This is a genomic window from Clostridium sp. UBA7503 (assembly GCF_002477055.1).
GTDB classification, from domain to species: Bacteria; Bacillota; Clostridia; order Clostridiales; family Clostridiaceae; genus Clostridium_J; species Clostridium_J sulfidigenes.
On record NZ_DLNT01000050.1, the window covers coordinates 1 to 57,671 of the forward strand.

Below are 57,671 nucleotides of genomic sequence, written 5' to 3' on the forward strand. Positions count from 1 at the left end.
TTGACTTAGGGTACATTTTAATTTAAAGGTTATCTTTTTATTTATTTATATCGCTGTATTTTTATCAGCATTTAAATTGCTATTTCCCTTTTTTAGTCTAACAGCTGGTTCACTTGGTAAACCGAACTTAGGAATAAATCTATCCCATCCAGTTAGAGTAAGTAATAGGATTGAAATTACAGCTACGAATGCCATAAAGTTAAATTTAATTATATCCAAAGCTGCAAATTTGTGTAACGGATATACTGAAGAAGCAATTCCTACATAGAATCCTATATATACGTGCCAAGGAATTAATTGAGATCCAAATACGCCAAGAGCATCACCGAAGGTTGCATTTCTAAGATATAGTTTATACATATCCTCTGGACTTCCTTCAACATTTTTATCAACTAATTCTTTAATAATAGGTCCAATAGTTACTATCTGAGCCATTTCATCAGCTAGAGCAGCATTACCACCTATACATAAAACACCATTCCAGAACATTAACTGTCTTACACTTCCAGATATTTTCATGACAAGAGCTGATATCGGAGCAAAAGCATCCATTTTAGCCATGATTCCACCAAAGGCACCAACCCACATCATCATTACTATAACCCAAGAACCAGCCTCACCAAATCCACTTTCAACTAAACCTAGGAAAGAAGATAAGCTTTCTACAGTTCCAGCAAAAGAACCGAAAATAAATGAAGAAGCGATTCCTAAGAATAAACATAGTAGAGTAGGTACTCCCATAATAGCTGCGGCTATAACGAGTATAAGAGGAATTACCATATAGAAAGGAACTCCATGTTTAACTTGATTTAAAAGTTCAACAGCTGCTGGTTTTTTAGCCTCGATAGCAGACCATGCTTCTGCTGGAATAGCATCAATGGCTAATTTTGCATTAGCTACATCTGTAGGTAGTTTCAGAGCTAAACTAACAACAAATATAATGATTGCAGTTATAACAAGACATGTTACTGACCAAACTCCTTGAGTTCTAATTCTATCAATAACCTCAACTTTTTGAATACCAGAACTTACAACTGTTGTATCAGAAATAAGACCAATGTTATCACCGAAACAAGCACCACCAGCTATTGAAGCTGTAGTAAGAAGAATATTTCCTCCAACTATATGGTTAAGCCATAAGAAAATAGGAGCACATGCAGCAAATGTTCCCCAAGAAGTTCCAGTTGCAACTGAAAGAATAGCAGTTACTAAGAAGCCACATACAGCAACGGTTCTTGCATTTAGTCCAAGAGATAGAGCCATATTAACTATAGAAGCACCAACTCCTGTTGACATGAAAGAATTTGCCATTGCATAGGCAAACATTAGTATAAAAAATACTAAAATAAGTTCCTTTACATTATCGATTGCTGCATCGATAAGATCGTTGAATTTAACTTTTTCTGTGATGTAGGCTACAATACATGCAAATATAGTTGCTATTGGAGCAGCTGTCAGCACGTCTACCTTCATCATCATAAGTCCTGCCAATACAAATATTGGTACAAACTTAAAGGTTGCTTTTAAAAATTTCATTTTTATATCCCCCTATAAAAAATTTACTAGAAAAATTAGTTATTTATTTAACTAGTTTTACTATAAAATTAGTTTAAAACGTTTTCTAAAAAATATCAAGTATTTTTCAGAAAAAACACATAAATTAAATAATTTAATGTAGAAGTTTAGGAGTATTTGCTAATATATGTATTATAAAAGAATAATTGTTATTATGTGTAAAGGGTTTTATGGTTATTATTAGTAAGTAAATATGAATTTTATGGAATTGCTTTTAATTTGTATAATTATCATATAAAAAAATCTCACAATAATTATTAACTATTGTGAGATTTTTTTTATTTATTATGCACAAATTTCTTTATCAGAATTGACATCAGAGGTTTGATTCTTAAGCTTAACTTTAGGTTCCCTTGGTAAACCAAAATTAGGAATGAATCTATCCAATCCAGTAATAGTAAGAAGAAGTAATGAAATTACGGTTACAAAAGCCATGACATTATATTTAATAATATCTGTAGCTATAAATGTATGTAATGGATATACTGAAGAAAGTATTCCTACATAGAATCCTATGTATACATGCCAAGGAATTAATTGAGATCCAAAAACACCTAATGAACTTGAGAAGGTAGCATTTCTAAGACGAAGTTTATAAAGATCTTCTTCACTTCCTTCAACATTTTTATCAACTAATTCTTTAATAATAGGTCCAATAGTTACTATTTGAGCCATTTCATCAGAAAGGGCAGCATTACCACCTATACTTAAAACACCATTCCAGAACATTAACTGTTTTACATTTTTAGATATTTTTAAAACAAGAGCTGATAGTGGAGCAAAGGCATCCATTTTAGCCATGATACCACCAAAGGCACCAACCCACATCATCATTACTATAACCCAAGAACCAGCCTCGCTAAATCCACTTTGAACTAATCCTAAGAAAACTGGTAGGCTTTCTACTGTTCCTGCAAAGGAACCAAGGATATAAGAAGAAATAATTCCTAGGAACAAACAAAGTAGAGTAGGTACACCCGTAACAGCGACACCTATAACAAGTAATAGCGGAATTACCATATAGACAGGTACTCCATTTTTAACTTGATTTAAAAGTTCAACAGCTGCAGGCTTTTGAGCTTCAATAGCAGACCATGCCTCTGCTGGAATAGACTCAATTGCTAGTGCAGTATTAGCAGCTTCTGTAGGCAGTTTCAGTACTACACTCATACCATAAATAATAATTGCAGACACAACAAGACAAAGGACAGACCAAACAACTTGAGCTTTTACTCTTTCAAGTATCTCAACCTTTTGAATACCAGAACTTACAACTGTAGTATCGGAAATAAGACCAATATTGTCTCCAAAGCAAGCACCACCAGCTATTGAAGCTGTAGTAAGAAGAATATTTCCTCCTAATATGTGGTTAAGCCATAAGAAGATAGGAGCACATGCAGCAAAGGTTCCCCAAGAGGTACCAGTAGCAACGGAAAGTATACCAGTTACTAAGAAGCCACATACAGCAACACTTCTTGCATTTACTCCAAGAGATAATGCTATGTTAACTATAGAAGCACCAACTCCAGTTGACATAAATGCATTTGCCATTGCGTAGGCAAACATTAGTATAAAGAATACTAAAATAAGCTCCTTTACATTATCGATGGAAGCATCGATAAGTTCATTCAGTTTAATTTTTTCTGTGATGTTGGCTACAAGGCAAGCAACTATTGTTGCTATAGGTGCTGCCGTAAGTACATTAACCTTAAGCATCATTAGACCTGCCAATACAAAGATTGGTACAAACTTTAAAAATCCTTTTAAAAATTTCATTTATGATCCCCCTATAAATAAATTAAAATGAAAATATAGTTATTTTTTTAACCATTATTTTCACATTACTAGTTTAAAACCTTTTCAGAAAAATATCAAGTGTTTTCCAGAAAAAATACATAAATTTTAGAATTTTTTATAAAAAAATTAAAAATATTGAGTTAATTAATGAAAACGATAAATTTAAAAGTAGAAATAGGTAGAAATTGCATTGAAGATAAAAATATTTGCATATATCCCATGTAAATGTTTACTAAAATTAATTTCGAAAAATTTAGTATATAAATAAAATTATAAATAAAATTTACATTTTGGTATTTATAACTTAAAATAGTATAGAATATTTCGAGTGATATGTTAAAAAAATAACATATATTATAAAAAACATGCTATTAACATTTTATAATATCAATAGCATGTTTTAAAAATTATTTACTTATTTTATAGAAATACATCCTTATTAATAATATATATATATATATTAATCTAACATCAGATTCTGTTGGTAGACCAAATTTAAGAATAAATCTGTCCAATCAGTAAGGTAAGTAGTAGTATTGATCCTACAGCTACTATTTGAGCCGTTTCATCGGAAGGAGAAGCATACCGCCTATACATAAAACGCCATCCCAGAACATTAATTATTTTACGTTTTCAGAAATTTTAAAAGCAAGAGCCGGTAATAGGGCAAAAGTATCTATTTTAGACATTACACCACCAAAGGAGCCAAAATAAGCCCACTAACTAAGAAAGATATCTCCTCCAACTATATGGTTAAGCTATAAGAAGATAGGTGCACATGCTGAGATAGTTCCCCGAGAAGTTTCGTTAGCAACTGTATGAATCCAGTTAGAAATAGTTCTTGCATTCAGCCCAAGAGATTGAGCTACATTAACGATAGAAGCATCAACTCCTGTTGACATAAAGGCACTTGCCATTGCATAAGTAAACATTAATATAAAGAATAATGTGACTAATTTTAATATATACGACAAAGCTTTAACAAATTTAATGTTGTTAACAAGAACTTAAGAAAAAAGTATAAAAATAAATAGATAAACNNGTTTATCTATTTATTTTTATAAAATTTATTTTAATTAATTTGTAAAATGAAAATAAATTCTAATAGTCAGAATCTGAATTACATAAATTATTTACAATTGCTATAGATGCACTGGCACCAAGCCTATTTGCACCAGCATTTATAACCTTCATAGCGTCTTCAGTAGTACGAACACCACCAGAAGCTTTTACTCCCATATTAGGTCCAACAACCTTTCTCATTAGAGTAATATCTTCAGGAGTTGCTCCACCTGTACTAAATCCAGTTGAAGTTTTTACAAAGTCTGCACCTGCTTCTTGTGATAATTCACAAGCCTTAACTTTTTCTTCTTCAGTTAATAGGCAAGTTTCTAAAATAACTTTAACTATAGCCTTTCCTTTAGCTGTATCAACAATTTCTTTTATATCATTTCTCACAAAGTTGTAATCCTTATCCTTTAAAGCTCCTACGTTGATAACCATGTCTATTTCATTTGCTCCAAGTTCGATAGCTCTAGCTGTTTCAAAAGCCTTAGATTTAGTATCCATAGCTCCTAGTGGAAAACCTACCACTGTGCACACAAGTACTCCAGAATCTTTTAGTTCCTTTGCTACCAACTCAGTATAACAAGAGTTTACACATACTGACTTGAATTTATAGTCCTTTGCTTCTTTGCAAATTTTTATAACCTGATCCTTGGTTGTTTCAGCTTTTAAAATAGTATGATCAATCATTGATGCTATATTCATTTTTATACCTCCTAATGGTTATAATTGACTTTGTATGATCTATATGTGAATATTATTAACTTTATATAGTAAAATATATCTTTATTAATATAACTTTCATCACATTTTAAAAAGTTTAATTTAACTTTTTAATCATCTTAAAAGAATACTTATCTTGTTTTTTATTTAGTTTAGAACTAAGTACATAAGAAATTACCATGGCTACTAAAGCCAGTAGCACTGAATATACTTCAGAATTAGCTAAATTAAGCTTATTAAATATGTATAGACATATTATAAGAGTAATTACTGTAATAATGGTAGGGAAGGCATAGGCCCAAAATGTCATGTTGCTAAAAACCTTATTATCCATTGATACTAAAACTCTTTCACCAACAGTAGCGTGTTCTGTATTTTTCAATTCTACCAATATAGTATCTTTAGGACATCCAGATTTACAAGAGGAACATCCACCACCACAACCACCTTTTTTTACAAAAGCAACAGTAGCTATATCTCCATTAATTTTCTTTATAATACCTTCTTCTTGCACGAAATCACCTCCAAATAAATATAGAAGGCTAAAAAGCCTTCTATATTATAACATAAAATTAAATTTATTTATACTGTAGCATTGTTAATTTTAGAAGAAGTAGCTTCACTACCTGCCTTAGCAGGAGATGGTACTGCTTCTTTTTTTAATGCAGGTTTTCTAAGGTTTAATATGGAGTTCTTTGGACATTTATTTGCACATATTCCACAGCTAACACATTTTGTGTAATCAAATACTGGAATATTATTTACTATCTCGATAGCATCTTTAGGGCAGTTTTTCATACAAATACCACAACCGATACAGCCTACATCACAAACATCCATAACTTCTTTACCTTTATTTTTGTTATTACAATCTATTCTAACCTTAGATTTTTTAGGGACAAGATGAATCAATGTTTTTGGACAAGCAGATATACAAGCACCACAAGCGACACATTTTTCTTCATCTATAGAAGCTACACCATTAACTATGGATAGTGCACCAAATTCACAAGCCTTCACACAAGAACCTAGACCTAAGCATCCAAATTCACAAGCTTTAGAACCACCACCAGGGGCTACGGAAGCTTGGTTACAGTCTAAAATTCCTACATAGTTATATTTTTCTCTTGCAACATCAGAAGTTCCTTTGCATCTTACAAAAGCTACCATTGGTTCAGCTGTTGATGCTTCAACTCCAAGAATTGAAGATATCTTTTCAACTGCCTCAGCACCTCCAGGGCTACATTTGTTAATTGCAGCCGTACCCATAACTACAGCTTCTGCATAAGCATCACATCCAGCAAATCCACATCCACCACAGTTTGCACCAGGTAAACATTCTCTTACTAGAGGGATTCTTTCATCAACTTCTACTTTAAATTTACTGTTTGCATATCCTAATAGGGCACCAAATACTAATCCAAGACCACCTAGGCTGACTACTGGATATACTAAATTTGATAAATCCATTTAAATTCCCTCCTTTAAACTAAACCACTGAATCCATAGAATGCAATAGCCATTAATCCAGCTGTTATTAGAGAAATTGGTAACCCTCTAAAAGCAGCTGGCATATCAGTATTATCTTCCATTCTCTCTCTTAAACCTGCAAGTATTACTATAGCTAGTACATATCCAAGAGCTGCTCCAATAGTATTAGATAATGATTGAGCTAATCCATACTGTTTATCTATGTTTGTAACAGCAACACCAAGTACTGCACAGTTAGTTGTGATAAGAGGTAAGAAGATACCTAGAGATCTATAAAGACCAGGTTGGATTTTCTTAATAACAATCTCAACAAATTGTACTAATGCTGCAATAACCAGGATAAAAGCTAAGGTTGATAGATATTCCATTTTAAATGGAACTAAAATTAACTTATTTACCACGAAGGTAATAAGAGTAGCTAGTAACATTACAAAGGTAACAGCTGCACCCATACCTTTAGCAGTTTCTGTCTTTTGAGAAACTCCAAGGAAGGAACATATACCTAGAAACTGCCCTAATATTACGTTGTTAACTAAAAGGGCTCCTATAAATATAGTAAATAATTCTTTCATTAAATTTCACCTTCCTTATTTTGTAGTTTCAGATTTTTTAGCTTTTGAAATCTTATATTGATTCAAGCATGCTAAAAGTATACCAAGAGTTATGAAAGCTCCAGGAGCAGATGTCATAACCATAGCTGGAACATAAGATTTTGGTAGGAATTGTAACCCGTAGAATGTTCCATTACCAAGTACTTCTCTAAAGGTTGCTAATACAACTATAGCAAGTCCAAATCCAAGTCCCATACCAATGGCATCAAAAATTGAAGGTAATACTTTATTTTTTGATGCATATGCTTCAGCTCTACCTAAGATAACACAGTTAACTACTATAAGAGGTAAGAATATTCCAAGAGACTTATATAAGTCAGGAATATAAGCTTGTAATAAGAACTGTATTAAAGTAACGAAGGTAGCGATAACTACTATATAAGCAGGTATTCTGATTTTATCAGGAACAAGTTTTCTAATTAAAGATATAACAGCATTTGATCCAATTAATACTAAGGTAGAAGCTAGAGCCATACCAGCAGCATTCTTTACACTACTTGTAACAGCAAGAGTAGGACACATAGCTAGTACTTGTATGAAAACTGGATTTTCGGTAATAATACCTGTTTTTAATCTATTAACTAATTCTTTCATTCTACTTTGCTCCTTTCAAGTTTGTATTGTAGTAATTTATAGCAGTGTTTACACCATTAGTTACTGCTTTAGAAGTAATTGTTGCACCAGTAATTGCTTGGATATCTGATCCAACAGTAAGTTCCTTTTCAGAAGAAAGACCTTTAAATTGTGCTGCAAAAGAAGGATCATCCTTTGCTTTAGAACCAAGACCTGGAGTTTCAGTATGACTTAAAATTGTAATACCGGAAACAGCTCCTTCAGCATCGATACCAACCATTAATTCAATTTTTCCACCATAGCCTGATGAGTTAACTTGAAATACATAACCTGCATCATTTCCACTAGTTTTAGCTTTAAATATACCTGTTACGTTTTCATCAGCAATACCATCTTTTAATTCTGAAAATTCTTCTGCCTCTAAGACAACTTTCATAGCAGCAGCTTGGTCCTCTTTAGCTTTGGCTTCAATTGGTGCTCTAGTAATATCATAAGCAAAGGCAAGGATTAGACCAGCAATTGCGGTAATTGCAAGTAGAATTCCTCCTAATTTTAAATTTTCTTTCATTATTTTGCACCTCCGAACACACGTGGATTCGTCCATTTATCAATCATTGGAACTAATAAGTTCATTATTAAGATTGAGTAAGAAACACCTTCTGCATAACCACCGTATAAACGAATTAATGATGTTAATAAACCACAACCAACACCGAATATGATTTGACCTTTTCTAGTCATAGGAGATGTAGTATAATCAGTAGCCATGAATATAGCACCAAGCATTAATCCACCTATGAATATTTCATATATTCCATTTCCTTGCATAAATCCATCTCTACCTAAAACTGTAGTTATTACAAAAACTGTACCAATATACGTAGCGGGTATGTGCCATGTTATAACTTTTCTATATAATAGATAAGCTCCACCAAGAAGAAGGGCGAAAGCAGAAACTTCTCCGATACATCCAGCTAGGTTAGTACCAAGGAATGCATCTAGAGTATCAGGAAGTAATCCACCACCATTACGAAGTATAGCAAGTGGAGTAGCTTTAGTTACACCATTTATAGTCCATTCAGTCATCTGACTTGGATATGCAGCAAGCAAGAATGCTCTTCCAGCTAGGGCAGGGTTCATAATATTTTGACCAAGACCGCCAAAAAAACATTTAACAACAATAATAGCAAATGCACTACCAACAGCAACCATCCAAAGAGGAAGTGTAGGTGGCAAGTTAAAAGCAAGTAGTAATCCAGTAATAACTGCACTTAAATCTTTTAAGGAATTTGGTCTTTTAGTTATTTTATTAAATAAGTATTCGCTAAGCATTGCAGAAGCAACAGCAGTTAGCATAACTAATGCTGCATCTATCCCAAAGAAATAAATACCTGCTATAGTAGCTGGTACTAAAGCAATTAGTACATCTCTCATTACAGTTGAGACTGTTTCCTTAGATTTGATATGTGGCGATACTGATACGTTATATAAATTTCCAGACATTATGTTCACCTCTACTTTTTCTTTTTATTAGCTATAACTCTTTTTTTACCCTCTTTGCAAGTTTGAGTTAAATTTCTCTTAGCAGGGCAAGAATAGCTACAAGCACCGCATTCAATGCAGTTAAGTCCACCAAACTTTTCAAAGTTTTCATAATCGCCTCTTACAACTTGAGCATTAAGTTTATTTGGAAGCAAGAACATTGGACATGCATTAACACATTTCCCACATCTGATACAGTTTGATTCAATAGTAGGCACAGCTTCTGATTTTGTTAAGCAAAGTATGCCAGAAGTACCTTTTATTGCAGGAATGTCTAAAGTAAATAGTGCAGTTCCCATCATTGGACCACCGCTAAGAACTTTAACAGGCTCTTCGTTAAATCCATCACAATAATCGACAAGTTCTCTCAAGCTTGTACCAAATTTAACTCTTAGGTTTTTTGGAGTTTTTATTGCACCTCCAGTAACAGTAACTATTCTTTCAGTAAGTGGTTTACCAAGAATAACTGCTTCTCTTATAGCAAAAATAGTAGCTACGTTTTGAACTATGCAACCAGCATCTGCAGGTAGTTTTCCAGTTGGAACTTCTCTTTTAGTAACAGAATAGATTAACTGTTTTTCTGCACCCTGTGGATATTTAGTTTTAAGTTCTGCTATTTCAACATTTTTAATAGGTTCTACAACCGCTTTCATTATTGTTATAGCATCACTTTTGTTGTTCTCAATACCTAAGAAGATTTTTACTTCAGGAAACATTTGAGAAAGGATTTCTAAACCTTCAGCTATCTCATTAGAATATTGTAGCATTAACTGATGGTCACAAGTTAAGTAAGGTTCGCATTCAGCTGCATTGATAACAATAGTATCAATATTACATTCTTTTGGTGGGTTTAGCTTTACATGAGTTGGAAAGCATGCACCGCCAAGACCTACAATACCAGCTTCTTGAATTATCTCTAATAGCTCATTTTTAGATAAATTCTTATAATTTTCGTGTGGTGTATAGGCTATTTCTTCATAGGTATTATCGTTTTCAATAATAACGCTCATAACCTTCGAACCATTTGAGGTAAGCATAGGTGTTACATTTTTAACTATTCCAGATATACTAGAATAGATATTAGATGAAACAAAAGATGTGCTTGCACCAATTTTTTGTCCAACTACAACTTTATCTCCCTTTTTTACAATAGGTTCACATGGAGCCCCTATATGTTGGCTCATAGGGAACACTAAATCACCCTTTGGAAGATAGGTTTCAATTTCTTTTTTTTCTGAAAAATGTTTTCCGTGAGGCGGATGAATGCCTCGTTTAAAAGTTAATAGTCCCATAATATTCCTCCATTCCTATAGTATAAATTATAAAGACATTGTATTAATGACTCCTATAGTACAAACTTTATTATAACTCGAAAATCTTTATGGCGCAATATATTGAATTGTTTATATGATTTAAGAATAATTAAAACTATAGTGGATAAATTAAAAATTAAATAGAAAATAATGCATACATTGTCTAATATTAAGGTATTATTTACATAAATTTAGATAATATAATTCCATACCCGTAATAAATTACAAATTTTAAGGAATATTATAGTGAGCAAAACTAAATATAAATTTATTGCATTAAAATTTATCAATAAAATATTATTGCATTAATTTTTATAGTATGCTAAAATTAAGTAAGCAAATCTTTATAAAATAAGCAAATATTAAGAGGAGAAAATGATGACAAATAGAGAAGAAGAAATATTAAATCTTATAAAGGATAACCCCTTAATATCTCAAAATGAAATAGCAGATATTCTTAAGATTACTAGGTCATCTGTAGGAGTACATATAGGAAACCTTATAAAAAAAGGATATATCTCAGGTAGAGGATATGTAATGAGTAAAGAAAATTTTGTATCTATAATAGGGGGAACTAATATAGATATAGTAGGATTTTCTAATGATGAGTTAAGACTTAATGATTCTAACCCTGGAAATATAAAATTTTCTTTAGGTGGGGTTGGTAGGAATATAGGTGAAAATTTGTGTAGATTAGAAGTTTCTACAAAACTAATTTCTGTTATTGGTAATGATATGTATGGTCGTAAGATTATAGATGAAGGCAGAGAAATTGGTTTAGATTTAGAATATAGCCTTAAATTAGATGGAGAATCTACATCTGTATATATGTCTGTTCTTGATTATTCTGGAGATATGAAAGTAGCAATTTCATCCATGGATATCTATGATAAGATGACCATAGAATTTATTAAAACTAAAAAATCAGTAATTGAAAGTTCTAGAATATGTATTATAGACACTAATATTCCTAAGGAAGTAATAGAGTATGTAGTTAATAACTTTAAAAATACAAAATTTTTCTTAGATACAGTATCATCATCTAAGGCAGTTAAGGTAAAGGACATCATTCATAAGTTTCATACAATAAAACCTAATAAAATTGAAGCTGAGATTTTATCTGGAATGAAAATTAGTACTATGGATGAGGTGGAAAAAGTTAGTGATTACTTTTTGAACTTAGGTGTAAAAAATGTATTTATAAGTCTAGGTGAAGAAGGAGTATATTATAATGATGGGATAAGCAAAGGATTATTTACTCCACCTAAAGTTAAAGTTGTCAATGCTAACGGTGCAGGGGATGCTTTTGTTGCTGGATTAGTATACTCAAGTATGAATAATTTTGATTTAATACATACTTTGAAGGTTGCTTCAGCCTGTTCTTCACTGGCAATTACTCATAAAGATACTATTAATCCAAATATGTCTTTGGAAAATATAAATAAAAAATTGGAGGAGATTAAATAATGTTAGAAAAATATTTAGATATAAACCCAGAGGTAAAAGCAGCATTAATGGAAGGAAAGCCAGTAGTTGCTTTAGAATCAACTATAATATCTCATGGAATGCCTTACCCTAAAAATGTAGAAACTGCATTAAAAGTGGAAAGCATAATTAGAGAAAATGGAGCAATCCCAGCAACTATAGCTATTCTTGAAGGAAAATTAAAGGTTGGATTAACAACTGAAGAAGTTGAGTTTTTAGGAAAAACTTCTGGAGTAATAAAAACTAGCAGAAGGGATATACCTTTTATAGTTGCTAATAAACTAAATGGAGCTACTACAGTTGCATCTACAATGATTATTGCAGCACTTGCTGGAATTAAGGTATTTGCTACAGGTGGAATTGGAGGAGTTCATAGAGGTGCTGCACAGACTATGGATATATCAGCTGACCTTGAAGAATTAGCTATGACTGACGTAGCTGTAGTATGTGCTGGGTGTAAATCTATTCTTGATATAGGGTTAACTCGTGAATACTTAGAAACTAAGGGAGTACCTGTGGTAGGATTCCAAACAGAAGAATTACCAGCATTCTACACAAGAAAATCTGGATTTAAAGTAGACTATAAAATGGATAGTGAAGAAATCCTTGCAAAAGCATTAAAGGCTAAATGGGATTTAGGTTTAGAGGGTGGTATGGTTGTTGCAAACCCAATACCAGAAGAATTTGAAATGGACTATGATACAATTAATAATGCTATAGAAACAGCTGTTAAGGAAGCGGAAGAAAAAGGGATAGTAGGAAAAGAAAGTACACCATTCTTACTTTCTAAGGTTAAAGAGATTACAGGAGGATCAAGTTTAGAATCTAACATTCAATTAGTATTTAATAATGCTAAGGTTGGAGCAAAACTAGCAGTAGAGCTATCTAAGCTACAATAGTATTTTAAACGATATATAACTAGATAAGCTTTAATTTCAGGTGAAACTTATCTAATATATAACATATAATATTACCTATATAAAATATAAAAGGTATGAAACCTAGAAATTCAAAATGGTTTCATGCCTTTTTATATATATAAGTACAGGTATGCTACACTAATAATTAGCATTAAAATAAAAACCTAAGGAAATACCCCTAGGTTTCAAAGACTATTGTGCATAGATTAGCTTGTTTTACCATATATTAGATTAAGAATGTCATCAGTATATAGAGTTTCTTTTAAAAGTAATTCTTCAGATAGCTTAACTAATAAATCTAAATTATTATTTAAGGTGTTTTTAACTTCGTTATACAATTCATCCAGTACAGATTTACACTCTTCCAATACTACTGTAGTATAATAATCAGTAGATATTCCTTGCATTTCTGAAAGTCTTAAAAGACCTACAGATTTTCCCATACCATATTCACATACCATATTATTAACTATATTGGTAGTTTTCTTTAAATCATTGAAGGCTCCTGTAGTTATTTTTTCTTCGCCAAAGATAATTTCTTCGGCAGCTCTTCCACCCAATAAAACCATGATTTTTCTTTTTAAATAATCTAGATTAGTGTAGGTGTTATCTTCACCTATAGTCAAAGTGTATCCACCTGCACCCTTAGAGGTAGGGATTATAGTTATTTTAGAGATTTTTTCTTCTGGAACCTTTAAGTAGGAAATCAATGCATGTCCAACTTCATGGTAAGCAGTAATTTTCATATCTTCTTCTTTAAGAGCTTCTTTATCTAATTTTTCATGACCAGCAACTACTATTGAAAAGGCTTTATCCATATGTTCACCAGTGATATATGGGGCATCTTCTTTGCATGCAATTATAGCAGCTTCATTTACTAAATTTTCTAATTTAGCACCAGAAAAATAGGCTGTATTATGTGCGATATCTCTTATGTTCATATCACTTACTGGTTTATTTTTAAAGTGAAGGTTTAATATTTTTTCTCTTGCATTAATATCTGGAAGAGACACCTCTATATGTCTATCGAATCTACCAGGTCTTAAAAGAGCTTCATCTAATATATCAAGTCTATTAGTAGCTGCTATAACTACAATACCTTCACTTTCTTTAAATCCTGACATCTCAGTTAGCAGAGCATTTAAGGTTTGATCCTTTTCATCAGAATTACCAGATTTATTAGAACTACGTTGCTTACCTATAGCATCGATTTCATCTATAAAAATAACAGCTTTACCATGAGTCTTAGCTTTCTTGAATAAATTTCTAATTCTACTTGCACCTACTCCAACATACATTTGAACAAAGTCTGAACCAGATACAGCATAGAAAGGAACATTAGCTTCACCAGCTATAGCTTTTGCTAATAGAGTTTTCCCAGTTCCGGGATCTCCATAAAGAATTACACCTTTAGGCATTCTTGCGCCGTAAGAAGCATATTTTTCTGGATTTTTAAGAAAATCTACTATATCCTTTAAACTTTCTTTAGCTTCATCATTACCAGCTACAGAATTAAATCTAAATTTATCCTTAGAAACACTTTGTCCATCAATTGCAGTAATAGAAGTCATTGATCCACCAGAACTATTCCTTTTTATAGCCATAAATATAGTAGTTACAGCAGAAAGGCTGAGGAATATAACTGCTATACGTTGATTTGTTGGTAAAGTTGATGAGCTTTCAACTGAAATACCTTCTTTTAAAAGAGTTTCTTTAAGCGTATTACTATTAGGATTATCTGTAGAATATTTACTTCCAAATTTATCCACAACGGTAATTTTAGGTGTTTGAGACATGGATACTTTAGATATATTATTAATTTCTAAATCCAGTAAAAAATCTGAATATGTTTTATAGGGTATTGTAGCTGCACCTATATTTAATAAAATTAAAGCCACAATTGATAGTACTAAAATACTTAAAGGAATAATAATTAAATTCTTTTTAATGTTATCTATCAATAATCTTACCTCCTTAAAATTTGCATATATTTTTTATAAAATAAAATTTAATATATACAATATAAAATGATTAAAGAATAAGGTTTTATCTATAAAAAGATTGTTTCATGCTGTAATTAGTATTATACAAAATTTAAAACTAAAGTCCACAAATTAACCTAAGATTTGTAAATGTAAGTTATGGTAGAATTGTAAAGATAAGAAGTGGAATATGTAATAATAAAATATACCTAGCTACATATCAATGTAACTAGGCATACTCTAAATAAGGAATCCCCTAATAATATTCTGTTATATTTTATTTATATACATAAATTAATCACTAATTAAATTAGAATTGATTTTTAACTACTGTACCATCAATCATTACCAGTTTAACAGTATTTCTAAGATCAAAAGGATGTCCATTATATATTATAATGTCTGCATCTTTTCCTATTTCAATGCTACCAACTCTATGATCAGCATTTATTGCACGTGCTGGATTTATGGTAATAGATCTTAAAGCCTCTTCTTCATCCATTCCTTCTCTAGCAGCAAGGGCAGCGCATAGAGATATATATTGAAGTGGAATTACAGGATGATCTGTCATAATGGAAACCTTTATTCCAGCTTTGTTTAAAATCATAGGAGTTTTAAATGTTAAATTTTTCAGTTCTACTTTACTTCTATCAGATAAGCTTGGACCTATAATTATAGATTTTATATGTTCATCTTTAAGGCTTTCGGTTATTAAATGTCCTTCAGTACAATGTTCCAAAGAAAGGTTTAAATCAAATTCTTTAGCTATTCTAATAGCAGTAAGAATATCATCAGCTCTGTGAGCATGAGATTTCAATGGAATTTCCTTTCTGATGACCTTTGCTAAGGCTTCTAACTTCATGTCAAAGTCTGGAGCTTTATCATTACCTTTTTTGAAGGCTTCTTGTTTTTCTACATAATTTTTAGCTTTTATTAAATTTTCACGAAGGATAGCTGCGGTAGCCATTCTAGTACTTGGAGTAACTTTTTTACCGCTATAAACTCGCTTAGGGTTTTCTCCAAAGGCAGATTTCATAGCAGTACACTCATTAATAACCATATCATCTATAGTTTTTCCATAAGTTTTCATAGTTGCGAAGGTTCCACCTATTACATTAGCACTTCCAGGACCAGTTGCTACAGTTGTAATACCAGCCTCTAATGCTTCTTGAAAACATTTGTCCACAGGATTTATTGCATCTATAGCTCTAAGATGAGGTGTAACTGGATCAGTAGTTTCATTTCCATCACTACCTTCAAATCCTAATCCATCTTCCCACATTCCAATATGACAATGAGCATCAATAATACCTGGCATTAAAAAGCCGTTTTTCCCATCGATAATTTCTATGTTTTCAGGAATTGCTATGTTTGAACCAAGGTTGCATATTTTGCCATTATCAATTAATATAATACCATTTTTAATAATTTCATCTTCCGTCATAGTGTGGATAGTAACATTTTTAATAGCTATCATTTAAATCACTCCTAAAATAAAAGTTTTAATTCACAGTATTACTTAAATTGTAACATATTAGTAAAAAATTTTGGAGGAATTAATCCAGATTTTATTCCTTGAATTACTAACATATAAGCACAAGTTGTGTCAAATCTTGCATCATGGTAGCCAGATGTCTCACCAAATAGAGAAGTGCATTTATTTTGAAGAGAATCTTCCTTAAGGTTTAAAAAGTTTATCACTTCTCCAAGAGAAGGATTTTTTAATAAGCCTCTAGAATTAGTAGCTTTACATATTTCTTTATAATATGACATAGTACAAAATGAACCTTTAGGATTAAAAGGAATATCTAAAAATTCTAGTTCACTTTTTAAAAATTTAATATCAAATTGAACATTGTGTCCAATAATTATATCACTATTGATAAAATCATCTATAAATTCCTCATAAGTATCTTCGAAATATTTTCCATTACTCAGTTCGTAGAGCTTTTCTAAAGAAAAGCCATGTACAGCTTCAGCACTTTCACTCATTTCTTCTACAGTGAAGAAATAATTTTTACCTACTGTTGTTTGAGGTTTTGTGCTAGTATCAACAGTAATATATGACAATTGACATATATTACCTGGTTTTATACTAGTAGTTTCAGTATCGAAAAATAATAATTTCATAAATCTATTCTCCTTAATTTCTTATATAAACTATATATTTATTAAATTTAGTCAACTTTAGCCAATAAATTAATAGTATAATTCTATTAAAGTTATGTCAATATATTGGGTAATTTTAGAGTTCTAAATTTTGTATGAATTTTATAATTAATAGAAAGAATAATTTGAATGAGAAAAAATATTATAAATATTAAAATATTTAGGCGAATTTTATATTGGGTTAATTAAATATTTTACGAAAGGTGAAAAGGTTTAACTTGCAATGTAAAGGATTATATATTAACAAAAAGTAAAAAATTAATATATTGTTAATAAAAAAGCGATAAATAACTATATATATTAACTTATTGTTAATAAAATTGATTATATTCATTATTTTTATATTATGCTATAATGCAAATATTGAACACAATTATAAAAGGGGGCTTATATTATATGAGTTTATTATTTGTAATACCTACTAATAAACAAAATAAAGAGGAGTTACTAAAAATACTTCAGCAGTATAAGGAAATAAAATTTGTTTCTCTAGTTGGTATTGACTTTTTAGGTAATGATACAGACGAAAAAATTCCTGTTAAAAATTTCATAGAAGATATTGAGACATTTTTACATGGTACAGCTGTCCAGACTGATGGATCATCTGTAATATTACCGGGAATAGCTACCCTTAATAATGCAAAGGTAGATATGAAGGTTGATTTAACTTGTAATTGGTATGTAGATTACAATTATGATTATATAGATGAAGAAACAAATAAACCAGTAGGAACTATTAGAATGCCATGTCACTTATATCATGAAGATATTGCCGTAGATTCTAGGTATATACTAAAAAATTCTGTAGATCACTTTAGAGTTTCCATGATGAAGTTATTTGAAGAAAATCCACAGTTTTTAGCTAACTTTGACATTAACTATGATGAGATAGAGGATGTAAGTATCACAGCAGCAACAGAATTAGAGTTTTGGGTAAATACTCCAAATGAATTAGCTGAAATAGAAGAATTATCCACATCGCAAGTATTAAAGGAGCAGTACTGGAAGAGAACCAAGGGTCCTGTAAGAACAGCATTAGAAAAATCTTTAGATTTATTAGCTAAATATGGTCTAGAACCAGAAATGGGGCATAAAGAAGTAGGGGGAGTTAAAGCTAAACTATCTGAATCAGGAGTTCTAACTCACATAATGGAACAATTAGAAGTGGATTGGAAGTTTTCTACAGCTCTTCAAACTTGTGATAATGAGCTTTTGGTAAGAGGTTTAATCAAAGAAACTTTTAGAAAGAATGGTCTCGAAGTTACATTCCAAGCTAAACCAATTGAAGAAGTAGCAGGAAATGGAGAACATTTACATGTAGGCGTTACTTTAAAGCTTAAAAATGGTAAGATGATGAATCTATTCCATAGTTATGCTGAAAAAGACTTTTTAAGTGAGGTAGGATATGGAGCAATAATGGGGGTATTAAAGAATTATGAAGTAATAAATCCCTTTGTTTCTTCAAACTATGATGCATTACAAAGATTAAAACCAGGTTTTGAAGCGCCAGTATGTATAGTAACTTCATTAGGATTTACTAAAGATGTGCCTTCAAGAAATAGAACTATCCTTGTTGGACTAGTGAGAGATGCAATTAATCCAATGGCTACTAGGTTTGAGTTGAGATCACCAAATCCTAATACAAATATTTATTTAGTATTATCTTCAGTTATAATATCTATGGTAGATGGAATAAGCTATGTAGTTACAAATAATAAAAGTAGAGAAGAACTTTTAGCAGAACTTTCTAAAAAACCAGGAGAAAAAACTTCTTACCTAGAGGAAAGCAGATGTTATAGAAGTGAAGAAGATGTATTTGAATTCTATACAGAGGCAGAAAGAGAAGAGTATTTTGGTAAGGCGCCAAGTACTGTATATGAAAATTTATTAGCTTTTGAAGATGAATTCAGAGTACATGTTTTAACTAAAGATGGAGTAATAACTAATAAAGTAATTAAAGGATATAAGGAAGCTGTACTTGAAAGATGGACTACTGAGTTAGAGCATAGAATTCTTCCGAACTATTCTAATGAAATTAGAAATATTAGAAGATCTAATGGGGATGATTTTATGGAGTATGATCTTGAAAAATGGAGTGAAATAAATAAGCTAAGAGAAAAACTTATGAAAGATAATTATGTAAGTAAAAGCTTATTTACTCAAATGAGAGAAGCAATTAATGATAAAAATTATAAAGAATTATCTGAGTTACAATTAATTGTAGATGAAGATATGATAAGACTAAGAAGGTTATATATGAATTATAGAAGAAATCTTATGGATATATAGATATACAAAAGGTAATCACTGAAAAATTTTCAGCGGTTACCTTTTTAAATTAATTATAACTAAAACATAAATTACATAAATATAAGTTTTAGTATAAATATGATGGATAGAATATACATTACTATTGAGATTGGTTTTTTATTTTCTTTCTTACCAAATATGTTATTTAATAAGTTTATTAATGTATATGAAAGAACTCCAAGGGTAAGACCATCACCGATACTATAACATAATGGCATTGCAGCTATAGTAATGAATGCAGGGAAGCCTTGAGTAAAATCTGTAAAGTCTATTTTCATAACACTTTCTAACATCATAAAACCAATCCAAATTAAGCAAGGAGCTGTAGCACAACCAGGTATAGATATAAATATTGGAGATAGGAACATTGCCAATAAGAATAGAATACCCGTAGTAACAGCTGTTAGTCCAGTTCTTCCACCTTCACTAACTCCAGCTGCGCTTTCTACATAAGTAGTAACGGTTGAAACTCCAACTAAAGAACCAAAGGTGGTTCCTATAGCATCTACTAGTAGAGCCTTTCTTGCCATTGGTACATTACCATCTTTATCTAACATATTTGCCTTAGAGCATACACCAACTAAAGTACCAACTGTATCAAAAAAATCTACAAACAAGAAAGTAAGACAAATTGTTATAAAATTAAGAAGAGCTGAACTATTAGTGAATACGGAGAAGTCAAGCTTGAATGCAATTGATTTGATAGATTCATATTTGAATAATCCATTTGGAAGATATATGCCAGCGGCAGTAGCTCCTTCAGGATTTATAACTGCATATATCCAACCAATTATAGAACAAATCAGAATGGACCAAAGCATAGCTCCCTTAATATTTTTAGAGTTCAAAACAGCTATAATAAGAATGCCAATAACTGCGATTATAGCGCTAGGAGCTACCATAGAACCTAGCGATACAAGGGTAGCTTCATTAGATACTACAATACTAGCACCTGTTAAACCTATAAAAGCAATAAAAAGTCCAATACCAGCAGTAACAGCATGCTTCATTGTAAGTGGAATACAATTAACCACAGCTTCACGCACTCTAGTTACAGATAGAATGATGAAAATTATACCTTCTACAAAAACAGCAGTAAGTGCTACTTGCCATGGAACACCCATGGCACCGCATACTGTAAATGCGAAGAAGGCGTTAAGTCCCATACCAGATGCCAGTGCAAAAGGTGCGTTAGCATATAGTCCCATGAGTATAGTAGTAAGTCCCGCAGCTAGACATGTAGCAGTTACAAGTGCTCCAGCAGTACCATCACCCATAGCAGTACTAAGGAAATTAGGATTTACAGCAATAATGTAAGCCATTGTTAGAAAAGTAGTAATTCCAGCAACAATTTCACGCTTTACGTTAGTTCCATTTTCACTAAGTTTAAAATACTTGTCCATATAAATCCCCCTAATATTAATAGATATAATTATTAATATTAGTATAATATTAAAATATTACCATAAAATATATTTATTACATATAAATTATAAAAGGTACAATTTCCAACACTCTCTTATCAGAAGGAAATTCGTTGTTATAGTTTAAATGAGAAACAAAGTCTTTATAGTTGCTATGAGATGTAATAAAACCCCATAATAATTTAGATACTAAAGGGTTGCTATCAATAATATTATGATTTGACTGAGGATAGTCATAACTTGCTATTTCACCGACAATTGTACAAGGTCTACCAATATAACACTCTATGTCCATAGATGCATGTTTACTACAAACAGAAGTAATAACTAAAGTATCTGAATCAAAAGGAAAGGAGGTAGGATATTTTAATACTTTATCTTCTGTTAAAGATTTTATATTTCTTTTTATCCAATTAATCATAGAGGTATTATCTATATCAGAAGTTATTTGTTGAAACTCAAGTAATTCTAATGTATTTCTTAAAAGTTCTAAAGTACTATCTGATTTTTCTATAGTACACTGGAACTCTACAATATCGCCAGGAGAAATTGTATTTAAGTCATTATTTGATTTTAAAGATTTGATTGCATTGTTTCGATTTAATAAAGTTTCTAGATTTATAAATAAATTAATAGATGAATTTTCTATTTCATCTATTGATTTTCTTTGAGTGCTTTTAGATAAAGTCACTGTAGCGGAACCTTGAATAATTTTTCCACAAGTTAGTTCAGACAATGGTAGAGTAGCTTGAATTGTAGTTTCTTCTCTTTTTCCACTTATTTCAATGTTTTCATATCTATTTATAGCTATTTTATACATATCTCTAATAGTATCACCGTTAATATAGTAAGGCATAAAGATGTTCTTCATATTATAACTCCTTATTTATCAATTTTTAATATATCCTATATATATTCAAGATTAAATATATTTATCATTATTATTACAAATAATTTCATGTATAAAGGTATAAAGTTAAATATAATAAAAATAATCTAAATATAATGTAACTGTTTCCAAATCTATGATATAATAACGTGGTAAAGGAGGGGGACATATGGAAATTTTAATTGCATTAATACTCGGTGCCATTATAGGTTACTTTCTAAAATTAGGTGAAAAGGGGAAAATAATAAATGGTAAATTACAACAACTTGGTGTAATATTCTTATTATTTTCTATGGGAGCTTCTATAGGAGCCGATAAAAGCATAATAAAAAATCTTCCGACCATAGGGTTAAAGTCTTTTTTATTTGCAGTAGCTACAATAGGTGTAAGTATAGTACTTGTGTATATTTTATCAGAAAAGTTTATGCCTAAGGAGAATCAATTAACCAAGGAAGAATCAATCTTAAATGTGGAAATCATAGAAAATGAAAAAGTGGTTACTGAAATTCATAGTGAAATTTTAAATGCAGAGATTGTAGAAGATGGAAATGTTGTAATTGAAGAGTGTAGTGAGCTTTTAAATGAGGCATGTGGGGAGGACAAGTAATATGACGTACATAATAATAGTATCTATATTAGTTGGAATGGGTTGTGGTTATTTTGTGTTTCCACCAGAAATAATGAGTAGTATTGATAATCTTGCATCCATTTCGTTATTTGTTTTAATCTTTTTAGTTGGCATAGATGTAGGTGGCAACAAGACCATATTTAAAGATCTAAAAAAGGCAGGATTTAAGGTTTTGTTAGTACCATTTGGAGGAATTGTAGGTAGTTTATTAGGAGGACTTTTAGTAGGATTCCTATTTAATATGGCTCTTAATGAAAGCTTAGCTATAGGTTCAGGATTTGGATGGTATAGCTTATCAGGAGTAATGCTTAAAGAAATGGGTGGAGATACTTTAGGAGCTATAGCATTTTTAACAAATGTATTCCGTGAGATGATAACAGTTATTTCAATTCCAATATTAGCTAAAAAACTGAATGGCTACACTGCCATAGCACCTGCAGGAGCAACTTCTATGGATACAACATTACCACTTATATCTAAAGCAACAAATCCAGAGATAGCTGTAATAGCATTTATAAATGGAGTTATATTAAGTTCTTTAGTTCCAGTATTTGTAACATTCTTTTATAACTTAGGATAATATTACTTTATATGTTTTTAATTTTTATAATTGTAAATAAGGAACTACATAAAAATGATGGTATAAANNTTTATACCATCATTTTTATGTTTATATTTATATTAGTTAGGGACTAATAACTAATAACTAAATTAAGGTGTTTATCTATTTATATAGTGAGTATGAAGTAAATGGTGAGATTTTTCTCCATTAGGTTTTCCAAGGAACTCATCATAAAGCTTTATTATCTCAGGGTTTTCATGAGATTTTCTTATAACCTTATTAGCATCCTCACTATAAAGAGCATTCATTCTTTTTTCTATTAATGAATATTGCTCATTAGAATATGGTTGACCACCACCGTTTATACATCCTCCTGGACATGCCATAACTTCAATGAAGTGATATTTTTTAGATGTATCTTCTATATTATCTAACAAATTCTTTGCATTTGCAAGTCCATTTACAATAGCTATATTAATAGTGTTACCATCAATAACTAATGAAGCTTCTTTGATTCCATCTAGACCTCTAACAGATTTAAAATCAAGTTCTTCTAAAGTACTATTTGTAATCCATTCATAAGCAGTACGTAAAGCAGCCTCCATAACTCCACCACTAGTTCCGAAAATAACCCCAGCACCAGTAGATTCACCCATAATAGTATCAAAATCAGAAGAAGGTAGAGTAGAAAATTCTAATCCAGAACGTTTAATCATCTTAGCTAATTCTCTTGTAGTTATAACTACATCGATGTCTGGATTATCATTTTCATTGACAAATTCTTCTCTGTTAGCTTCAAATTTTTTAGCAACACATGGCATTACAGATACAACAAAAAGTTTTTCCGATGGTATACCCAATTTTTCAGCAAGGTATGTTTTTGCAATAGCTCCCCACATTTGTTGAGGAGATTTGCATGTTGATGGAAGATTTAATAGGTTCCCATAGTGTTTTTCTATGAAATTAATCCATCCAGGACAACAACTAGTAATCATAGGAAGATTTTCACCACTCTTATATCTTCCTAGAAATTCTGTTGCTTCTTCCATAATAGTTAGATCTGCTGCAAAATCAGTATCATAAACCTTATCAAACCCAAGTTCTCTTAGTGATTCAACCATCTTACCAGTAACAGCACCTTCTTTAATACCAAATTCTTCTCCAAGTGCTGCACGAACAGCCGGAGCAGTTTGAACTACTACATATTTATCTTTATCACCTATAGCGTTTAATACATCTATAGTATTATCTCTTTCCATTAAGGCCCCAGTAGGACAGACATTTATACATTGACCACATAAAGTACAAGCGCTATTATTTAGATCTTCAAAGAATGCGGTGCTTATAGTGGTATTAAAACCTCTATTTATTGGTCCAATTGCACCAACCTTTTGAACTTGGCTACAAACAGCTTCGCATCTTCTACATAAAATACATTTGGAAGTATCTCTTACTATAGATGGATTTTCAAGTTCTTTTACAGCTACAGATTTTGAACCAGTATATTTTAAATTAGTTACTCCATAAGTACTAGCAAGCTCTTGGAGTTCACAATTTAAATTTTTTTGACAAGTTAAGCAATTCATAGAATGGTCTGATAATAAAAGTTCAATTATAGTTTTTCTTGCCGCTATTACTCTTGGAGTACTAGTATTAACAACCATACCTGGAGCAACAGCTGTACAACAAGATGGTGCTAAATTTTTTCTTCCTTCCACATCAACTACACAAACTCTACAAGAACCAGGTTTATTAGTTGTCTTTTTATCATGAAGATTTAGGTAGCAAAGGGTAGGAATTTTTATATTAAGCTTACGTGCAGCATCAAGAATTGTGGTTCCTTGCTCCACTGATATTTCTTTATTATTTATTTTAAGTGTAACTAAACTCAATACTTTCACCTCTTTTAAATTATTAAACTAGATCTATTGCATCAACTGGACAGCTAGATTTACATGCACCACATTTAATGCATTTACTATATTCAATTACATGCTTAGTCTTAACTTTACCTTGGATACATCCAACTGGACATTGTCTTGCACATTTAGTACAGCCAATACATCTATCAGTAATAACAAATTTCATAAGGTCCTTACAAACTCCTGCTGGACAAATTTTATCTACAACGTGACTTCTATATTCATCATAGAAATATTTCATTGTACTAAGAATAGGGTTAGGAGAAGTTTGTCCTAAAGCACAAAGTGAAGTATCTTTTATAGTGTTACTAAGCTCTTGAAGCTTATCTAGATCACTTAAATCACCTTCACCCTTTGATATTCTTTCAAGAATTTCAAGTAATCGAGTGTTACCAATCCTACAAGGTGTACATTTACCACAAGATTCTTCTTTTGTAAACTCTAAATAGAATTTAGCTATATCAACCATACAGTTGTCTTCATCCATTACTATCATTCCACCAGATCCCATCATAGAACCGATAGCACTTAAAGAATCAAAGTCAATAGGAGTATCTAAAAATTCTTTAGGAATACATCCACCAGAAGGGCCTCCTGTTTGAACAGCTTTGAATTCTTTATCAAATTTAATTCCTCCGCCTACTTCGAAAAGAATTTCTCTTAAGGTTGTTCCCATAGGCACTTCTACAAGACCAACGTTATTAATTTTACCAGCAAGAGCAAAAACCTTAGTACCAGCGGAAGATTTAGTGCCGATTGAACTAAACCAATCTGGACCATTATTAATAATAGCTGGAATATTCGCTAAAGTTTCAACGTTATTAACGCAAGTTGGCTTATTCCAAAGTCCAGATTCAGCAGGGAATGGTGGTTTATTTGTTGGTTCTCCACGGTTACCTTCTATTGAGTGAATAAGAGCAGTTTCTTCACCGCATACAAAGGCACCAGCTCCGTATTTAATTTCAATATCAAAATCAAAGCCTGAATTTAGTATATTTTCACCAAGGAGTCCATATTCTCTAGCTTGATTTATAGCGATTCTAAGTCTTTGAATTGCTAGTGGATACTCAGCTCTAATATAGATATTACCTTTAGTAGCACCTATAGCATAACCAGCAATAGCCATAGCTTCAAGAACACTATTTGGATCTCCTTCTAAAATTGAACGATCCATGAATGCACCTGGGTCACCCTCATCGGCATTACAAATAATATATTTTTGATCAGCATCATAGCCTTTTGCAAATTGCCACTTCTTTCCGGTAGGAAAGCCGCCGCCGCCTCTTCCTCTTAGTCCAGATTTTAACATAATATTTATTATGTCATCAGGAGTATATTTTGTTAGGCACTTTCCAAGAGCTAAATATCCTTTTTCAGCAATATATTCATCAATACTTTCTGGATTTATTAATCCACAATTTCTAAGAGCTATTCTTACTTGTTTCTTATAGAAGGTCATTTCATCTTGAGTCGTAACTCTTTCTTTTATAGTTGGCTCTTCGTAAAGCAATCTTTGTACAACATTTCCATTAACAATATGTTCACTTATAATTTCTTCAGCATCCTCAGGAGTTACGTGAACATAAAATACGTCATCTGGAGTAACTTTTACTATAGGACCTTTTTCACAGAAACCGAAACAACCAGTTATGGAAACGTATACTTCACCTTCCAAACCTAACTTATTAATTTCTTTTTCAAGGTTATCTTTAATTAAATCACTTTGTGCAGACTTACATCCGGTTCCTCCACAAATAAGTATTTCTTTCTTATAGTTATTTTTTTCACAAATAAAGCCATCGATACCAGCTGCTTTTCTAATATCAAGGGATGATTTGTATTCCTGATAAATTTTGTTTAGTTCTTCAAAGGAATTTATTTTATTCAACTTTGTTACCTCCTAATTCTACTCATATTCAGCTAATATACTTTTTACTTGGTCTGGAGTACAGTGACCGTAAACCTTATCATTTATGGTTAAAACGGGAGCTAGACCACAAGCACCAACGCATCTCAAAGAACCTAGTGTAAATTTCATGTCTTCTGTAGTTTGTCCAGATTTAATACCTAGTTCTTTTTCAAATTCTTTAAGAACATCTCCAGCACCACGAACAAAACATGCAGTACCCATGCACACGTTTATTACATTTTTACCACGAGGTTCTGTAGTGAAAAATGAGTAAAATGTTACAACACCATAAACTTTAGATATAGGTAAATTAAGTTTATTAGCGACGAAAGTTTGAACTTCCTTAGGTAGATATCCAAAGATATGCTGAGCTTTATGTAAAACCTCTATTAAAGCTCCATCTTTGCTAGGTAAGGAATTAATAAAATCTTCTAATTCCTTAAACATTTGATTTTTTTCTAAGTTACAACACACTTAAAAAATACCCCCTTACTAAATAAGTTTAACATTAAAAATATACAAAATATTTTCAATAATTCATCAAATCACTAACAGTATAATACTTTTTTAAAGTTTTGTATAGTGGGATTTTAAAAATAATGTAATCTATTACAATGAAAATTATCAACATCCGTATTAGAGAATTTAATTAAATATATGATATCAGTAATTTCTATTGGTGAAATAACATATTATAGTGATTAAAAGAATATAATTGTAAAATATTAGTATAAAGTAAATGTATGGGGTTGATATTTTGAATTGTTATGATTTGGCTATAGTCAATGGAAATATATATGTGGAAGGGGAATTTATTAAAGGAAATTTGTACATTGATAATGGGATTATTAAAAACCTGTCAAAGGATATTTTCTTATCAAAAGATATTTATGATGCAAAAGGAAATTATGTATTACCAGGATTTATAGATCCTCATGTACATTTTCAGCTTAGTGTGGGTAATGAGGTTTCTGCTGATGATTTTTACAATGGTTCTATAGTAGCTGCATATGGTGGAATTACAACATTTATAGATTTTTTAGATCCTGTAAAAAATATTGAAGAGTTAAAAAAAGCTTTTGTAGACAGAAAAAGAAAGGCAAAGGTTTCTGTTATAGATTATGGATTTCATAGTACTATTGCAAATTTTCAGGATAATGAAGAACTATTTATTGAGGAGATTAAAAAGAAGGGAATTTGTAGCATAAAATTCTTTACTACTTATAGTTCCAGTAATAGAAAAACTGGCTTAAGAACTATCGGTAATTTACTAAAAATTTCAAAAAAAATGAAAGTTATACTTATATCTCATAGTGAAAATGAAGAGTTAATCAGAGAAGGAAAGTTTCCAGTAAGATTTCATGAAGAAAATAGACCCACATTATGTGAGACTACAGAAGTTTTAACTTTAGCTGAAATGACTAAGAATATGGATGGATATATGTATATTGTACACCTTAGTTCAGGAGAATCTTTAAGACGAATTATGGATTTATATAAAAGCTTAATAAATAAAAATTTATTTATAGAAAGCTGCCCTCAATACTTTTATTTATCTAAAGATAATTATTTATTAAACGATGGCTTTCTATATACCTTAACGCCACCTCTTAGATCTTTAGAAGAAATTGATGAATTAAGAAAAAATATAGAGCATGTTAGTGTGATAGGTACTGATCATTGTCCATTTAAATCTAATGAAAAAGCAAGAGAAACTTTAGATTTAATTCCTATGGGAATAGGAGGAATAGAATATTCTTTTAATTTATTGTATGCAATGTTTGGTGATAAAATAATTGATAAATTTACAAAGAATCCAGCAAAGATTCATGGTTTATATCCTAAAAAAGGAACGTTACTCCCAGGATCAGATGCTGATGTTGTAATATTTGACCCTTTAGATAGGCATAAAATAAAATACTCTCATTCTAATTGTGACTACAATTTGTATGAAGGACTAGATGTAAAAGGTAAAGTAATTACGACTATTTCAAGGGGAAGATTTATTGTAAAGGATGGAAAATTGGTAAGTAATGAAAAAGGAAATTACGTAGGTAGAGAATTAAAGTTATAGAAAACACTAAAAAGTTTGTATAGTTATATATTTTTGTGACTAATTAATCAGTAAGAATAAAGGGAGGTGCTTTAGTAGGATTATAATCTTGCTAAAGAGAATTATGAGTTATAAGGTAATAGGTAGTAGTGTATCTAGATTAGATGGTGTGGCAAAGGTTACAGGGAAGGCTAAGTATGCGGATGACTATTTTGAAAGGGAAATGCTAATAGGAAAGGTGCTTAGAAGTCCTTATGCCCATGCAAAAATAAGAAGTATTGATGTTTCTAAAGCAAAAAGTTTAGAAGGTGTCGAAGCAGTAATTACTTATCAAGATTTACCAAAAATAAAATTTGCAACGGCTGGACACCCTTGGACCTTTGATGAAGCACATAGAGATGTAGAAGATAGATTAATCATTACTGATAAAGTTCGCTTTTATGGAGAACCAGTGGCGGCAGTTGTAGCCATAGATGAAATAATAGCTCTAAAAGCTATAAAACTTATAGATGTAGAATATGAAGTGTTACCATTTGTAATGGACCAGGAAGAAGCTATAAAAGAAGGTGCTCCAATAATACATGAAGAAAGACAAAATAATATTATTAGCTCTTTTGGCAATGAAGTAGGAGACGTAGAAATAGAGTTAAAGGAAGCTGACAAAGTATTTACAGGTAAATTTAATACTAGTACTGTACAACATTGTCATCTGGAAAATCATAGTGCATATGCTTTTATGGAGTCAGATGGAAGAATTGTAATAGTAACTTCTACTCAAATACCACATATTGTAAGAAGGATAGTAGGACAGGCATTAGGGTTGTCATTGGGAAGAATAAGGGTTATAAAGCCATATATTGGTGGTGGATTTGGAAATAAACAAGATGTTGTTATAGAGCCATTGACTGCAGCAATGACACTTGCGGTTAATGGAAGACCAGTTAGATATGCATTAACTAGAGAAGAATGTTTTATAGACACAAGAGTTCGTCATGCTATGCGATTTACATTTAAAACTGGAGTTACTAAGGAGGGTAAGTTACTAGCAATAGATATAAAAAATCTGGTAAATAATGGAGCATATGCATCCCATGGACATTCGGTGACCATGAGCTGTGGAAGTAAATTCAGACCATTATATGATTTTAATGCTATAAAATATGAGCCTAAAACTGTATATACTAATATGCCGGTAGCAGGAGCTATGAGAGGATATGGGGTTCCACAAATTTCATTTGCTCTAGAAAGTCATATAGATGATATTGCTAGAGAACTAAACATAGATCCTGTGGAATTTAGATTGAAAAATTTGGTAAAGCAAAATCATGTAGATCCATCCTCCAAAAATGTGGTGCGTTCCATGGGACTATCACAGTGTCTTGAAAAGGGAATGGAATTAATAAATTGGAATGAAAAGAAAAAGCTATATAAAAATCAAACAGGTAGTTTAAGACGTGGAGTAGGAATAGCTTGTTTTAGTTATTTTGCAGGTACCTATCCTGTAGCTCTAGAAGCAGCAGGGGCAAGAATTGTGATGAATCAAGATGGTTCAGTACAGTTGCAAATTGGGGCTACAGAAATTGGGCAAGGTAGTGATACTATATTTGCACAAATGACTTCAGAAGTTTTAGGAATTCCAATTAATATGGTTCATGTAATTTCAAATCAAGATACTGATGTTACTCCATTTGATACAGGTTCTTATGCATCAAGACAGACTTTTGTTACAGGTGCTGCAGTTAAAAAAGGTGCTATGGAGGTAAAAAGTAAAGTTCTTCAGTTTGCTAGCAGAAAAAATGGCCTCAATCCAGAGGTAATGGATATAGTTAATTGTAATATAGTTGAAAAAACAACGGGTATAGTTGTTTGTACTCTTGAACAAATAGCATTAGAATCATTTTATGATAGGATTTACAGTTCTCCTATAACTAGTGATACTTCTGTTAATATAAGGACTAATGTAGTTGCTTATGGAGCAACCTTTGCAGAGGTTGAAGTAGACATAAAAACTGGTAAAATAACCGTAGTAGAAATATATAATATTCATGATTCTGGAACTATAATTAATCCAATGCTAGCAGAAGGGCAAGTTCACGGTGGTGTAAGTATGGCACTCGGATATGCTTTATCGGAGCAAATGATATTTGATGAGAAGACTGGAAGAGCTCTTAATAACAATCTCTTAGACTATAAGTTACAAACTATTTTAGACACGCCTAATATTGATTCAGCATTTGTAGAAATTCCAGATGATGCAGGAAGTTTTGGACAAAAATCTTTAGGAGAAAATACAACACTTTCTCCAGCTCCAGCTATAAGAAATGCAGTCTTAGATGCAACTGGTGTTGCCTTTAATAAAATACCAATGAATCCGCAAAGAGTATTCGAAAAGTTTAAAGAAGAAGGCTTAATATAGGGTTTCCATTAAATTTAATAGTACAGATTTTATAGATATTGAATTGAAGTTATCAATATAGAAGGAGGTGGACTTTAGTAGAGGATTAAAGCTCTATTAAAGACAAAAATGTTTGATATTAAGAATATACTAGAACCTAGCAGTTTAGAAGAGGCAGTAAAAATTCTTTATGAAAATAATAATTTAAAAATAATATCTGGTGGAACTGATGTTTTAATTAAATTACATCGTGGTGATATGGAAGAAATAGAACTTTTAAGTCTAAAAAATTTAAACGAATTAGATTTTATAAAGGTTCTAGAAAATGACACCATAGAAATTGGCTCCACTACCTGCTTTACCAATATATATAGAAATAAAATTATAAAAGATTTTATTCCTGCTTTAGGTCAAGGGGCTGTATCTATGGGAGGACCACAGATAAGAAATATGGCCACTATTGGAGGAAATGTATGTAATGGAGCTGTTTCAGCAGATAGTGCACCAAGTTTATTTGCTTTTAATGCTAAATTAAGACTTAGAAGTTTTCAGGGAGAGAGGATAGTTCCAATAGAGGAATTCTACCAAGGTCCTGGAAAGGTTAATATAAGAAAAGATGAAATTCTAATAAGTATTTTAATTGAGAAAAAAGACTATGAGGGAGTAAGAGGAACATATATTAAGTATAGTAATCGAAAGGCAATGGATATTTCTATGCTAAGTGTATGCGTTGTAGCTAGTATGAAGGAAAATAAATTTAAAGATTTAAGAATAGCGTTAGGGGTAGCTGCGCCTACTCCTATAAGATGTAAGGATGCAGAGAAGTATGCCCTTGGTTTAGAAAATTCGGAAGAAAATATTAATAATATTGCACAATATGCAGTAAAATCAGCAAGTGCTAGAGACTCATGGAGAGCATCAAAAGCTTATAGGGAGCATTTAATAAAGGAATTAACGGTACGAGGTATTTATGAAGTAACTAAATAAGGTGGGATTTTAATATGATTGATAAGAATTATAGAAAGATATCAGTAAAAGTAAATGGAAAAGATTATAATTTAGAAGTAGATGTACGAGAATCTTTGTTAGATGTATTGCGAAATAGACTTCAATTTACAGGAGTAAAGCAAGGATGTTCAGTTGGAGAATGTGGAGCTTGTACAGTACTAGTGGATGGAATACCTATAGATTCATGTATTTATATGGCTGTTTGGGCTCATAAAAAAGAAATTTTAACCATAGAGGGTGTATCAGAAAATGGAAACTTATCAAAGGTGCAAAAGGCATTTATAGAAGAGGGTGCAATTCAATGCGGATTCTGTACTCCAGGATTAGTACTTACGACTACATCATTGGTAAATAATCGTAAAGATTATACTGATGAAGAAATAAAAAGAGAAATATCTGGACATTTATGTAGATGTACAGGATATCAAAAAATATTTAATGCTACAAAAAAATCCCTTAAGAAATAAATTTAATAGAAAATAATACCAGTTAATATTTGGCATAGGATTTTTTGCAAAAAAATAAGAGATATAAAGAGTATTGATTAACTTTCTATATCTCTTATATAGATTTGAGGAATACAAAGTAGTTATTTGTTTAAAGGCATACCAGATTTAGTTTTAATAACAGGTTTTTGAGACTTATCACTAGGTAAGATTAAATTTAATATTACAGCAAATATAGTTGCAGTTGTTACACCGGAACCAAAGATTATTTGTAAGGATTCTGGGAACATACTAAGAGCTTCAGGTCTAACAATGACACCTACACCTAAAGCAAAAGATATCCCAATTACAAAAATATTCCTTCTAGTCATATCAACTTTGCCTAGAATTTTAATACCAGAACAAGCAATAGAACCGAACATGACTATACCAGCAGCTCCAAGAACTGGACTCGGCATAATTGATATTATAGAGGAAAATTTTGGTATGAAACCCATTATAGATAATATTACTCCAGCTATAATTATAACAAACCTACTAGCAACGCCTGTAACATTTATAAGGCCAGTACATTGGCTAAAGGATGTATTTGCAGTAGAGTTAAAAAATCCAGCTAGAATTGATCCAAGTCCATCACAAAGTACACCTCCAGAAAGTTGATTGTTAGAAACCTCAATTTCACATGCTTCTCCAATAGCTAGAGTATCACCTACAGTTTCTACAGTAGTTGCTAGATAAACAGCTAAAAAACTAATAATAGCTGGTACAGAAAATTTAATTCCAAATTTAAGAGGTCTAGGAATAGAAATCCAGGATGCAGCAGATATTGGAGTAGTGTCTAATAAGTTGAAAGGAATAGCTAATAAATATCCACATAATATACCTATAAATATTGAGCAAGAGCTTATAAAAGTATTTTTAGATTGATTGGTAATTATAATAATAATTAGGACAATAGCACCAAGCAATAGAAATTTAGGATCTCCATAGTTTGGATTTCCAGAGCCGCCAGCTAACCAATCAATTCCAACAGGAATGATAGTAATACCTATCATAGTAACAACAGTACCAGTAACGAGTGGTGGAAAAATTTTTTTAATATAGTTAATAAAAAAGCTTAGAATTACTTCTAGTAAGGCACCTACCATTGTAGCTGTACATATGGTAGCAATACCTAAAGTCATGTTGCCGTTATAGGTACTACCGATGGCAATAGCCGGACTTACAAAAGCAAAGGAGGTACCCATGATAAATGGAAGCTTGCTTCCAATAGGTCCAATACCTTTAGCTTGAATAAGTGTTGTAAGACCAGAAGCAAATAGGGAACATGAGACTAGAAATGATGTGTCAGATATTTTTAATCCTAGTGCACCAGCTACTACTAGTGGAACTGCTACTATACCACTGAAACATGCAAAAATTGCTTGAAATGCAAGAATTAAAGTTTGTTTCATAGGTGGTTTGTCATCTAATTTAATTCTAAGAAGCGATTTCTTTGGAGCGTTAGTTGTTTGCAATTTAATTCCCCCTCTAAATTTATAATTATATCTTATGCATAATTCATGAAGTGATGTAAATATTTTACTAACTAGTTAATATAAAAAATATATACTTAACTATAGTTTATGAATAAGTATAATAAATTTATGAATAAATTTAAATTATTTAGATTTTATATTTACAAAAAATGGTATAAGAGTTATAATTTAATTAACTAGTCAGTAAGTGGATTTGCGGTGAACTACAAAAGAATTAAGCATAGAAATTTATTTTGGAATAGAAGATTAAAAAATCAAGGGGTGGATTTTGTGGAAAATATTAAAAATCTTATGGAGAGACTTAAAAAACTAGATTTTAGGGAGATGTACAATAATGATTTTTTCTTAACATGGGAAAAAAGTAATGAAGAATTAGAATCAGTATTTGTTGTTGCTGATATTCTTCGTTCAATGAGAGAAAATAATATATCGACGAGAATATTTGATAGTGGATTAGGTATTTCGGTATTTAGAGATAATTCTACTAGAACTAGATTTAGTTTTGCTAGTGCATGTAACTTATTAGGATTAGAGGTACAAGATCTCGATGAAGGAAAATCTCAAATAGCGCATGGAGAAACTGTCCGTGAAACTGCAAATATGATTTCTTTTATGGCAGACATAATTGGAATTAGAGATGATATGTTTATAGGAAAGGGTAATGCTTATATGAAAGAAGTTTCTAATGCTGTTCAGGAAGGTTACGCTGATGGAGTATTAGAACAACGTCCGACTCTGATTAATTTACAATGTGATATAGACCATCCAACTCAATGTATGGCGGATTTATTACACTTGATTCACTATTTTGGTGGAGTGGAAAATTTAAAAGGTAAAAAATTAGCTATGACTTGGGCTTATTCACCTTCTTATGGGAAACCACTTTCGGTTCCGCAAGGAGTTATTGGACTTATGACAAGAATGGGAATGGAAGTTGTATTAGCACATCCAGAAGGATATGATGTACTTCCTGAAGTAGAGGAAGTTGCTAAGGGAAATGTAGAGAAGAACGGTGGAAGCTTTACAAAGACTAATTCTATGAAAGAAGCCTTTAAAAATGCAGATATAGTTTATCCAAAGAGCTGGGCACCATTTGAAGCTATGGAAAAACGTACAGAACTATATTCAAAGGGTGATATAGCAGGTATTGATGAACTTGAAAAAGAATTGTTGAAAGAAAATGCTAAATATAAGGATTGGGAATGTAATGAAAAAATTATGGAGTTTACTAAGGATGGTAAAGCATTATATCTTCATTGTTTACCAGCGGATATAACAGGTGTAAATTGTGAAATTGGGGAAGTGGAAAAATGTGTATTTAATCGTTACCGTGAATTACTATACCGTGAAGCTGGATTTAAGCCATATATAATTGCTGCCATGATGTTCTTAAGTAAAGTTAAGGATCCTATATCTGTTTTTAAGAAATTGCTAGAAGAAGATAAGCCGAGATTTATAGAAAAATAAAGAGTAAATAGATTAATTAAATTATGTATTTACTTAAGGGTATATAATGCTTTTAAGTAATTTATGAATTATAGGGGGAGTAAATATGAGTGACAAAATACGCCCAATAAGTTTTGAAAAACTCATTAACTGGATTTTTACTGAACTAAAAACTAAAGAAAGTATTTTTGGAATTCATAAAGATAAGTTTTACTATGGAATCCCTAATAACACTATTCCTTTTTTAGGAGAGAAGTTAGGCCTACCAATTGGACCAGCAGCAGGTCCTAGTTCACAATTAGCTCAAAATATTATAGCAGCATATCTTACTGGTAGTAGATTTATTGAGTTAAAGACGGTCCAGATTATTGATGGAGAAGATCTCCCAGTGTTAAAGCCATGTATTAATGCTGAGGATGAATGCTATAACGTAGAGTGGTCTACAGAACTAACTGTAGAAGAAGCTTATGAGGAATATGTGAAAGCTTGGATTATATTACATGTTTTAATGAAGGAACTTAACTTGAGCGTAGAAAGAGACTTTGTTTTTAACATGAGTGTAGGATATGATTTTGATGGAATAAAATCAGATAAGATAGATTGCTATATAGAAAATTTGAAAAATTCAAAAAATACAAAAATATGGAAGGAATCTATTCAAATGTTGGAGAATAATATTGAAAAATTTTATAGATTTTCAATTGAAGATTTATATAAAATTTCTTCAAGGGTGTGTAATTCAATTACGCTATCAACTCTACATGGATGTCCTCCACAAGAAATAGAAAGAATTGCTACTTATTTGTTAAAAGAAAAACATCTTCATACCTTTGTAAAGATGAATCCTACATTGCTTGGTGAAGCGTTTGTAAGAAAAACTCTTAATAAAATGGGTTATGAATATATAAAACTAAATTCACATCATTTTAAAAATGATTTGCAATGCGATGATGGAATAAAAATGATAAAAAAATTAAAAGATGTAGCTGAAATGGAAAATATAGAAATAGGAGTAAAACTTACCAATACTCTTCCGGTAAGGATATTAAATGAAGAACTACCAGGAGAAGAGATGTACATGTCAGGTAGGTCCTTATATCCTTTATCTATTAATTTAGCAAGTAACCTTTCAGAGGAATTTGAAGGAAAATTATATATTTCATATTCTGGTGGAGCTGAATTCTTTAATGTAGATAAGATATTTGAAACAGGAATACGTCCAATAACTTTTGCAACTACAATATTAAAACCAGGTGGTTATGAAAGAATTAACCAGATAGCTAAAAAGTTAGAACCACTTATTTCTAATAGAAAGTCAATAATTGATATGCGATTACTAAAAATACTAGCAAAAGATTCAATTGATGATAAGCATCACCTTAAGAAAGCAAGGGTAGTAAAAAGCAGAAAACTATATAAGGATTTACCAATATATGATTGTACAATTGCACCTTGCAGTAAAGGCTGTCCCATTGAACAACAGATTCCAGAGTATATAGAGCTTGTGGGAGAAGGAAAATATGATGAAGCTTTTCAAGTAATAGTTAGAGATAATGCAGCCCCAGCTATAACAGGGACTTTATGTAATCATAACTGTCAAAATAAATGTACTAGACTAGATTATGATAGTTCCTTAGAAATTAGAAGAATAAAAAAAATAGCCGTGGATAATGCTGAAGATATATATACAAAGAATATAAAGCCAAGCCCAATGAAAAGTCATAAAAAGGTAGCTATCATAGGAGCTGGAGTAGCAGGTTTATCTACAGCGATGTATCTTAGAAGAAATGGTATTAGTGTAGAAGTATTTGAAAAAAGAAATAAACCATATGGGATTATAAATTATGTAATTCCAAGCTTCAGAATAGATAATTTAGCTTTAGAACAGGATTTTAAAATGGTAAAAAGCCATGGAGTTAAGATAAATTTTGATGTAGCTGAACAGGTTGATTTGAATGTTTTGAAGAAAAACTTTGATTATGTTGTCCTAGCAACAGGAGCTTGGAAGCCAGCATGTATTTCACTTAAAAAAGGTAATGATAGAGTCTTAAATGCTATTGAATTCTTAGAAGATTTTAAAGAAAACAGTGAGGATATAAAACTAGGAACCCATGTATGTGTTATTGGTGGAGGGGACGTAGCCATGGATGTATCTCGTGCTGCAAAAAGAGTTAATGGAGTTGAAAAGGTAACCATTATATATAGGAGAACTAAAGATTTAATGCCTGCTAGTAGAGAAGAAATTAAATTAGCTATTGAAGAAGGCATTGAATTTAAAGAGTTATTATCCCCTGTGGATTTAGAAGATAATATTCTTGTTTGTGAAAGGATGATTTTAGGAGAACAAGATAAATCAGGTAGAAAAAATTTGATTTCCTTAGGAAAATATGAAAGTATAAGTGCAACTACAGTTATAGCAGCTGTTGGAGAAAAAATAGATTCAGAATTATTTAAAAGTCTTGGTATAGATATAAATTCTAAAGGACTTCCTGAAGTAAACAGTAAATGTGAAACTAATATATCTAACGTATATGTAGCTGGAGATGCTAAAAGTGGTCTAGGTACTATAGTAGAAGCATTGTCCCATGGGAAAATTATAACTAGGGACATTTTAAAAAAAGAAAATATGTCTTGTGATTTCCTTAGAGCTGAAAAAAATAGTTTTGAATATGAACTTGAGAAATCTTATGAAAGAAAAGGTGTACTACTTGAAACAATACCTTCTAAGGAAGAGGCTATAAGATGTCTTAAATGCAATAATATTTGTGAAATATGTATAGACGTTTGTCCTAATAGAGCAAATATGCTTATAGATATTAAAGAAGGTCCTATAGTAGGTCATCAAATTATACATTTAGATGGTATGTGTAATGAATGCGGAAATTGTGGAGTATTTTGTCCATATAAAGGTAATCCTTACAAAGATAAAATTACTATATTTTGGAGTGAGGAAGATTTTGAAAACAGTAGCAATTCAGGTTTCTGTGCAATAGATTCTATTAAAGGTATTTTTAAAGTTAGGGATGAAAAAGGTGAAATTTATAATTGGTGTATTGAAGAAAATAACTCAGAATCAATCTCCAAGGAAATGAAATCTATTATTGAAACTTGTGTAAACAGGTATGAATATATAATCTAGAGGTATTTAAATAAGATTAAATTATTTAATCTATAGGGGGAGTGTGAATGCTACTAGTAGGTAATGGAATAGTTGTAACCAGAGATGATTTAAACACAATTATACATGACGGATGTATAGTTATAGAAAAAGATAAAATTGTAGAAGTAGGAAATACAAAAAAATTAAAAGAAAAATATCTAGACTATAAATTCATTGATGCAAGAGGAAAATTAATAATGCCGGGTTTTATAAATACACATATGCATTATTACAGTACCTTTGCTAGAGGAATTGCTAATGATAGTCCTGCAGCAAAATGTTTTTTAGATATATTGAAGGGATTATGGTGGAGATTAGATAAAAAGTTAACTCTAGAGGATGTATACTATAGTGCAATAGTTCCAATGATAGATCAAATTAAAAATGGTGTAACAACTTCCTTTGATCATCATTCCAGTCCATATGGTTTAAGGGGGAGTTTATTTACTATTGCGGATGCAGCTAAGGAAGTAGGTATTAGAAGTAACCTGAGTTATGAAACTTCTGATAGAGATGGTGAGAACGTAGTAAAGCAAAGTATTGAAGAAAATATTGAATTTATAAAGTATTGTAATAGAGAAAAGGATGATATGATAAAGGGATTATTTGGGCTTCATGCATCCATGACTATTAGTGAAAATACTGTAGAGAGATGCCTAACAGCCATAGAGGGTTTAAATACAGGGTTCCATGTACACTGTGCTGAGGGAGTTGAAGATGTACAAGATTCTATGGAAAAGTATGGTGTAGGAGTAATTGAAAGATGGTATAAAAGAGGCATTCTTTCTGATAAAACTATGGCTATTCATTGTGTACACATAACTGATGATGAAATGGATATGCTGAAAGAAAAGAATTCCATAGTAGTTAATAATCCTCAGTCTAATATGGGTAATGCAGTAGGAACATCACAAATTTTAAAAATAGCAAAAAAACAAATATTGTTGGGGTTAGGGACAGATGGATACACCTCTGATATTTTAGAGTCTTATAAAACTGGAGGTGCCATTCAAAGGCATGAAGCTAAGGACTCAACAGTAGCTTGGGTAGAGTTACCACAAATGCTTTTTAAAGGTAATAGGGTTATAACTGAAAGATTTATAGATAATTCCATAGGAATTATAAAAGAAAGTGCGTTAGCTGACGTTATAATTGTTGACTATAATCCTCCAACACCTATATATAAAGATAATATAGATAGTCACATTCTATTTGGAATAAGTGGGAGAAATGTTGAAACTACTATTGTAAATGGAGAGATTATAATGATGAATAGAAAACTGGTTAATTTAGATGAGGAAAGAATTAGGGCTAGAAGTAGAGAACTAGCAACTGAGGTTTGGAAGAGGTTTTAAAAAGGAGTGAAAAAGGGTGGACATTTTAAATGCTCTTACTGTTAATAAAGGAGAAAGAATATCTATAGTAGGAGCTGGAGGAAAGACCACTCTTATGTTTATCCTAGCAGAAGAGTTGAAAAAAAGAGGAAGAGTTCTTATAACAACAACAACTAAAATATATCTACCTAAAAGAAATCAATATAATTGTTTAATTCTCAAGGATAGCTTTGGAGATTATATTAATGAAGAAAGTAAGTATATTCTAAATGGAAGTAAAGTATATGTATATTTCGGAAATATAAGTAAAACAAATGAGCTAGATGGTGAAATTCATGTTTATGGTTCTGGTGTCAGTGGAGAAAATAAAGTCATTGGAATTGATGATAAAAGTATTTCTAATATACTTAACAATTATGATTATATTTTAATAGAATCTGATGGAGCAAAAGAAAAAACTTTAAAAGCTTGGAAGGAAGATGAGCCGGTAGTAAGTAATTTTACTAGTACAACAATAGGAGTTTTAAGCGGAGAAGCCTTGAATTTAAAAGTCCATAATGGAAATATTCATAGGATTGATGAGTTTTTAAAACTTACAAATAAAAGCCTAGGAGATAGTATAAATGAAGAAGATTTGCTAGCTTTAATATTTGAAAAAGAAGGATTATTTAAAAACTCAAAAGGTAAAAGAATTTTATTTATAAATAAAGTAGAAGATGATTTTAAGAAGTTAGAAAATCTAATAGAATATATAACAATAAAAAATGAAGAATTAAGATTATTAGACGGAATACTTATTGGGAGTTTATTAAACAAAACATATAAGGTTATATATGAAGAATCTAGAGAAAAGCTTTAAGGGGGATTCAATGTGGTAACAGGGATTGTTATGGCATCAGGCCGTAGTACTAGGATGGGAAGATATAAATTACTATTAAAGTATAAGGGTAAATATCTAATAGAATATGTTTTAGATGCAGTAAATAAAAGTAATTTAGAAGATAAAATCGTAGTAACTGGCAATGAAACAATAGTAGAGTTAGCTCAGACTAGAGAATTAAAAGTAGTTAAAAACTCCCAGGCATATATGGGTCAAAGTCAATCTATAAAACTTGGGTTGAAAGCTGCATCTAAAATTTCTGGATATGCTTTTATTACAGGGGATCAACCTTTTTTAAATGATAGTCTTATAAATAAACTTATAGAAGAATTTGAAAAAAATCAAGATAAGTTTATTGTACCAATTTATAAAGGTAAAAGAGGAAATCCTGTAATATTTCCATGGAAGTATCGAAATGAACTTTTAGCACTTAATGGAGATTTAGGCGGAAAAACCATTTTAAAAAATCATGAGGATAATATATTTTTTGTGGAAGTAGATGAAGAGTATTTTCTTTGGGATATTGATACAGAAAAGGATTATATAGAATTGTTGCAATCAAATTATCATTAAGCAAGGGGACGATTTGGTGATAAATAATAGAATAATTGTAAGAGGTGGAGGCGATATTGCCTCAGGTACTATACAAAAACTTCATAGAAGTGGATTTAAAGTCCTAGTACTTGAGATAGAGATACCCTCTAGTATTAGAAGAAATGTATCTTTTAGTGAGGCAGTATTTGATGGTGAAACAACAATTGAAGGTATGGAGGGTGTTCTTGTTAGAACCTATGATGAAATACTAGAAGCTTGGGATATGGGATATATTCCGGTAGCTGTTGATAGATATGGAAAGCTCATTGAAACAGTTAGGCCTATTGCTGTAGTTGATGCAATTTTAGCGAAAAAAAATTTAGGTACCGCTATAGATATGGCACCTATAACCATTGCATTAGGTCCTGGATTTAAAGCAGGTATAGATGTAAAAGTAGTAGTAGAGACCATGAGAGGACATAGTTTGGGAAGATTAATATTTGATGGATATGCTATAGAGGATACAGGAGTACCAGGATCTATATGTGGTTATGCAAAGGAAAGAGTAATTTATAGTTCTTATGAAGGAAAAATTAAGAATATAAGACAAATAGGAGATATAGTTAAAGCTAATGAAACTATAGCACTAATAGATGATTTAGAAGTAAAATCTAAAATTGATGGAGTGCTAAGGGGCATTATTAGAGATAACACTTATGTTACAAAGGGGTTGAAAATTGCAGATGTAGATCCAAGGCAAGATGAGATTAGCAATTGCAATACTATTTCTGATAAGTCAAGAACTATAGGTGGATCAGTTTTAGAAGGAATATTATACTTTCAATCTATTAACCCATTGTTATCTCTAGGGAACTAAATAAAATTTTCTAGTTTATTGATGTTGCTAAATCTATTTAGTAATATAGATAAATTAGATTAAAATATAGGTTAATTGTATTGAATTATATAGGTTTTAATTTGAATCAACTAATTAATTAGTAAGTATTTAAAGTATTGAAATAATGGTTGAAAAATAAATATGTTTATATTTAAAGGGGGATTTAGATATGTCAAAAATTACATGCCAAGAAGAAATACTAAAGTTAGCCAAAAGTTATAAAGCTGATATGACAAGGTTCTTAAGAGACATGATAGCTATTCCTAGTGAAAGTTGTGATGAAAAGAGAGTAGTTTTAAGAATCAAAGAGGAAATGGAAAAAGTAGGTTTTGATAAAGTAGAAATAGATGAAATGGGAAATATACTAGGTTATATAGGACATGGCAAACATGTAATTGCTATGGACGCTCATATTGATACTGTTGGAATTGGAGATATAAATAACTGGACTAATGATCCATATGAAGGATATGAAGATGATGAAGTTATTTATGGTAGAGGTGGTTCTGATCAAGAAGGTGGAATGGCTTCAATGATTTATGCAGGTAAGATAATCAAAGATTTAAATTTAGAAGATGATTACACTCTAATAGTTACAGGTACTGTACAGGAAGAAGATTGTGATGGCTTATGCTGGCAATATATTATAAATGAAGACAAGATAAAACCAGAATTTGTAGTAATAACTGAACCAACTTCAACTAATATTTATAGAGGGCACAGAGGTAGAATGGAAATAAAAGTGACAACTCATGGAATTAGTTGTCATGGTTCAGCACCAGAAAGAGGAGATAATGCGATATTCAAAATGGGTCCTATTCTTAATGAATTAAAAGAGTTAAATAAAAGATTAATAGATGATCCATTCTTAGGAAAAGGAACTTTAACAGTTTCAGAAATATTCTTTTCTTCACCTTCAAGATGTGCAGTAGCTGATGGTTGTACTGTTTCCATAGACAGAAGACTTACTAATGGGGAAACTTGGGAATACGCTTTAGATGAAATAAGAGAATTACCTTCAGTTAAAGAGGCTAAGGCTAAAGTAGAAATGTATACCTATGAAAGACCTGCCTATACAGGACTTGTCTATCCAACAGAGTGCTATTTTCCAACTTGGGTTCTTGAAGAATCACATCCAGCTTGTAAAACTTTAATAGATTCTTATAAAGAGTTGTTCAAGGAAGACCCATTAGTAGATAAGTGGACATTTTCGACTAATGCAGTATCTATAATGGGAAGGTATGGTATACCTTGTGTTGGTTTTGGTCCAGGCCATGAAGATCAAGCTCATGCACCAAATGAATTAACATGGAAAGATGAACTTGTAAAATGTGCAGCTATGTATGCTTTAATTCCGATTACCTATGTAAAAGAATACTGTAAGTAAGACTCCAAATCTATGATTTGGTTAGTCGCACTTACTCATTCGACGAAGAAGAAGGAGTTTTAGAGGTTATTTCAATAAAAATGAGGTGAGATTATGGAAAAAATTAAGGGACTAGTATGTTCTAAATGTGGTAAGAAAGTTGGAGAAGAAGTAATGTATCACTGTCCAGACTGTGGCATAGAAGGAACACTAGATGTAATTTATAATATAGACTTAGTTAAAAAAGAATTAACTAAGGAACATCTAAAGGAAAATGAAGATAAAAATATTTGGAGATATATTCCTATTCTTCCTCTGGAATCTAAAGAAAGTATAACACCTTTACAAATAGGAGGAACACCTCTTTATAAAGCTAATAGATTAGAAAAGTTATTAAATATAAAGAATGTATATATAAAGGATGAAGGTAGGAATCCTACAGCATCTTTTAAGGATAGAGCTACAGCTATTGGTGTGGCCAAAGCAATAGAGTTAAAAAAAGATATTATGTGTGCAGCATCTACAGGCAATGCAGCTTCTTCTCTTTCAGGATTTGCAGCTTGTATGGGAATAAAAAACTATATATTTGTTCCTAAAAACATTCCAGAGGCAAAATTAACACAACTTCTAGTATTTGGAAGTGATGTAATTTTAGTAGATGGTGATTATGATGTAGCATTTGGATTTTGTTTAGAAGCTGTGAATCATTTTGATTGGTATAACAGAAGTTGTGCCATAAATCCTTACTTAGCAGAAGGGAAAAAAACTGCTGCTTTTGAAATATGCGAGCAATTAAACTTTAAGGTGCCAGACAAAGTAATTATGTCTGTGGGTGATGGATGTTCCATATCTAGTGTATGGAAAGGATTTAAGGAATTTTATAAACTAGGTTTAATAGATAGGCTTCCAAATATGGTATCGGTACAAGCAGAAGGAGCTAATCCAGTTAATAGAACTTATAGAAATGGAACAAGAGCATTTAATTATATACCACCAGTAACTATTGCAGATAGTATATCAGTAGGAATTCCGAGAAATGGATATAAAGCTTTAAATGCTCTTGAAGAAAGCAATGGGATTGCTATTGATGTCAGTGATGAAGAAATTTTAAGTGCAATAACAACCTTAGCAAGGCAGACTGGAATATTTGGGGAACCAGCAGGAGTAACTAGTTTTGCCGGACTTAAAAAATTAGTTGAACTAGACCAAATAAGAGAAGATGAAACGGTAATTATTGTAGTTTCTGGTAGTGGTCTTAAGGATATAAAATCAGCTCAACATGCAGTTAATAAACCGGAATTAATAAAGCCTGATATGAATAAATTAATTGAATATTTAAAATGTTTGTCCTGAATGATAAGGAATTCCTTTATAAAGATTTTGAGGAGGATATAAAATGCATAAATTAATAGATTTAGAAGTTAATGAGGAACAAATTCTAAAAACAGCAGAGAGTGCAAAAGAGAGAAATATAATTATTCCTACTATTGCTCAAATGAAGGATCCAAATAAAATACCAGAAGAGATTAAAAGTAAACTTGCTGAAACTGGCCTTTGGGATATTGATCCAATCAACTTATTTAGAATATCTTGGTATAATCAGCCAATTAAAGAAGGTGGTTTATATAACACATTACCCAATTATATAGAAATACCACAAGAAATATCAGGAGTTAAAGCTAGGATTTTTGCTATGTCAGGAAAGTTTTTTCCTATAGGAGCTCATAAAGTTGGAGCAAGCTATGCTTGTCTTGTACCAAGACTTGTAACAGGACAATTTGATCCAAAGTTTCATGAAGCTGTTTGGCCATCAACTGGAAATTACTGCCGAGGAGGAGCTTATAACTCAACATTACTAGGGTGTAAATCGATTGCAATTCTTCCTGAAAATATGAGCAAAGAGCGTTTTAATTGGCTTAAGAGTATAGCTGGAGAAGTAATTGCAACTCCGGGATGTGAAAGTAATGTTAAAGAGATTTATGATAAGACTTGGGAACTCAGAAGAACTAGAGATAATGTTGTTATATTTAATCAATTTGGAGAACTTGGAAATCATCTTTGGCATTATGAAGTAACTGGCAATGCCATGGTTTCTATTATAGAACATGAAAAAGGCTATAATGGAAAAGTGGCTGGTATTTGCTTAACTTCAGGTTCAGCAGGTACTTTAGCAAGCGGAGATTTCATTAAAGATAAATATCCAGGTGCTAAACTTGCCGTTGGTGAAGCCCTTCAATGTCCTACACTTTTAAATAATGGTTTTGGTGATCATAGAATTGAAGGTATAGGAGATAAGCATGTACCTTGGATTCACAATGTAAAAAATACAGATATGGTTATCGCTATAGATGACAATGATAGCTTAGCTTTGTTTAGAATATTCAATGAACCAGTTGGTCAACAATATTTAAGATCCATTGGAGTGTCAGAAGAAGTTATAGAAAAGCTTACATGGATAGGTATTTCTGGAGCAGCCAATATAATATCTGCAATAAAATTTGCAAAGTACTATGAGCTTGACGAAAGTGATATGGTATTAACTGTTCTTACAGATTCAGCAGAAATGTATCAGTCAAGACTTGAAGAAATGAAAAAAGATAGAGGACATGAATATGAAGAAAAGGATGCTATGGTTGATTATAACAGAAGTATTATAGGTATAAGAACAGATTCTATGGAAGAACTAACTTATGCGGCTAAGAAGAGAATTCATAATTTGAAATATTATACATGGATAGAACAACAGCAATATGAGTTAAATGAATTAAATGCTCAATGGTATGACTATGATAATTATTGGGAAAGACTTCATAAAATGGCACCAGAATTAGATAAATTAATAGAAAAATTTAATGAAAAAGTTAAAAACTTATAAGAAATAAAAGTAAATTTTATAGCCTTGTAATCAAGCATACATTATAATTAAAATATGCTAGGACCCTGAGTTTATATTATATTTGAGGGGTCCTATTCAGCTATATAGTATGTTGAAAAATTTATACATTAGTAAAATATTAGGAGGAAATTTATGTATGAGTTTGTGCTAAACGGAAAAAATATTTCATTTGAAGAAAATATGAACTTGCTTGAATACTTAAGGGAAGAAGCAAATTTAACATCAGTTAAAAACGGGTGTGGAGAAGGTGCTTGTGGAGCTTGTATGGTTTTAATAAATGGAGTTCAAGGAAGGGCTTGCATAAATACTCTTGAAAAAATTAATGGTAAAGAAGTACAAACTGTTGAGGGTTTATCAGAATTTGAAAAACAAGTATTTTCATGGTCTTTTTCAAAGGTTGGTGCAGTTCAGTGTGGATTTTGTATTCCAGGCATGGTGATTAGTGCTAAGGGATTATTTAATAGAAATTTAAATCCTTCTAAAGATGATATAAAAGCTGCTATTAATGGAAATGTATGCAGATGCACAGGTTATGTAAAGATAATAGAAGCAATAGAATTAGCATCACAAATTTTTCGGCAGGGAAAACTAAATTTTCATTTAGAACGAAATGGTTCTATAGGAAAATCATTGACAAGAATTGATGCTATGGATAAAATTTTGGGAACTGCTATATATGTTGATGATATGAAGGTTGATGGGCTTGTATATGGTTCAGCATTGAGAACAAGATATCCAAGAGCACTGATTAAAAAAATTAATATAGATAAAGCTCTAAATCATCCTAATGTTATAACCATATTAACAGCAAAGGATATACCTGGGAATAGATATATTGGACACATTTCAAAGGATTGGCCAGCTTTAATAGCAGTGGGAGAAGAAACTAGATACGTGGGAGATGCTATAGCGCTAGTGGCTGCAAAATCCAAAAAGGCTTTAAAGGAAATTTTAAATCTTATAGAAGTAGAATATGAGGAACTTGTACCACTAACGAAACCAGAAGTGGCTATGAGATATGATGCTCCAAGAATTCATCCTGAAGGAAATATATATAGATGTGAAAGAGTTAGAAGAGGTAATATAGAGGATGCATTAAAAAACTCTAAATATATAGTTACTAATTCTTATTCAACTCCATTCACGGAGCATGCTTTTTTGGAACCGGAAAGTGCGTTGGCAATGCCGGATGGAGATGGAGTGCTAGTTTATACTGGCTCCCAAGGAATTTACGATGAGCAAAGAGAAATATCAGAACTATTAGGGCTTCCTAAGAAAAAAATAAGGTGTATTAGTAAATATGTTGGAGGTGGCTTTGGTGGAAAAGAAGATATGAGTGTACAACATCATGCAGCTTTACTAGCATATATTATAAAAATGCCGGTGAAGATTACTTTGAGTAGAAAAGAAAGTATAATGATTCACCCTAAAAGACATGCTATGGAGATTGAAGTAACTACAGCATGTGATGAAGAAGGAAAATTAACAGCTTTTATAGCTAATATAGTTGCCGATACTGGAGCATATGCATCTTTAGGAGGACCAGTATTACAAAGGGCATGTACCCATGCAGCAGGACCATATAGATGTGATAATGTTGATATTACTGGCACCGCAGTTTATACTAATAATCCACCAGCAGGAGCTTTTAGAGGATTTGGAGTAACTCAATCTGTATTTGCAGGGGAATGTAATTTAAATCTTTTAGCCGAAAAGGTTGACATATCAAGCTGGGAAATTAGATATAGAAATGCTGTAGAACCAGGAGATATACTTCCCAATGGTCAGGTAGCTGATTCAGGTACAGCAATTAAAGAAACATTACTAGCTGTAAAAGATAAATATTATGGTAATGAAATTGTAGGAATTGCTTGCTGTATGAAAAATAGTGGAATAGGAGTTGGACTTCCTGATATAGGTAGGTGTAACCTTATCATAAAAGATGGAGTTATTAATGTAAGAAGTAGTGCAGCTTGTATAGGTCAAGGCATAGGCACTATAATGACACAGATAATTTGTGAAATTACTGGTTTATCACCAAATAGAATTGCAATAGGTTTTCCTGATACTTTTGACTCACCTAATTCAGGAACAACTACAGCTTCAAGACAGACTTTGTTTACAGGAGAGGCTATTAGGATTGCTACAATGAAGTTTATGGAAGAAGTGATGAAGCTATATAGTGAAGAAAAATTAATATACCATGTAAAAGAAAGTTGTATAGAACGAAGTATAATTAGAAAATGGCTCTTAAACAACACAGAAAAGGTTATAAATTCATTAAATGATAGAGAATTTTATGGAGAATTTATGGGAATAACAGACCCTATAAATTCTCCAAAGGAAAATCCTATTAGTCATGTAGCATATGGGTATGCAACACAACTTGCAATGCTAGATAAAAATGGTAAACTTAAAGAGATAGTTGCTGCTCATGATGTGGGAAGAGCAATTAATCCTATAAATGTGGAAGGACAAATTGAGGGTGGAGTTGTTATGAGTTTAGGATATGCTTTAACAGAGGATTATCCACTTAATAATTGCATACCTATAGCTAAATTTGGAACTTTAGGTTTATTTAGAGCTCCAGCAGTTCCTAAGATATTACCTATAATAATAGAAAAGAATACTAGTGATTTAGCCTATGGGGCAAAAGGGATAGGAGAAATAACATCTATCCCAACAGCGCCGGCAATTCAAGGAGCTTACTATATGCTAGATCATAAATTCCGAACTACTTTGCCTCTAGAAGATACATTTTATAAGAAATAAGAAGAAAAAGAGTTCATTAGGTAGAAAGATTAAATTATAGTTTAAATATTATAATTTAATTAAGGAGGAATGTGATGAGTCAGATTAAAGCAATAAAAGGAAATATTATTTTTACCAAAAACTTTGGGGAATATGAAATAATAGAAAATGGGTATGTGGTACTAGTGAATAAGGTAATAAAGGGAGTATATGAAGTATTACCAGAAGAACTTAAAAACACATCAGTAATAGATTATGGAGATAAATTAATTATTCCTGGTTTTGTTGATTTACACCTTCATGGACCTCAATTTCCTAATTTAGGGTTAGGATTAGACAAGGAATTAATGCCATGGTTAGAGACCTATACTTTTCCAGAGGAAGAAAAGTACTGGGATACAACCTATGCAAAAGATGTATACACTAGTTTAGTAAGAGAACTTTGGAAAAATGGAACTACTAGAAGTTGTATCTTTGCCACAGTACATCTAGATTCAACAAAGCTCTTAATGGATATCTTAAACCATTCAGGACTAGGTGCTTATGTAGGAAAGGTAAATATGGATAGGAATTGTCCAGAATTTTTAAGAGAAGACTTAGTAAAATCTATTGAAGATACGGAAAACTTTATAAATGAATATGGGGATAAGTATGAACGTATAAAACCAATTATAACTCCTAGATTTGTGCCTACTTGTACGACTAAATTATTAAGAGGATTAGGTGACTTAGCTGAAAAATATAAAATACCAGTACAGTCACACTTAAGTGAAAATGAAGCTGAAATAGAATTTGTAAAATCCTTGCATCCAGAGTATGAAAATTATGCCAGTATTTATAAAGATGCAGGGCTTCTTGGTAATCAACCAACAATTATGGCTCACTGCGTATTGCTTGAAGATGAAGAAATAGAGATGCTTAAGCAAAACAAAGTGTTTGTAGCTCATAGTCCAAATTCAAACTCTAATTTAGCAAGTGGTATAGCTCCCATTAGAAAATTTATAAATGAAGGAATACCAATTGGACTTGCTTCTGACATATCAGGAGGACATAGCTTGTCTATGTGCAACGTAATGGTAGACAGTGCGCAAGCATCAAACATTAAATGGCTTGAAAGTGGTAAAAAAGAAACACCACTAAATACAGCTGAATTGTTTTATTTAGCAACTAAGGGAAGTGGAAGTTTCTTTGGGAAGGTTGGTAGTTTTGAAAAAGATTACGAATTTGATGCATTAATTATAGATGATAGTTCACTAAAAAGTTTCAAAAAACTATCAATACAAGAAAGATTACAAAAATTTATTTACACAGGAAATCCTAAAAATATCATTAAAAGGTATGTGGCTGGAAAAGTTATAGATGAGCCATATATGTAAATTAAAAACTATATACTTTTAGATGAAATTAGGGTTAAGTGAGAAAGAAGGTTAATCATGGAAAAAGATGTGGATAAGAGGATACTTAAAGCGGCACTTGAAGTAGTATCTAAGGAAAAAATTAGTGGAACTCGTATGCATATAATTGCTAAGGAGGCGAATATGAGCCAAGCTAACCTACACTATCACTTCTCTACTAAGAATGATATTATGGTAGCATTACTTAATAGCATACAAGAGGAGTTTTCTAAGGGTCGCAAGAACTATATAGATACTGAAGCTAAAACTGTTACCGAAAATATTCAAGGGTTCTTTGAACAGAAAAAAGATGATATTTTAATAAATAAAAAGATGGAATATGCCCAAATCGATTATTGGGTTCAAGGAACTGTAAATGAAGAGATAAGGACTATATTTCAAAATACCTTTAATATCTGGAGAAAGAGTATAGAAGAGACTTTTTCTAAAGAAGAACAAGAAGGAATTGATGATAAAACTATGAGAAATATTCCTTTTCTAATGGTATCCTTAATGCTAGGGGCTTCATTACAGTACTTAATTGACGAAGGGAAATTTGATTTAGATGATTATTTTCAAGTTGCAGAGGAGATGATATTAACGGCATGCAACAAAACAAAATAAAATAAGATCATTACAGTAAAATAAATCTTCTATATATTTAATATAGAAGATTTTTTTAAAAAATATATGTAATAAATTTGAATAAAATGAATAAATTGAATAAATATATATGAATGGGGGTATAGCGTAAAAGTGTTGAAAATTTACAGTCCTAAAACTATAGAAGAAGTTAAAGAATATATGAAAGATCATTCTAATTTTAAACTGTTAGCTGGGGGAACAGACTTAGTTCTAGACTTTAAAAGAAATAAAGTAAAGTGCGAATCCATAGTTTCTTTAGAAAAAATTTCAGAATTAAAAAGAATAGTAGATGATGAGGATGAAATATATATTGGAGCTATGGTGACTTTTAGTGATTTAATTGAAAATAATATTATAAATAATTACTGTAATTTACTTTTAAATTGTAGTATGTCTATGGGATCACCACAAATTAGAAATGTAGCCACTGTTGGAGGTAACATTTCTAATGGAGGATCAGCAGCTGATATAATACCTTGTATAATTAGTTTGGGAGGAATATTACTTATAGAATCTGAAGAAGCACTAAGAAGAGTAAGTTGCGAAGAATATTTTGAAAATCATAAAGAAGAGAGATTAAAAGAAAATGAAATATTAACTTATATTATTATACCTAAAACACAAAATATAAGTGGCTATTACAAGTTAGGTAAAAGAAATTCTTTAGCCATTTCAAGAGTAAGTGCTGCTGTAAATTTAGAAATAAAAAAAGATAGGATTTGTGCTATAAATATATGTCTTGGAGCAGTTGGAAGATATCCCTTTAGGGCTAAAGAGTTAGAAGAAAGGTCTTTGGGAAAAGATATTAAATGGCTATATTCTGAAGAAGCTTTAGAATATTTAGAATGTATAGTAGAGAAAAGCATTGAGGGTAGGAAAACTATGCCTTTTAAAAGGGAGGCAATTAAAGGTGTATTTAAAAGCGCCTTAGATAACGCTTTACAGAAGTAGATATAATTTTAAATTATAGAAAAGAGGTATGTTGTGGTAGAAGTAAATATAAAAATAAATGGAATTAAATATAAAAGAAATATAAATAGTATGATGAGACTAATAGATTTTATAAGGGACGAAATTAGGCTAAAAGGAACAAAGGAAGGGTGTGGAGAAGGAGAGTGTGGTGCTTGCACTGTTATTCTAGATGGTAAAACTGTGAATTCTTGCCTTTTACTAGTGGCAACTTTAGATGGTTGCGAAATAATTACTATAGAAGGTATTAGTAATAACGGAATACATCCCATTCAAGAAGCTTTTATGGAGGTAGGAGCAGTTCAATGCGGATATTGTACTCCAGGAATGATACTAAGTGCTAAAGCTATACTAGATAAAAACATAGATGCAACTGAAGAGGAAATAAGGGAAAGTATTTCAGGGAATCTTTGCAGGTGTACAGGTTATGACAAAATAGTTCAAGGTATAATTTTAGCTCAAAGGAAGTTGAAAAATAATTAGAGGAGAGGTTGCAATGGAGTCTGTTGGAAGAGGACTTATAAGGCCAGATGTATACAATAAAGTACTAGGTAAATCAATTTATCCTGACGATTTAGAATTTGAAGGTATGTTATATGCTGGAGTAAAAAGAAGTACAATCCCCTATGGAAAAGTTAAATATATAAATATGGAAGAAATAAGAGCTATGGAAGATGTGGAAATGGTCATAGATTATACTATGATACCAGGAGCTATAAGTCATGGTGTTGTATTTAAGGATATTCCTACTCTTGTGAAAGATATAATTAAAAGAGTAGGGGATCCCATAATTATAATAGTTGCTAAAAATAAGGAAGCTTTAAAAGGCGCTTTAAATAATGTGAAAATAGAGTATGAAGAGTTTAATGGCATTTTTAATATTGAGGATGCTTTAAAAGAAGATGCTCCAATTTTAGGTGAAGGAAGTAATTTGCTTTATGATTTAAAGATAAAAAAAGGGAATATTGATGATGGATTTGAGGAAGCTAAATATATAGTAGAGAACTGGTATAATACTCCTATGGTAGAACATGCTTTTCTACAGCCTGAGGCATCTGTAAGCAGAGTTGATGAAGAGGGCGTGGTAGAAGTATATGTTGCAACTCAATATCCACATTATGATAGAGAAGAGGTAGCTAGATGCTTAAATATTGAGGAAGAAAAGGTTAGAATTAGAAATATGACTATTGGTGGAGCCTTTGGAGGTAGAGAAGATATTAATCCACAATGTCACGCGGCAATTGCAGCTTATTTGACTCAAAAACCAGTTAAGGTAGTTTATGGTAGAGAAGAATCTACTATATCCCATAGTAAAAGGCACCCTATGAAAATTTTCTTGAAAACAGGGGCTAGAGAAGATGGTAAACTTTGTGGGTTAAAAGCTAGAATCTATGGAGATACTGGTGCATATGCTTCATGGGGTATGAATGTATTAAGAAAGGCTGCAGTACATGCTACCGGTCCATATAATATACAGAATGTAGATATAAGAGCCATGGCTGTATATACCAATAATCCATATAGTGGGGCAATGAGAGGATTTGGGGCAACACAGTGTCCTATTGCTACAGAAAGTCAGATGGATATGTTAGCTGAAAAGATTGGGATTCACCCACTAAAATTTAGATATATAAATGCTTTAAAAGTAGGAGATAAAACTGCTACAGGTCAAGTGTTAAAATCAAGTGTAGGTCTTAAAAAATGTATAGAAAAGATTGCAGACCTTGATGGAGTAGAAATTTAAAAGAAGGTGTGAAATTAATATGAAGAGCCGTGGTGTAGGGTATGCTACTATATTTTATGGTACTGGATATGGGAATGGGTTTCCTGATGAATCAAGAGCAACGGCAGAACTTAGGGAAGATGGCGAAATTGTAGTATATGTGGAAGTTTCAGATGTAGGTTCTGGTGGTATAAGTGTGATGTGGCAAATTGCTACAGAAACATTAAAAATAGATAAAAATCTAATTAAAGTAATGTATGATAACACTAGTTTTGTAAAAGATAGTGGTACTGCAGCAGCAAGTAGACAAACTTACAATACAGGAAATGCTGTATATGATGCTTGTAAAAAACTTAGAAGTAATTTAAATAAAGGTTTAAGTAGATTAAATGATAACTATATTAATAAAGAAGAAATAAAGTTCCTTTATAAGCAGATGAAAGAAAAGGGAATTCCAATAAAGACAGAAGGTTATTTTAAAGCAGAAACTTCAAAAATTGATATGGAAACTGGTGAAGGTAATCCTTATTGGCCTTATACCTTTGGAGCACAGAAAGTTACTATTGAAGTAGATGATGAAACTGGTAAGGTTGACATAATTGAAGTTATAGTTGTAAATGATGCAGGAAAAATAATAAATCCAACTTCGGCAGAGGGTCAGGCACAAGGTGGAGTTGCTATGGGAATAGGTTATGCACTTATGGAAGAAATAGAAATAGAAAAAGGTTCTATAAAAAATAGAAATTTTTCAAATTATATAATACCAACCAGTAAAGATGTACCACATATAGATACTTATTTTGTGGAGGAATTTGAGGAATCAGGTCCTTATGGAGCTAAAGGAATAGGAGAGCCTGTAATGATACCTACTGCTCCTGCTATATTAAATGCAATATATGATGCAGTAGGAGTTAGAATGTATAGCATACCTGTAACATGTGATAAGTTATTATTAGCGTTAAAAGAAAAAAAAGGTTAAATTTATAACTGATTTAAATAGAAAGTATCCATTATTTTTTATAATGGATACTTTCTATTTACAACTGTAGCCTTATGATATATACTAATGTATATACAGCATAAGTAGGAGGATAAAAATGAAAACAAATCTAAAAAAAATGGTAATTAGTTCATTATTAATAGCTATGTCTATTATAATACCAGTAATATTTGGGCCTTTTCTTAAGGTATATATACCACCATTCTCTGCAACTTTGGCATCACATGTACCTATGTTTATTGCTATGTTCTTAGGACCTTTTGAGGCTGCAGTAGTTGGAATTGGTTCAGTGATAGGTTTTTTGTTTGCTATACCAGATCCAATTGTGGCAATGAGAGCATCATCTCATATAGTGGTAGGTTATATTGGAGCTAAAATGATTATGAAAAAAATGTCTTATGGTAAAGTTGTAGCTTTTACAGCACCAATACATGGAATTTTTGAAGGATTAGTAGTACTTATATTTACAGGTAATATAGTATTATCAATTGTTGTAACAGGAATAGGAACTATAATTCATCACGTTGTAGATGGTTTAATTTCTCTTCCAATTATTAGAATAATACAAAAAGGATTAGGAATTAATTTATCTACTATAGGTGAAAAAAAGAAAGAAGAGCCTGAAGATGTAGCGGTATAACACATTTCTTATAGTTTTTTTATGAAAGTTATATTCTTTAGAATAAATTTGATTAGCGATATAGTATAAAGTCCCTATAAATATTAAATATTAAATATTAAATAAAAACCTTTAGATAATAGTATCTAGAGGTTTTTATTTCTTTGTCGATTAGGTATAATGTCCATAGGAAAGATTTTATAAATAGAAGATATTATAAAAAGAAATTAAATAATTAAACATAGTTAAGAATAGAGGATGATACATATGAATTTAATAACACTTGAAAATATATATAAGAGTTATAGTGAAAAACCATTATTAACAGATGTGAAACTAACCATAACATCAGAAGATAAAGTTGGAATAATTGGTGTAAATGGAGCTGGAAAGTCTACATTATTAAAAATAATTGCAGGAATAGAACAAGAGGATTCTGGCGTAATTACAAAGATGAATGGACTGAATATATCTTATTTACCTCAACATATTGAGTTTAATCCAGAGGATAGGATTATTGATCATGTTTTTAATGGTGCTGGGGAAATAATGGAAGTACTAAGAGAGTATGAACATGTATTAGAAGAACTAAAAATCAATAGTGATAACTCAAAGCTGCAACAACAGTTATTTAAGCTTACTAGTAAAATTGACGCATTAGGAGGTTGGCAAATAGAAAGTGAGGCAAAAGCATTACTAACAAAGTTAGGTATAACGGATTTTGATGCTAAAATGGGAAAGCTTTCTGGAGGGCAAAGAAAGAGAGTAGGGCTTTGTAATGTTCTAATAACTCCTTGTGATCTTTTAATATTGGATGAACCTACTAACCACATGGATAATGAAATAATTGATTATATGGAGGAGCTATTACAGAAAAGAAAAGGTGGGGTTATAATGATAACCCACGACAGATACTTCTTAGATAGAATTACTAATAGGATTTTTGAACTAGATAGGGGAGAGCTTTATTCTTATCAAGGAAATTATTCTGTATTTTTAGAGAAAAAAGCAGAGAGAATGCAGCTTATGGAGGCTCTTGAAAGTAAAAGACAGAATCTTTACAGAAAAGAGTTAGCTTGGATAAAAAGAGGAGCTAAAGCTAGATCTACTAAGCAAAAGGCAAGAATTGATAGGTTTGAAGAGTTAAAAGAAACATCCTACAAGATAGATGAAGATAGAATGGATTTAAATACAGCTGGTTCAAGGTTAGGAAAGAAGATATTAGAGCTTTATAATATAAGCAAGGACTTTGGAGACAAAGTAATTATAAAGGATTTTAGTCATATCTTTACAAAGGAAGAACGGATAGGAGTTATTGGAAACAATGGTATGGGAAAAACTACTTTATTAAATATTATAAGTGGAAAATTAAACCCAGATAAAGGGCAAGTCATACAGGGTGAAACTGTTAAGATAGGATATTTTACTCAAGAAAATATAGAATTAGATGGAACTATGAGAGTTATCGAGTATATTAAAGAAATAGCTGAGTATATAACTACAAATGATGGAAATAAAATTACTGCATCCCAAATGTTAGAGAACTTTTTATTTGATGGAACCATGCAGCATAGCTTTATATCTAAATTGTCTGGTGGAGAGAAGAGAAGATTATATCTTCTAAGAATACTAATGGAAGCACCTAATGTATTATTTTTAGATGAGCCAACCAATGACTTAGATATTCAGACTTTAACAATTCTAGAAGACTATTTGGATAGATTTA

The 57,671-nt window shown here is 31.4% G+C and carries 47 protein-coding genes (1 of these 47 running past the window's edge); 27 read left to right on the forward strand and 20 right to left on the reverse strand.

Translation table 11 applies throughout. The annotated features are described in order from the left end of the window. Positions 1-45 precede the first annotated feature (45 nt). The 11 genes from B3630_RS14985 to rsxC form a co-directional block, all read right to left on the reverse strand. Positions 46-1,536, reverse strand: a complete 1,491-nt coding sequence (locus B3630_RS14985; RefSeq protein ID WP_346899554.1) for a Na+/H+ antiporter NhaC family protein — start codon at positions 1,534-1,536, stop codon at positions 46-48. A gap of 324 nt (positions 1,537-1,860) precedes the next feature. After that, complete coding sequence (locus B3630_RS14990) at positions 1,861-3,351, reverse strand: Na+/H+ antiporter NhaC family protein (RefSeq protein WP_346899556.1); 1,491 nt, start codon at positions 3,349-3,351, stop codon at positions 1,861-1,863. Positions 3,352-4,130: 779 nt separating this feature from the next. Beyond that, positions 4,131-4,274 carry a hypothetical protein gene (locus B3630_RS14995; RefSeq protein WP_346899558.1) on the reverse strand — a complete coding sequence of 48 codons (144 nt, stop codon included), beginning with the start codon at positions 4,272-4,274 and terminating at the stop codon, positions 4,131-4,133. A gap of 199 nt (positions 4,275-4,473) precedes the next feature. Then, positions 4,474-5,142 (reverse strand): deoxyribose-phosphate aldolase, encoded by a 669-nt coding sequence (deoC, locus tag B3630_RS15000; protein WP_346899560.1) that lies wholly within the window; start codon positions 5,140-5,142, stop codon positions 4,474-4,476. A 115-nt stretch (positions 5,143-5,257) separates the two neighbouring features. Then, entirely contained in the window at positions 5,258-5,674 is a 417-nt protein-coding gene (locus tag B3630_RS15005) for a SoxR reducing system RseC family protein (RefSeq protein ID WP_035133667.1), read from the reverse strand. 68 nt (positions 5,675-5,742) lie between these two features. Further along, positions 5,743-6,630: an RnfABCDGE type electron transport complex subunit B gene (locus tag B3630_RS15010; protein ID WP_346899562.1), complete on the reverse strand. Its 888-nt coding sequence runs from the start codon at positions 6,628-6,630 to the stop codon at positions 5,743-5,745. A gap of 14 nt (positions 6,631-6,644) precedes the next feature. Next, positions 6,645-7,223 carry an electron transport complex protein RnfA gene (locus tag B3630_RS15015; protein ID WP_035133663.1) on the reverse strand — a complete coding sequence of 193 codons (579 nt, stop codon included), beginning with the start codon at positions 7,221-7,223 and terminating at the stop codon, positions 6,645-6,647. A 15-nt stretch (positions 7,224-7,238) separates the two neighbouring features. Next, positions 7,239-7,856, reverse strand: coding sequence for an electron transport complex subunit RsxE (gene rsxE / locus B3630_RS15020; RefSeq protein WP_150842393.1), 618 nt, complete (start codon positions 7,854-7,856; stop codon positions 7,239-7,241). A gap of 1 nt (position 7,857) precedes the next feature. Continuing rightward, positions 7,858-8,403, reverse strand: coding sequence for an RnfABCDGE type electron transport complex subunit G (locus tag B3630_RS15025; RefSeq protein WP_346899564.1), 546 nt, complete (start codon positions 8,401-8,403; stop codon positions 7,858-7,860). Beyond that, positions 8,403-9,338 carry an RnfABCDGE type electron transport complex subunit D gene (locus B3630_RS15030; RefSeq protein ID WP_346899566.1) on the reverse strand — a complete coding sequence of 312 codons (936 nt, stop codon included), beginning with the start codon at positions 9,336-9,338 and terminating at the stop codon, positions 8,403-8,405. Before B3630_RS15030 ends, B3630_RS15025 begins: the two co-directional genes overlap by 1 nt. 11 nt (positions 9,339-9,349) lie before the next feature. Next, complete coding sequence (gene rsxC / locus B3630_RS15035) at positions 9,350-10,669, reverse strand: electron transport complex subunit RsxC (RefSeq protein WP_346899568.1); 1,320 nt, start codon at positions 10,667-10,669, stop codon at positions 9,350-9,352. Between the two features lie 399 nt (positions 10,670-11,068). Between rsxC and B3630_RS15040 the strand changes: the two genes are divergently transcribed. Both B3630_RS15040 and B3630_RS15045 read left to right on the forward strand, forming a co-directional pair. After that, a complete protein-coding gene (locus B3630_RS15040; RefSeq protein ID WP_346899744.1) occupies positions 11,069-12,157 on the forward strand; it encodes a PfkB family carbohydrate kinase in 1,089 nt (362 codons plus the stop codon). Then, the gene (locus B3630_RS15045) at positions 12,157-13,074 is read left to right on the forward strand and encodes a pseudouridine-5'-phosphate glycosidase (RefSeq protein WP_346869572.1); all 918 of its coding nucleotides are present in this window, start codon (positions 12,157-12,159) and stop codon (positions 13,072-13,074) included. Before B3630_RS15040 ends, B3630_RS15045 begins: the two co-directional genes overlap by 1 nt. Before the next feature lie 227 nt (positions 13,075-13,301). Here the strand turns inward: B3630_RS15045 and B3630_RS15050 are convergent, their stop codons facing one another. The 3 genes from B3630_RS15050 to B3630_RS15060 form a co-directional block, all read right to left on the reverse strand. Next, positions 13,302-15,053, reverse strand: a complete 1,752-nt coding sequence (locus B3630_RS15050; protein ID WP_346899746.1) for an ATP-dependent metallopeptidase FtsH/Yme1/Tma family protein — start codon at positions 15,051-15,053, stop codon at positions 13,302-13,304. Positions 15,054-15,387: 334 nt separating this feature from the next. Then, entirely contained in the window at positions 15,388-16,554 is a 1,167-nt protein-coding gene (locus B3630_RS15055) for an amidohydrolase (protein ID WP_346899570.1), read from the reverse strand. Positions 16,555-16,592: 38 nt separating this feature from the next. Beyond that, the gene (locus B3630_RS15060) at positions 16,593-17,207 is read right to left on the reverse strand and encodes a 3'-5' exonuclease (protein WP_346899572.1); all 615 of its coding nucleotides are present in this window, start codon (positions 17,205-17,207) and stop codon (positions 16,593-16,595) included. Between the two features lie 435 nt (positions 17,208-17,642). On the opposite strand from B3630_RS15060, the gene B3630_RS15065 reads away from it, so the two are divergent. Beyond that, entirely contained in the window at positions 17,643-19,535 is a 1,893-nt protein-coding gene (locus tag B3630_RS15065; protein WP_346899574.1) for a glutamine synthetase, read from the forward strand. Positions 19,536-19,606: 71 nt separating this feature from the next. Here the strand turns inward: B3630_RS15065 and B3630_RS15070 are convergent, their stop codons facing one another. Both B3630_RS15070 and B3630_RS15075 read right to left on the reverse strand, forming a co-directional pair. Next, entirely contained in the window at positions 19,607-20,959 is a 1,353-nt protein-coding gene (locus tag B3630_RS15070) for an NCS2 family permease (RefSeq protein ID WP_346899576.1), read from the reverse strand. 76 nt (positions 20,960-21,035) lie between these two features. After that, positions 21,036-21,851 (reverse strand): hypothetical protein, encoded by an 816-nt coding sequence (locus tag B3630_RS15075; protein ID WP_346869577.1) that lies wholly within the window; start codon positions 21,849-21,851, stop codon positions 21,036-21,038. Positions 21,852-22,038: 187 nt separating this feature from the next. Between B3630_RS15075 and B3630_RS15080 the strand changes: the two genes are divergently transcribed. Next, complete coding sequence (locus tag B3630_RS15080) at positions 22,039-22,476, forward strand: LysO family transporter (protein WP_346899578.1); 438 nt, start codon at positions 22,039-22,041, stop codon at positions 22,474-22,476. Position 22,477: 1 nt separating this feature from the next. Continuing rightward, entirely contained in the window at positions 22,478-23,077 is a 600-nt protein-coding gene (locus tag B3630_RS15085; RefSeq protein WP_346869579.1) for a lysine exporter LysO family protein, read from the forward strand. 140 nt (positions 23,078-23,217) lie between these two features. Here the strand turns inward: B3630_RS15085 and B3630_RS15090 are convergent, their stop codons facing one another. Genes B3630_RS15090 through nuoE form a run of 3 tightly spaced genes read right to left on the reverse strand, consistent with a single transcriptional unit; the run spans position 23,218 to position 27,364 of the window. After that, complete coding sequence (locus B3630_RS15090; RefSeq protein WP_346899580.1) at positions 23,218-24,951, reverse strand: NADH-dependent [FeFe] hydrogenase, group A6; 1,734 nt, start codon at positions 24,949-24,951, stop codon at positions 23,218-23,220. 22 nt (positions 24,952-24,973) lie between these two features. Further along, positions 24,974-26,869: an NADH-quinone oxidoreductase subunit NuoF gene (locus tag B3630_RS15095; RefSeq protein ID WP_346899582.1), complete on the reverse strand. Its 1,896-nt coding sequence runs from the start codon at positions 26,867-26,869 to the stop codon at positions 24,974-24,976. An 18-nt stretch (positions 26,870-26,887) separates the two neighbouring features. Continuing rightward, positions 26,888-27,364 (reverse strand): NADH-quinone oxidoreductase subunit NuoE, encoded by a 477-nt coding sequence (gene nuoE / locus B3630_RS15100; protein WP_414632616.1) that lies wholly within the window; start codon positions 27,362-27,364, stop codon positions 26,888-26,890. Positions 27,365-27,647: 283 nt separating this feature from the next. Here nuoE and B3630_RS15105 point away from each other — a divergent pair, with 283 nt between their 5' ends. The 4 genes from B3630_RS15105 (at position 27,648) to xdhC (ending at position 32,813) form a co-directional block, all read left to right on the forward strand. Beyond that, positions 27,648-28,964 (forward strand): amidohydrolase family protein, encoded by a 1,317-nt coding sequence (locus B3630_RS15105; protein WP_346899584.1) that lies wholly within the window; start codon positions 27,648-27,650, stop codon positions 28,962-28,964. Positions 28,965-29,067: 103 nt separating this feature from the next. Beyond that, positions 29,068-31,359 (forward strand): xanthine dehydrogenase molybdenum-binding subunit XdhA, encoded by a 2,292-nt coding sequence (gene xdhA, locus B3630_RS15110; RefSeq protein WP_346899748.1) that lies wholly within the window; start codon positions 29,068-29,070, stop codon positions 31,357-31,359. Between the two features lie 108 nt (positions 31,360-31,467). After that, positions 31,468-32,325, forward strand: a complete 858-nt coding sequence (xdhB, locus tag B3630_RS15115) for a xanthine dehydrogenase FAD-binding subunit XdhB (RefSeq protein WP_346899586.1) — start codon at positions 31,468-31,470, stop codon at positions 32,323-32,325. Between the two features lie 14 nt (positions 32,326-32,339). Beyond that, a complete protein-coding gene (gene xdhC / locus B3630_RS15120; RefSeq protein ID WP_346899588.1) occupies positions 32,340-32,813 on the forward strand; it encodes a xanthine dehydrogenase subunit XdhC in 474 nt (157 codons plus the stop codon). Positions 32,814-32,935: 122 nt separating this feature from the next. Here the strand turns inward: xdhC and B3630_RS15125 are convergent, their stop codons facing one another. After that, complete coding sequence (locus B3630_RS15125) at positions 32,936-34,309, reverse strand: nucleobase:cation symporter-2 family protein (protein ID WP_346899590.1); 1,374 nt, start codon at positions 34,307-34,309, stop codon at positions 32,936-32,938. A gap of 291 nt (positions 34,310-34,600) precedes the next feature. Here B3630_RS15125 and ygeW point away from each other — a divergent pair, with 291 nt between their 5' ends. From ygeW to B3630_RS15215, 18 genes are all read left to right on the forward strand, one after another. Next, positions 34,601-35,797, forward strand: coding sequence for a knotted carbamoyltransferase YgeW (gene ygeW / locus B3630_RS15130; protein ID WP_346899592.1), 1,197 nt, complete (start codon positions 34,601-34,603; stop codon positions 35,795-35,797). A gap of 85 nt (positions 35,798-35,882) precedes the next feature. Further along, positions 35,883-38,915, forward strand: a complete 3,033-nt coding sequence (gene ygfK / locus B3630_RS15135; RefSeq protein WP_346899594.1) for a putative selenate reductase subunit YgfK — start codon at positions 35,883-35,885, stop codon at positions 38,913-38,915. A gap of 47 nt (positions 38,916-38,962) precedes the next feature. Continuing rightward, on the forward strand, positions 38,963-40,291 hold the full coding sequence (ssnA, locus tag B3630_RS15140; protein WP_346899596.1) for a putative aminohydrolase SsnA: 1,329 nt from the start codon (positions 38,963-38,965) through the stop codon (positions 40,289-40,291). 16 nt (positions 40,292-40,307) lie between these two features. Continuing rightward, complete coding sequence (yqeC, locus tag B3630_RS15145) at positions 40,308-41,129, forward strand: selenium cofactor biosynthesis protein YqeC (protein WP_346899598.1); 822 nt, start codon at positions 40,308-40,310, stop codon at positions 41,127-41,129. A 12-nt stretch (positions 41,130-41,141) separates the two neighbouring features. Continuing rightward, positions 41,142-41,723 (forward strand): molybdenum cofactor cytidylyltransferase, encoded by a 582-nt coding sequence (gene mocA, locus B3630_RS15150; protein WP_346899600.1) that lies wholly within the window; start codon positions 41,142-41,144, stop codon positions 41,721-41,723. A 16-nt stretch (positions 41,724-41,739) separates the two neighbouring features. Then, positions 41,740-42,561: a selenium-dependent molybdenum cofactor biosynthesis protein YqeB gene (gene yqeB / locus B3630_RS15155; RefSeq protein ID WP_346899602.1), complete on the forward strand. Its 822-nt coding sequence runs from the start codon at positions 41,740-41,742 to the stop codon at positions 42,559-42,561. A 190-nt stretch (positions 42,562-42,751) separates the two neighbouring features. Further along, positions 42,752-43,969: a YgeY family selenium metabolism-linked hydrolase gene (locus tag B3630_RS15160; RefSeq protein ID WP_346899604.1), complete on the forward strand. Its 1,218-nt coding sequence runs from the start codon at positions 42,752-42,754 to the stop codon at positions 43,967-43,969. Between the two features lie 93 nt (positions 43,970-44,062). Continuing rightward, positions 44,063-45,301 carry a threonine synthase gene (gene thrC / locus B3630_RS15165; protein WP_346899606.1) on the forward strand — a complete coding sequence of 413 codons (1,239 nt, stop codon included), beginning with the start codon at positions 44,063-44,065 and terminating at the stop codon, positions 45,299-45,301. A gap of 43 nt (positions 45,302-45,344) precedes the next feature. Beyond that, the gene (locus B3630_RS15170) at positions 45,345-46,823 is read left to right on the forward strand and encodes a pyridoxal-phosphate dependent enzyme (protein WP_346899608.1); all 1,479 of its coding nucleotides are present in this window, start codon (positions 45,345-45,347) and stop codon (positions 46,821-46,823) included. A 153-nt stretch (positions 46,824-46,976) separates the two neighbouring features. Next, positions 46,977-49,616: a selenium-dependent xanthine dehydrogenase gene (gene xdh, locus B3630_RS15175; RefSeq protein WP_346899610.1), complete on the forward strand. Its 2,640-nt coding sequence runs from the start codon at positions 46,977-46,979 to the stop codon at positions 49,614-49,616. A 74-nt stretch (positions 49,617-49,690) separates the two neighbouring features. Beyond that, positions 49,691-50,971 (forward strand): guanine deaminase, encoded by a 1,281-nt coding sequence (gene guaD, locus B3630_RS15180; RefSeq protein WP_346899612.1) that lies wholly within the window; start codon positions 49,691-49,693, stop codon positions 50,969-50,971. A 57-nt stretch (positions 50,972-51,028) separates the two neighbouring features. Continuing rightward, positions 51,029-51,613 (forward strand): TetR/AcrR family transcriptional regulator, encoded by a 585-nt coding sequence (locus B3630_RS15185; RefSeq protein ID WP_346899614.1) that lies wholly within the window; start codon positions 51,029-51,031, stop codon positions 51,611-51,613. Positions 51,614-51,748: 135 nt separating this feature from the next. Continuing rightward, complete coding sequence (locus B3630_RS15190; protein ID WP_346899616.1) at positions 51,749-52,585, forward strand: FAD binding domain-containing protein; 837 nt, start codon at positions 51,749-51,751, stop codon at positions 52,583-52,585. A 33-nt stretch (positions 52,586-52,618) separates the two neighbouring features. Next, positions 52,619-53,086 carry a (2Fe-2S)-binding protein gene (locus tag B3630_RS15195; RefSeq protein WP_414633019.1) on the forward strand — a complete coding sequence of 156 codons (468 nt, stop codon included), beginning with the start codon at positions 52,619-52,621 and terminating at the stop codon, positions 53,084-53,086. A gap of 13 nt (positions 53,087-53,099) precedes the next feature. Further along, positions 53,100-54,347 carry a xanthine dehydrogenase family protein molybdopterin-binding subunit gene (locus B3630_RS15200; protein WP_346899618.1) on the forward strand — a complete coding sequence of 416 codons (1,248 nt, stop codon included), beginning with the start codon at positions 53,100-53,102 and terminating at the stop codon, positions 54,345-54,347. 19 nt (positions 54,348-54,366) lie between these two features. Further along, positions 54,367-55,305: a xanthine dehydrogenase family protein molybdopterin-binding subunit gene (locus B3630_RS15205; protein ID WP_346899620.1), complete on the forward strand. Its 939-nt coding sequence runs from the start codon at positions 54,367-54,369 to the stop codon at positions 55,303-55,305. Between the two features lie 118 nt (positions 55,306-55,423). Continuing rightward, positions 55,424-55,966: an ECF transporter S component gene (locus tag B3630_RS15210; RefSeq protein ID WP_346899622.1), complete on the forward strand. Its 543-nt coding sequence runs from the start codon at positions 55,424-55,426 to the stop codon at positions 55,964-55,966. A 246-nt stretch (positions 55,967-56,212) separates the two neighbouring features. Next, on the forward strand, positions 56,213-57,671 hold the 5' portion of the coding sequence (locus B3630_RS15215; protein ID WP_346899624.1) for an ABC-F family ATP-binding cassette domain-containing protein. The gene runs 467 nt beyond the window's last position; 1,459 of the gene's 1,926 nt are visible here — the first part of the coding sequence; its start codon is at positions 56,213-56,215; its stop codon lies beyond the right edge, outside the window.

Bases quoted from the DNA above. Each gene is read 5' to 3' on its own strand.
- B3630_RS15025 (WP_346899564.1), bottom strand. From the start codon at position 8,403: ATGAAAGAAAATTTAAAATTAGGAGGAATTCTACTTGCAATTACCGCA.
- B3630_RS14990 (WP_346899556.1), bottom strand. From the start codon at position 3,351: ATGAAATTTTTAAAAGGATTTTTAAAGTTTGTACCAATCTTTGTATTG.
- B3630_RS15085 (WP_346869579.1), top strand. From the start codon at position 22,478: ATGACGTACATAATAATAGTATCTATATTAGTTGGAATGGGTTGTGGT.
- rsxC (WP_346899568.1), bottom strand. From the start codon at position 10,669: ATGGGACTATTAACTTTTAAACGAGGCATTCATCCGCCTCACGGAAAA.
- B3630_RS15170 (WP_346899608.1), top strand. From the start codon at position 45,345: ATGCATAAATTAATAGATTTAGAAGTTAATGAGGAACAAATTCTAAAA.
- B3630_RS14995 (WP_346899558.1), bottom strand. From the start codon at position 4,274: ATGTCAACAGGAGTTGATGCTTCTATCGTTAATGTAGCTCAATCTCTT.
- B3630_RS15070 (WP_346899576.1), bottom strand. From the start codon at position 20,959: ATGGACAAGTATTTTAAACTTAGTGAAAATGGAACTAACGTAAAGCGT.
- xdhB (WP_346899586.1), top strand. From the start codon at position 31,468: ATGTTTGATATTAAGAATATACTAGAACCTAGCAGTTTAGAAGAGGCA.
- ygfK (WP_346899594.1), top strand. From the start codon at position 35,883: ATGAGTGACAAAATACGCCCAATAAGTTTTGAAAAACTCATTAACTGG.
- B3630_RS15060 (WP_346899572.1), bottom strand. From the start codon at position 17,207: ATGAAATTATTATTTTTCGATACTGAAACTACTAGTATAAAACCAGGT.
- guaD (WP_346899612.1), top strand. From the start codon at position 49,691: ATGAGTCAGATTAAAGCAATAAAAGGAAATATTATTTTTACCAAAAAC.
- B3630_RS15040 (WP_346899744.1), top strand. From the start codon at position 11,069: ATGACAAATAGAGAAGAAGAAATATTAAATCTTATAAAGGATAACCCC.
- B3630_RS15200 (WP_346899618.1), top strand. From the start codon at position 53,100: ATGGAGTCTGTTGGAAGAGGACTTATAAGGCCAGATGTATACAATAAA.
- rsxE (WP_150842393.1), bottom strand. From the start codon at position 7,856: ATGAAAGAATTAGTTAATAGATTAAAAACAGGTATTATTACCGAAAAT.
- B3630_RS15055 (WP_346899570.1), bottom strand. From the start codon at position 16,554: ATGATAGCTATTAAAAATGTTACTATCCACACTATGACGGAAGATGAA.
- B3630_RS15080 (WP_346899578.1), top strand. From the start codon at position 22,039: ATGGAAATTTTAATTGCATTAATACTCGGTGCCATTATAGGTTACTTT.
- B3630_RS15010 (WP_346899562.1), bottom strand. From the start codon at position 6,630: ATGGATTTATCAAATTTAGTATATCCAGTAGTCAGCCTAGGTGGTCTT.
- B3630_RS15075 (WP_346869577.1), bottom strand. From the start codon at position 21,851: ATGAAGAACATCTTTATGCCTTACTATATTAACGGTGATACTATTAGA.
- xdhC (WP_346899588.1), top strand. From the start codon at position 32,340: ATGATTGATAAGAATTATAGAAAGATATCAGTAAAAGTAAATGGAAAA.
- ssnA (WP_346899596.1), top strand. From the start codon at position 38,963: ATGCTACTAGTAGGTAATGGAATAGTTGTAACCAGAGATGATTTAAAC.
- B3630_RS15015 (WP_035133663.1), bottom strand. From the start codon at position 7,223: ATGAAAGAATTATTTACTATATTTATAGGAGCCCTTTTAGTTAACAAC.
- xdhA (WP_346899748.1), top strand. From the start codon at position 29,068: ATGAGTTATAAGGTAATAGGTAGTAGTGTATCTAGATTAGATGGTGTG.
- xdh (WP_346899610.1), top strand. From the start codon at position 46,977: ATGTATGAGTTTGTGCTAAACGGAAAAAATATTTCATTTGAAGAAAAT.
- deoC (WP_346899560.1), bottom strand. From the start codon at position 5,142: ATGAATATAGCATCAATGATTGATCATACTATTTTAAAAGCTGAAACA.
- thrC (WP_346899606.1), top strand. From the start codon at position 44,063: ATGGAAAAAATTAAGGGACTAGTATGTTCTAAATGTGGTAAGAAAGTT.
- B3630_RS14985 (WP_346899554.1), bottom strand. From the start codon at position 1,536: ATGAAATTTTTAAAAGCAACCTTTAAGTTTGTACCAATATTTGTATTG.
- B3630_RS15185 (WP_346899614.1), top strand. From the start codon at position 51,029: ATGGAAAAAGATGTGGATAAGAGGATACTTAAAGCGGCACTTGAAGTA.
- B3630_RS15045 (WP_346869572.1), top strand. From the start codon at position 12,157: ATGTTAGAAAAATATTTAGATATAAACCCAGAGGTAAAAGCAGCATTA.
- B3630_RS15030 (WP_346899566.1), bottom strand. From the start codon at position 9,338: ATGTCTGGAAATTTATATAACGTATCAGTATCGCCACATATCAAATCT.
- B3630_RS15210 (WP_346899622.1), top strand. From the start codon at position 55,424: ATGAAAACAAATCTAAAAAAAATGGTAATTAGTTCATTATTAATAGCT.
- B3630_RS15160 (WP_346899604.1), top strand. From the start codon at position 42,752: ATGTCAAAAATTACATGCCAAGAAGAAATACTAAAGTTAGCCAAAAGT.
- B3630_RS15205 (WP_346899620.1), top strand. From the start codon at position 54,367: ATGAAGAGCCGTGGTGTAGGGTATGCTACTATATTTTATGGTACTGGA.
- B3630_RS15065 (WP_346899574.1), top strand. From the start codon at position 17,643: ATGAGTTTATTATTTGTAATACCTACTAATAAACAAAATAAAGAGGAG.